This window comes from Fibrobacter sp. UWB16, assembly GCF_900215325.1.
In the GTDB taxonomy this organism is placed as follows: Bacteria; Fibrobacterota; Fibrobacteria; order Fibrobacterales; family Fibrobacteraceae; genus Fibrobacter.
Map to the genome: position 1 here is coordinate 1 of NZ_OCMS01000006.1, position 57671 is coordinate 57671.

Sequence of the window (57671 nt, forward strand, 5' to 3'; positions counted from 1 at the left end):
ACGAGGATAGCGCCGTCCATCTGAGCAGCACCAGTCACCATGTTCTTCACATAGTCAGCATGCCCCGGGCAGTCGACGTGTGCGTAGTGACGGTTTGCGGTGGTGTATTCGACGTGAGAAGTATTGATCGTGATACCACGAGCCTTTTCTTCCGGAGCGTTGTCGATTTCATCGAAACGCTTTGCAGCGGCGAGACCCTTAGCAGCGAGAGTCGTGCAGATTGCTGCAGTAAGAGTGGTTTTACCGTGGTCAACGTGACCGATGGTGCCGATGTTGCAATGCGGCTTACTTCTGTCAAAATGTTCTTTTGCCATTATTCTATCTCCATTTTAGTGAGAGCCCAGATCGGGAGTCGGACCCGAGACCTCTTCCTTACCAAGGAAGTGCTCTACCACTGAGCTACCTGGGCATAAGCCCTACGATGCCTTAGACACCGTAGGGCTGATTGTCGTGGGCCGTCGTGGTTTCGAACCACGGTAGGCGTAAGCCAACGGATTTACAGTCCGTCCCCTTTAACCACTCGGGCAACGACCCATTATGTAAAGCCAAAGATAGGAATCGAACCTACGACCGGCTGATTACAAATCAGCTGCTCTACCAGCTGAGCTACTTTGGCGCTTCTCGCCTCAGTTCACTTGAGGAACTAAAGCGTGGCAAATTTAATAAGATTTACCTGGTCTTGTCAACAAGAATCGCGTTTTTTCTTGAAAAAAAATGAAATTTTTCAAAATACACGTAAACAAACTAGAGTAAAGAGTGTTAGTTGAGTGTTGATAGATTTTTAAGTGAAAAAATGAGCACTAATTTTTGGAAATTTTTCTATATTTGTCTCGTAAATTACACTAACACAAGGAAATGCCTTCCCGGAACGGAGTCCGGGATGACAAAGGCGGCAGGCATGACAGAGTACAATAAGCAAACCCTTTTAGCTTTTCTAATTTGTTGTTCGAACTTAATCCACCCCCTATATAATTACACATGGAAAACAATTTTTCTTTCAAGACCCGCATTCAAGTCCGCTATGCCGAAACCGACGCCATGGGCGTCGTACACCACGCCACCTACCCCATCTGGTTTGAACAGGCCCGCGTGGACTTTTTCCGCGCTGTAGGCGCCCCCTACGACGAAGTGGAACGCGAAGGGTTCGCAAGCCCCGTGCTCGAACTCAACGTACAGTACAAGCGCCCGTGCCGCTTTGGCGACTTTGTCGATGTCGAAACAAAGCTCGTACACGATGGACGCTGCAAGTACAAATTCCTCTACCAGGTGACTTTGAACGGCGAACTCTGCACAACCGGTTATTCCGTACACGTATTCACGAAAGGCGGAGTCCCGACACGCGACAAGCCCGAATGTATCAAGAAAGTCGAAGACAAGATTTTTAGCGATTAATTTTTATATAGTATAATCATGGACGCCCCTTTAGCAGAACGCCTACGCCCGCAAAACCTGGACGAGTTTCTCGGACAGAACAAGATTCTTGGACAGCAGAGCCTGTTGCGCAAGAGTCTTGAAAACGACTCTATCCCCAGCATGATTTTCTGGGGACCTCCGGGTTGCGGAAAGACGAGCCTTGCCCACGTCATCAAGCAGCATACCAAGAAGCGTTTTGTCGCGCTCTCAGCAGTTGCAAGCGGCGTGAAGGAAGTCAAGGAAGTTCTCGCGGACGCTCGCCAAATGAAGCACGCGTTCATGGATACAATCCTATTCATCGACGAAATCCACCGCTTTAACAAGGGGCAGCAAGACGCACTCCTCGGCGCCGTGGAAGACGGCACAGTGACGCTCATTGGCGCCACAACGGAAAACCCGGGTTTCGAGGTGAACGGGGCTTTGCTCAGCCGTTGCCAGCTGATCCTTTTTGCGCCATTAAGCAAAGAAGATTTACGCACTTTGATTTTCAGCGCATTGCGCGACCACCCACGCGGTTTACAGCTCAAGGATGTTGAAGTCGAAGACGCCGTTGTAGATAAGCTCATTGCACAGTCCGAAGGCGATGCAAGATTCTTGCTAAACCAGCTTGAATGGATTGGCAAGAACCTCGGCGACAATAAGAAAATTGACGAGAAGCTTCTCGAAGAATTCCAGTACAAGAAGCCCCTGCGCTACGACAAAAGCGGAGAAGAGCATTACAACCTGATTTCGGCATTGCACAAGTCCGTGCGCGGTTCCGACCCGGATGCTGCTCTTTACTGGCTCCACAGAATGTTACAGGGCGGCGAAGACCCGCGATTCATTTTGCGCCGTCTGATGCGCATGAGCATGGAAGATGTAGGCCTTGCAGACCCGAACGCACTTTTGCTTGCGACAAGCGCTCGCGAAGCATACGATTTTATGGGCATCCCGGAAGGCTTGATCGCACTCGACGAGCTCGCCATTTACTTGGCGCTTGCACCCAAGAGCAACAGCGTTGAACTTGCGGGAATGAAGGCCGATTCCATCGTGAAGCAGACCGGTACGCTCCCCGTGCCACGCGCCTACCGCAATTCCGTGACCCGCGTCGGGAAACAGCTCGGCTACGGGAACGGCTACGAGTACGACCACGACAGCCCGGGCGGATATTCTGCACAGGAGCACTTGCCCACGCAACTTGTCGGCACGACGATTTACGAACCCAAGCCGTATGGACGCGAAAAGGCGCTCGGTGAAAAACTCGCGCAGTTGAAGCAACTTAAAAAGGAACGCAACGAGCGAGAAGGAAAGTAAGGGAGATGCCCGCTCAGTGGCGGGCATGACAAGAGGAGGGAAAATGGACTTAGCGACAATCAAGAAATACCCGAGTCAAATCTCGACAGCATTCAAGCGATTTCCGCTTGCATCGGCGATGGCGTTATTCACGTTTATCGCGCTGGTCACCGATACTGAATTTGCACGATTCGGCAATGACCATTTCACGCGGCTATTTGTATGGCTCGCCATCTACCCCATCGCGGCCATGCTCACGGCCCTTGCGACATCGCTCGTCCAGGAATCCCGAAAAAGCGCAAACGCGCGCCCACAAGCTATCGCGAGCGGCACATGGTTCTTGCTTTCCATTGCACTTGTTGCAGGCTTGTCATTTGACGACGATCCATTTTACTTTGGATGTACCGTCACCCTCGTTTACCTAATCGCCACCTTTGCAGTTTTTCTCGGACCGTTCTGGAAGCAGCCTAACGAAAACGGCTTCTGGAACTTTTTGCAAAAGAACATCAAATCAGCCATTATTGCCATTCTCGTCTCGGCAATTTTGCTCGGCGCCATTGAAGGGTTCGTCTTTGGCTTTGCTGAACTGCTCGATTCCGACCCCGGCGAAACCATCTACCTTTACATTTTCTATTTCTGTGCCAGCGTTGTCGCCCCCATTCTTTATTTTTCGGGCATTCCGTCCATTGACGAATGCATCGAAGAACCGCCCGCCCTCAATAAGTTCGCATCAAGCACCATTCGGTTCCTGTTCATTCCGGTGCTCGCCATCGGCATCCTCCTCTTTTACGCCTATATTATCAAGTTCATCGTCTTGTGGGACATGCCCGACGAAGGAACCGTATCTGCATTCGTCTCGGGATTTATCATTTACTTGATAGCGCTCATTATTGCCATGCACCCGATGCGGCTCTCGACCGAGCAAACCACCGAAAAGAAGCTCCTGAAAATATTCCCCGCCGCATGCATCCCGCTCGTCGTCCTGATGTCCATCGACGTCATGCACATATTCATCCAAGAGAGCCTCTCGCCAGAAATCATCTGGGTCATCACGATCAACATCTACTTCTATATCATCATTGCCATCCTGCTGAAAGAAAAAATCCAGCACAAATCAAGGTACATCGCCATCGTTTTCTGCGCACTGTTCTTCATCACCACCATCAGCCCGCTAAACGCACACAACATCGCTGATCTCGTAGAACCGAGCAAAATCGAAAGCGAACTGGCCCAACAAAGCAACACCAAGACAACTCCAGTCAAAGAAGACACAACCGAAGCATTTGACTCCTTCGAAGCGGACATATCAAATTCCGACATCACTTCGTTCATCATTCCCGAAGGCACCAAGGAAGTCGCCATCTTGGACCATTATTTTGACAAAAGCGAATTTGAATACCGGGGCGACACGATTACCTTCCGGATTACGCTCTCGGAAGATGACGAAAGCGACGAAAATGCTGCGGACTCAAGCGCTACGAATCCAAGCGCCGCGGACTCCAATGCCTCGGATTCCGCAAAAACAAAAAGCAAGGTTTACAGTTTCTACACGACAAAGCAAGAACTGAACGATTCGCTCGAGTCCATCGCCTCGGACCACGCCGCCATCGGAATCAAAGAACTGCATACGAGCCAATGGTCCAAAACAGGGCGCTCGCTCCGCATCAAGGGACTGTTGTTTACTGAGTAAATTGGCCGTTAGGGTCATTGCGCGACCGATTTAACTTGACTAAATCTATGCATATAACTATATTTACGCATAAATAAGAAATGCGCGGTTTGCGGCAATTACGAGATGGTCGCCAAAACCGTGCCGCAAAAAAAAGGATTCTTTATGGAATACAAAATTAAGGATATCAACCTTGCGATCGAAGGCCGCAAGGAACTCGACCTCGCCGAAACCGAAATGCCGGGCCTCATGGCTCTCCGCAAGGAATATGCAGGCAAGAAGCCGCTCGCGGGTGCGCGCATCATGGGTAGCCTCCACATGACGGTGCAGACCGCTATTTTGATTGAAACGCTCGTGGACCTCGGTGCAGACGTGCGCTGGGTCTCCTGCAACATCTTCAGCACGCAGGACAACGCCGCAGCCGCCGTCGTGGTAGGCAAGAACGGCAGCGTGAGCAATCCGCAGGGCGTGCCTGTTTTCGCATGGAAGGGTGAATCCTTGGAAGAATACTGGGAAAACACCGCCCGCGCACTCGTATGGCCGGACGGCAAGACCGCAGACCTCATCGTCGATGACGGTGGCGACGCGACCATGCTCGTGACCTGCGGCGCAGAATTCGAAGACGCCGGCAAGGTGCCCGATTTCAACCCGGAAACCGATAGCGAAGAATGGGGCGTGTTCCTCGCCACCTGCCGCAAGATTTTCGAAAAAGATCCGAAGCAGTGGACTCGCGCCCGCGAAGCATTGAAGGGCGTTTCCGAAGAAACCACTACCGGCGTGCATCGTTTGTACCAGATGGCTCAAGCCAAGCGCCTCAAGTTCCCGGCCATCAACGTGAACGATTCCGTGACCAAGTCCAAGTTCGACAACCTCTACGGCTGCCGCCACTCCCTCATCGACGGCATCAACCGCGCCACCGACGTGATGATGGCAGGCAAGATCGCAGTCGTGTGCGGCTACGGCGACGTGGGTAAGGGCTGTGCACAGTCACTGCGCGGTCAAGGCGCCCGCGTGATCATCACCGAAATCGACCCGATTTGCGCTCTGCAGGCCGCCATGGAAGGCTACGAAGTCAAGACTCTCGACGAAGTCGTTAGCTACGCCGACATCTTCGTGACCACCACCGGCAACACCGGCATCATCAGCGCTGCCCAGATGGAAAAGATGAAGAACCGCGCTATCGTCGGTAACATCGGTCACTTCGACAACGAAATTGACATGGCCGGCCTCAAGAAGATCCCGGGCATCAAGCGCAACGAAATCAAGCCGCAGTACGACGAATGGATTTTCCCCGACGGTCACAGCATCCTCGTGCTCGCCGAAGGCCGCCTCCTCAACCTCGGCTGCGCTACTGGTCACCCGAGCTTCGTGATGAGTGCCTCCTTCACGAACCAGACCATCGCTCAGATCGACCTCTGGCTCAACGCTCAGGGCAAGGACACCGTCGCTGGCATCAAGTACGAAAGCGGCGTCGTCTATACGCTCCCGAAGATCCTCGACGAAAAGGTCGCACGCCTCCACCTCGAAAAGCTCGGCGTTCACCTCACCCGCCTCACGCAGGCCCAGGCCGACTACATCGGCGTGCCGGTCGAAGGCCCGTACAAGGCTGATCACTACCGTTACTAGTCGAGAGGACGCCAGCTTCGCTGGCTACAGACGAAAGAAGTGTCATGCGAGAATCGCGGCCGGCAAGTGCCGCGAGACGCAAAAGCGAGAAGCGCCGCGCGTTAACGAGATGCACGTCAAACGTGACTCGAGATGTGCGGCACTTTATACAAAACGGGGCTCCATACGGAGCCCTATTTTTTTACCGGTTCCAGCCGGAATGTCCATCGCCGTAGACAACACCACCGCCACCATCATCATAGCCACCAAACGACGAAGTACTTTTCACGCCCAACCAACCGCGCATCCGCTTGATGCGCGCAGAAGAAGGAGTCTGGGACGAAGCGGCAGAGGCTTGCTCCGAGGAAACGACCTTATCGGCCGGGGATTGGTTATTGATTTCAAAATCGGGCATATTACTTTTCCGCATTAACAATAGAAAATTTTCCAAGCTCTGCTACGAGCTCCAAGGAATCTTTCCTATAAATGTTCAGCCGAATTTCAGACGGACCATTCAACATCAAAGCAATACTCATCGGAATCTGCAAATTTGACGCTCCGTCCTTCTTTATTTCAAGAGTCAATTCAGGAGTGTGAACCACGCCATTATCGACTTCAACCTTGACAGTATAAAAACCCGCATCAATAGCGCGATCCACCTTTAGCGCAAAATAGACTCCGAAAAACAACGGGTTATTCCATCGATTTTCCTGCGGAATGTTATTTTCAATAACATCCGTACCAAACACGCCAATAAGCATGAACTTGCCCGTGTTTTCCTGGCGAATCTGCTCGCACAACACAAAAGACTTTACTTGCATTCTAAACCTCCATCAAAGCAGGCTGAGCAAAGGAAGACAACTCAGCTTTTTCGTTGCTTGCGGCATTATTGAATGCCACAATTCCGGCCGCTTTAAAAACGTCAGTATTCAAATAGAACGATCTTACCGATGAATCCACCGCCTTTATTTTGTCCACGGTCTTTTTAAGAATTGCAGCTCGTGCGTATGATTCGTCAAAACCAGCCTCAGCCACAAGAGTTAACTCGGGCAATATCGAAACAAACCTAGACAAAGCAATTGCCGCAGCAGATACTTGAGTCCCCTGTTTCCAGCGATTAATCGTATGCGGAGCCAATCCCAAAGCACGCTCCAAACGACTGTCGGAATAGCCGCACTCGTTCACTTTTTTCAACAAGGTTGGGACACTCTCCTTTGCCCGTTCTAGGATTCTACTCTGCACAACCTTTTTCGATTCGGAATCCAGCAAAATATCTGACATGCAATCCTTGCAATGACATACGGAAATTTCTTGTTGCACAGGTTCCGCCAGTGGAACAATCAGGGTCCGAAAATCCTTCTTGATTTCAATATTTTCTGAATCGCATACAGGACATTTTGTAATCATAAAAACCTCTATAACATCGGGAAACGGTTATCTAATTTCAAGGACTTGATAAACATTATCGTGATAATCTTTTCCGCCTTTTGATTCACCTTTTCGCATAAAGCCAAATAGTAATGTTGATCATCGTAAGGAATACTATAAGCATACACCGGAGTGCCGATTACGCCGACCTCAGGCCTGCGCAAAGGTTTTACTCCCAGACATTCAGGAACATCCTTGATTTGCAACAGCCATCGGCAAATATCCTCGCGGGGATTGATGATATTTAACCGGTAACTTACTTCTTCCGTAGGGGCCTTGGCATACAATTGTATTAAGGCACGCTTCTTTTTGCAGTAACTCAGTAACTGTAGCCATATTTCAACAGGGTCCTTCGGAGGCGAAGAAAAGGCAACGATTTCATCGTTTTGCGCTTCCATACGCCCCCTATTTACACATTATGTGTAAAAATATAAAACTTTGACAACAAAAAGACAACCTCAAAGGGGATAAAAGCCTCCAAAACCGCATTGTCCAGAGAAATTGATGAAGCGCCCACCTCAAGGCAAATAATTCAACAAGCATATACATCCTTTCCGCCTACAAGCAAAAAAAAAGCGGAGTAAATCGTTCACTGACAAATATAATTTCACTCAAATGTCAAAAGATGACAAATTGAAATTTTAAGTCATTTTTGGGACCAACTTTGCAGTTGCCGAGTTTTCCTCGGTAGCAGAACTGTTTCCAAAATGGAAATAGTTGAAAAATCTACTATAAGCTAAATTGTGCAGTTGTTAACTGCAAATTTTTTTCAATTCTTCCGCAGCTGTTCGGAATTTCCGAACAGCTCAAATCAAATTTAAACATTCTGTCCCAAAATACTTGTATTTTGTCCCGTAATTATTTATATTACGAAATAAGGTAGGTCAAGTCCATGAAAAAGAAGAATGTCATCAATCTGATTCGCTATTACGCCGAGAAAAACGATCCCGCTTTCCGCGAGGAGGCATACGAAATTGCTCGGGATTTTGACGCTAGCGGCGATTTTCAGCTTTCGGAATACATCATGGCCCTTATGTCCAGCGCGAACGCCTTTGTGCCGCAAATGCACGAAGACCAGATGACTTTTTTCCGCAAGATCGCACCTTCGCACGATTCTTTGCCGCTCCCCACGCCTATTGAAAAGGATGTCATCGGGATTATCAACGCCATCCAGCGGAATATGGGAATCAACAAGTTCCTTTTCCAGGGCGCACCCGGGACGGGCAAGACCGAATCCGTACGGCAAATCGCCCGCATTCTAGAGCGCGACCTGTTCTGCGTCAATTTCGACACCATCATCGACAGCAAGCTCGGCCAAACACAAAAGAATATCGTCACACTGTTCGATAAAATCAATCACTTCACCTGCCCCGAGAACACAATTGTCTTGTTTGAAAAAATGGATATTATGGGTCAAGTGCAGCCCGCAATGTTAAAAGGTCTTGACAACCTCAAAGAACAAATTACCATTATCGCCACAACGAACCATTTCAAACATTTTGACAAGGCTCTTTCCCATCGTTTTGATTTAATCGTTGATTTCAACAGATACACGCAAGAAGACCTGCAAGAAATCGCAGAATCCATCCTAAACAACTTCCTCGATGATCTCAAAATTGCAGGCCGAAACCCACGCCTATTCCGAAAGATTCTCGGCTTGAACAAGAAGTTGCCCAGCCCCGCTGACCTGAGAAAAATCATCAAAGCAGACGTAACATTCAGCGAAGCAACCATTGAATGCGATTATCTCAAGAATATTTACAAGTCATTTGTCGGCAGCGCCCCCGATGACTTGCATAAACTGCAAACGCAGGGCTTCACCGTCCGCGAAATCGAAATACTCTCCGGCATTTCCAAAAGCCAAGTTTCACGAATCTTGAACGGCGACGGACAAACAAAAAACGCCTTCAAGGAACACCAGAAATGCCATTCCTTGAACGCAACCAATTTACTCTTTCACAAGCCCAAAAAGAAAATCAACCTCGCAGAAGTGTACCGCAAGGCTGAAGAAGAAATCGTGTGGAGGTAGAGATTTACGACCCCATGGGCAGGGGTTCTTAAGATGTAGGCTTCCCCCAATTATTGTCCTACACCATTTCACAAGATATAGCATTATTTTTCCGAAGACCACTTTCTTATCTTTTTCGAGACATCTCTTTTTAATTTACCTAAGGATGTTTTACTTATATCACAATCAATATCAGGGAATAATAACCTTTGTATTACAAGAGCTTTTTCGAAGTCATTTTTTAAGGAATCATCCTTATCATCTAGAGACTTCATTTTTAGCATAGAACCAATCTCACTAAGTCGGTAACGGTTATTTATATATCCATTTTTTATTATTCGTTGCACAACATCTTTATGAAAACTATAGCGTTGTCGTATTTTTAAATCCCGAATAGAGTTTTTAGCTCTTGTATTACATGTATTACATTTAATTGAAAAATTATTTTTATCCATAATATTCCCAACACTCTTTATATCAACAATAAATTCAACAAGGGAATCAAAATCATCATATATCGGATGTAAATGAGTTTTTCTAGAAAAGGGAATTCGAAGTTTAATACGAGAATTACACTGCTGACAACAAGGAATAAGATTATCCCAAATAAGTTGTCGCCCTGTCGCAACCGATTTCATTTCAAAATGATCAAAATCTGGCCTGCATGTCAAATCTTCTTCTACTGTATACGCATAATTAATATTACAATAAGGACAAATCCTAACATTATATAGAGAAGCAACTTCAAACGCATCTTTCCTATTTTGAGTTTGAGTAAAGACATCATAGCTACTATATTTACTTAAAATACGTTCTATTTTTTTTACGCATTCTTCTGAAATTTCTATTTTTTTCATTAGGATTCTCGCTCTAATTTTTCAATTAACAGATGCTTCAGTATTGAATCAGATACACCATCAATTATTTTTTTCACTTCAAGATATCTGACCGGCTTTTTTTTAAGCCCCTTAAATTCAGAAATCAACTTGTTCAATTTTCGCTCCGCATATTGGCCAACCGTATTCTTCATAAACATCGATTCATAAAACATTTCACCAATATTCCCTGCAAAAGTACTTTTCTTTGACAAATTGTAATTTGGCACACCATTTTCTTCCAAAAATAAAGTTCGGCCAGGTTGAATATCCGATAGAATAAAAGGCGAATGCGTAAGAATCATTACATTAAAAAAGCATTTCCAATCTTCTCCTTTAGCCTTGCCTCTTTTTTTATAATCATTTATAAAGGTTTCAAGCATAACCACCAATCTATTGATGAATTGACGTTGAAATTCTGGGTGAAAGCACAATTCAACTTCATCAAAGATCAAATTTATATTATCGTACTTAATTCTATTATGAGGAACCGACAACAAATTGGATATATGATATGCATGAACAGACAATGTTTGCAGCATCTGCGTTTCACCTGAGCTAATCTGACGATAATTTACATCTTTTTCAATAACAGAAGAATACTCGTCTTTTTTATCCATGTACAATTCATATTCAAAAAAAGGAGGTGCTAGACAATCATTTAAGTCATCAACAGTTAAGCAATCTCTATTTTTCCCTGTTAAGAAAATGGAATTGTCCATAAAGTCAAATCGAGCGAAAAAGGCATCCTCATCCCATGTATAAGACGTATCAAACACATTATTCGCTAATGCTAAAAAATTCACCGTGCGACGGATTTTTCTTGTTATATGGGAATTGTCTATTTTAATAAAATTAAGTAAATCTTTTAAACGGGATTCATCAATTTTAAAAGCATTTCGTGAGTAATCATATTCAATTATATCATTGTAGCTTTTAAATGACGAATAATTTCCAGTAATTTTTAAAATTTTCTGTTGCAAATAAATATAAGCTGTTTTTACAATTTCGTTATTCTCTACATAGTTCAATCCAAATTCGCACAGTATCATTTGTAAAAAAGCATTATTTTTGCTAACAAAATACTTTTCAAATTCATTAAATACGTCTGTTGCGGAAGGGATTGTCGCAGCACTAAAAGCATCCTTCGCTGATTCGATTCTTTTACTCGTTTCTTCAGTGATTATTTTTTTTATCCAATTATCACATAAATCGTTAAATTTTAAATTAATCCTAACGGGATTATACGTTACTTTCACTTTTTTAAATACATAAGGAAATAACACATTCTCTTTGTTTTTAGTATAAAAAATAAGCAAAGCGGTCAATCGATCCATTGATAAATTTAGTTCATTGTTCCATATTACCATACCATCGTTATCACGGAATGGATTTAAAACAACAGGTTTACAATACCCATCATTTTTATGAAAAATTGATTTAATCCAAGATTCCGTGGGGGACACAGCCTCCACTCTATTAACTATTGTATTACTACCATCACATTCATTTATTAAATCATAGTATGTAGAAAGATAGTTTTGATAAACAAATGATTGAATTGAATAGTTCGAAGCGATCGTATAAAAAAAATTTCCTAGACACCGTTTTCGTTTTTCATTGGTTGAAAGCCCACATTTGTACTCGTTAGTTAAAACCTTCTCATCTTTTGGATCAAAATAAAAAGAAATGTCATTAATACGATTACGAATTATAGCACTTTCATCTAGAATAGCTTCACCACTCAAAATAGACAAATACACTTCTTTATCCTTAATAGTCAACACATAATCCGAAGTCTGACGTGTATAGAATATTCTCACATACAAATCAGCAAGATATAGAGCACTAGAATCTGTGTCCGCATTTTCTTTTCTTTCTATCATATAAGCAAAATTATTTGCAGCAGCGAACAACAAATCCATTAAAGTACTTTTGCCACACCCATTTTTACCAACAATAGCTTGAATATTAATCCCTTTCTCATAAAAGGATGATGACGATAAAAATTTCTTATTTTTCGTCAAATTACTATTGTCGTTGTCCAGTTTGTAATAATCATTTAAAAGATACTTTCCTGCTTTCAAATTTTTATATAGAGAATGGTTCGCAATCCTATCTGCTTCTGGTAAAATCTCTATACAATTTATCATAAATTGTTCCATAAGAATATCCTTATTTTATATATTTCAAAATAAAAGAATTAAACAATCTTAATGAAATGACTCTAATTATAATTATCATTTCAATAACGAATTTTTCAAAATATAATTACACATCAATTTAAATTTCATAGAACCATATTCTTTTATCATTTCAGGATTAGATTGCATCACATCAATCATTTCATGGGGGTAAAACTTTACTTGCCCATCACCATCTATAAAATACTGTCTAAAATTATTTTCAATCAGATTATCATTTTCATCAAAATAGAATGAAAAATTATGATATAAATTAATTTTTCCAGTATCAGATGAATTTTTCAACAAATCAACAAACTCTACCATGCCACCGATATTTACTAAATCGCTCAAACTAGAAACAACACTCTCTTTGCGTATTTTTTCATTGATGATACGACGGATTAATGAAAAATCGTCCTCGCCTTCTTTTCGCTGAGCCTTACACTCTTCATAAGTTACTCCGAAAATAGTCAATAAAGCAGATATATGCTTTGGTTTAACATAGTGAAGATCTTCCACATAATGCTTTTCAGACAATGGAATTTTCTGGCATTTTTGTGCGTAAATCCTTAAAACCTTTTCAGATGATTCAAATTTTTCGGACAACAATACATAAAACTGGAATACATTAAATAAATCAACATAACACCATAATTCCTTTCCATTGCTAAACAAAATCAAATTATGATACAGCTGGATTTCATCGCGAAATTCAATTTCAGAATCAACAATATTTAAAGGACAAAAAGGAACAACTAAATTTTTAAATTTGATTGAAGTTACATTAAAACCATTTTTTTCAACATTAACAAAATCTTTCAAAAAAACAGGATTTATGCCTGAGTGAACAGCAAAATTAAACGCGATTTTAGAAATTCCACTTTTAAAAACTTCATTCTGTAGATTAAAGTAGAATTGTTTTGGAACAATACCTTTAATCTTAGCAAGCCCACACTTCCGTTCCTGTTGCAATTTCGGAACAGAAATTATTTTACGACCTTTAAATTTCGCATCATAGAATCGTCCAGCATACATCACTTGACCATCATAAGAAGATTCTGTTGACGATCTTTTAGGCAAATAGTCAATATTATTCGTTATAGGACTGAATATTTTTACAAAATCCTTATCGACAAATTTTTCTACCGCAAGATTACATTCTGGACAACAAATATTCTCAGATTCCAAAATGCCCCCTATGGCATTCTGAATAACATGTTCACTGCTTTTAACAAAGATTTCTTTTTTGCAATAAACGCATCTCATATAGAGAATATTTGCACTCACTTTAAGTCAACATTTCCAACCTCTACAATTTCTTTAGAAACTGTCAGGTCATTTGTAGATTCAATCCATTTCGCTTTTTTTGAATCATACACAACAGAATATAAATCTAACACAGCTTTACCAAAATCCTCTGCTTCTGATTGCGATAATGACAAGCTCCATTCATTAAAATGACATCCAACAAGATTGCGCAAATACAACAAATCTTCCACTTTTTTAAAAGTATCTGCACAAGCCGTTTTCTTACATTCCTTATAAATGCCTGGCCACAAATCACCAATTGTGTAACGATCACCTTTTTTTCGATGGATTGATGTAGACAAAATTGCACTCAAATTTTCACATATATATTCCAAAAGAAAACCTGCAGAAGAGCATATATCAACAACATTTCCTGACGTTAAATCTCTTTTTAACTTATCATCAAACATATTTGTAGAGTTGACGAGAACAGGCCCTTCCGTAAAAGACCATTGTTTCATTTCTGACAATAACAATACATGCCCTTTTCTCTGAAATAACTGCTGTAGCTGTTCTTTCCACAAGCGATCATGGGTGGTCATAATAATTTGCCACCCCATAAATTTTTCTAAAATAAAAACCATAATACGATATCTAAATGCAGAATCGACACTTTGAAAAATATCATCAAGAACAAGAACCTTTGATTGGCCAAATTGGGCAGAATCATATGTAAATTCCAAATAAATCAATAAAGCCAATAAATCTTGATTAGCTTCCGAAAAAACATATTGCGGATTTAAAAACAACCCGTTCTTCAGTTTTACATTAATTGAAAGAGAAATTTCACTTTGGACGCCAATATCTAAAAAAATTTGTTCAATATGCTCCGTTCTTGTAGACAGTTTAAAAAAATCATTTGTCACATTTGTAGATATCTCTCTTAATCTTTTTCTTAACGGCGACAACCGTCGTCCATCGATAGAATTATTTCTACAGGCACCAATTTCTTTCTTCACTTTTTTTATTTCTAACTCCATACATTGAGCATCTTTTACTAAAGGAAGAATATTCCTTGGGTACTTTTTAAAATTTGAAAAATAAGTATCATTATATTTCTTTTTATATTCTGATAGAAAATCATCCACTTTCAAGACGGAGTCTTTGTCAAGCTTAAAATAAGAACACAATGTTTTTAAATTCTTTGAGCGTTTGAAAGTTAACGTTTCATATTTTTTTCCCAAAGATAACAACTTCTGACTTTTTTCAGATTTTAAGGATGTATTATCAAATCCTAAAAAAATTTTTAATCGTTGAACAGCTTCAGTTGCCCAAAATGTTAAAATATCAGACCTTCTTAAAATAAACGGAGCTTTACCAAACTGAATTAATCTTGTCGATTCATTTACAAGTTTTCTATTTCCATAATCATTTGTTTCATATTTCAATCGAGCCACATTTTTTGATTCATCTGTTAATTCAACTGTAATTTCAGAATTAACATCAAGATTTTCATATGATACAGAAGATGAAAGAATTCCCTTTAAATTAATCGAACCCAGCAAACACAACTCTATTGCGTCTACAACTGAAGACTTTCCACTCCCATTTTCACCATAGATTAGATGGCTACAGGCTACATTTTTTTTGTGGAAATCTACACGAAGTTCCTTCGTAATCCCACGGAAATGTTGTATCGTTATATTCTTTATTTTTAAATCTGACATATTCACTCCAAACTACACATATCCATCAACGAATTCAATGGCATCTCTAACTTTTGCATTTGCGCCCTCAATAAACAAAGTACATTTTCTTCTTCTAGCTTCGACAATCAACCGTTTTAATAGAGAATGAGCGAAACTTTGCGTAGCAATAGAAACGCCTGTAAAATTTAGACAAAGATTCTGTTTATTTCTTAATATTGGGAGCAACAATTCATCTACACTCTGTTTCGCCTTAGTGACATTTTCAGCACAAGCTTTAACTAAAAATTTCTTACATTCACCCATAGAATTTGTATCAAAATTAATAACTGGTATTCGATGTTTTTTCTTTTGAGAACGTTCTTCCGCCTTCGCATAAATACGTTTCAGCATTTCATTATAATCAGCCAACGTACAATTTACTGGAATCTCAAAAACAACAAATGTTCCATCAAACGGAGCATCTTTGATTGCAGTGGTATTATTCTCATCCCCATTACCTTTTATTGATAAAAGTTTTCCGCTAGAACAAATAGCCATATAACCGCCCAACTCTTTTGCTATCTCAGAAATCATAAAAAGACCAAGACCAGCATTGACATCCGTTCCACCAATTCGTTCTTCTGGAAACGCTCCCGAAAAATGAGGCTTTACAGATGCTAACAAAGCTCTTTCAGGGTCATCGATTTTATGAAATGTCTGTAATGATTTCAATATTCCAATACCATTATCAACAACCGTTATTTGAACACAGGGTTTAGAATCTCCAAAATAGCCTGAACGCATTTTCTGTGCAATCAAAAGTCCGCCATCAGGGTCCTCACTATGTTGAATAACATTTCTCATCAATTCATTAAGTACATAGTAAATTGTATCTTTTAAATCAGTTGCATCGGTATATTGTAATTCATCGGCATCAACACTTTCAATTAGTAATTTTGATATTTCAGAAGCTTTTCGTTCGTAATTTGAACCTTTTTCTATAGACGATAATTTTACAGTACGTTTGTACTCTGTATAAACACAATTTTGTTCAATTCCACAATAGGGTCCTAAACCCATTGCATTTGCAAATCTAGAAGGATTTTTGTCGCCTGAAATAATTTTAGGCCCTTTCTTTTTTCTCAAAAGTGCCGCTATCACCGTAATCAACCAAGGTTGTAAAACTATAAAATCGTCTAGGCGAATAACAGATTCAGAATTTATCCATGCCATAATCTCAGGGATAGATTCCAAATCAGAAGTCATAATTTTAGCATCCTCTTTTTTGGATTTTAGTAGAGAATTTTTGATAGGATCTTTTTTTATTTCCTCTATTTTGGCTTTTAATGCGTGATCAAAACTTGTTCCTCCTAGAACAGCATTATCACGACGTTTTTTTGCAAAATCTCTAAATTCTTTAGATAATTTCATTTTGACAACCCTCTATTCCACCTCAACTTGTCCGTTCATCAATAGTGGCAAAAGTTTGTCTCTTAGTTTTGTGAGGCGATAGATTTTTTGTTTATTCTTCGTGATAAGATTTAGAATGCTATCAAATTTTTCTGATAGTCGCGGATTATTCGGCACAAGGATATTAATCTGCTTCATATCCTTATCACTCAAATGTCCAACAGTTGACCCTTTCGCCTGATCTTCCTTGAACTTGATAAACGGGGCAATTTGATGATAAATTATCATAACAGACAACTCTTTTTGTCGAATACGAGTGATTCGCTGATTTACGTAATCATCATTTCTAGGCCAAAAGCTCATATGGAAGTAGCCGTCCATACCAATTAAAAGGTCATTCACTTTCGTCCTATACTTATCATCAACGGTTTCTGTTGTTTTGGCAGAAATTGTATTGTCCTTTATGTCACGAATGCGAATTACAGGATATGGTTTCGTTGATGTATCCAGATTCTCTTCATCAAACGGCTCTGTCGCATACGGAAATCCGTATAAGACATCAGAGCAATCAAAAAGGCTTTTCACTCCCCACCCCTCTGGTATTTCCCTTTTGAGGGTGGGGTTGTAGGTCATGGGGCCGCCGGTGGTTTTGTAGGGGCGGCCGTTTTTGTCGGGGAAGTCGTATTGGACGAACCAGTAGTCGTATAGGCGTTTTGCCATTGCTTCGAGTTTCTGGTTCATCTTTTTGTTCAGGGCGATTTTGTCGTCTAATGCGGAAAGAACGGACACTATTTTTTTCTGATTATTTTCATCAACATCTGGCAGAAGTACATTACGAATCGCTTCCATTGTAATATTCTTTTGTATTCCACCTTGTTCATCTTTCAACAAAACAGTTTGTCCACGTGGTGACTTTAAATAGTAATAAATAAATTCTTCAGAATATCCACAATTAGGATTCAATTCGATTTTTGCAATGTTACTTCCTAGCAAGGCATCATACGAAGCATCAAAAACAGCAAGGTCGCCAATGGTTCCAACATAAGGCAATACAAGACATTTTCTTTTCAAAAAACTTCTTGGCAATTGATCAGCAATACTCTTGGGAATATACCAATCGAAGTTTTTATCAATTCTGCCATCTCTTACAGTTTTACCAATAAACAATGGAATAAAAGAATCATCTTTTCTTTCGTGGGTACAATTACCCTGAATATATTTAGTATGTTCAAAGCCAGCAAGCTTTGTAACAAAAGCAATATCACCTATAGTTTTATTCGTCCATTCCATTTTTCTCAAACCTGCATTTAGATTGCTTCGTCTCTATCAATCCTCGCAATGACTAGTCAAACCACCTTCTTCTTATTAAATCAACCTCTTCCACGTAGTATTCTTTCCGAGCGAATAATCCTATACTCTTCTTCTATACGATCTTTCATAGTTCCTTCAGTAATAGGAAATGGAGAGGCATGGGCTCTTCTTTCTGCTTCTTGCCAATCAAGCTGTTCTTGACGTTTTTCGCGTTTACGCTTTTCTTCTGCTAATTTCTCTTTTTCTTCTCTTCTTTTTTCTGCTTTTTCCTCATATTCCAATTGCATTTTAGCAATATCTTTAGAAACTCTAATAGCCCTTATTGACACAATAAGAGACGCTAAACTAATGACAATTGCGATTATTTCCATAATAGTCCTTTACTAGATCCTTCGACTCCACTTTGTTGCGCTCAGAATGACACTTGCTCTTTAGATCCTATCGCTACGCTCCAGGATGACACAGCCTTAATTGAATTTCAAGTTGCTCAACTGTTTCTGGATTTCCTTTTCGAGTTTGTGGCTTTCGGCGAACATGGCGGCGAGTTCTTCAGTGTCGGCTTTCATTTGGGCGTTGAATTCGTCGACGGTTATGTCCACGTAGTCTATCTTGATGTCGAAATACTGGCCGGCGCTCAGGCTGTAGCCTTTTTCCTTGACTTCGCTGTAGGTCACGACTACGCTGAAGTCTTCGACGGCTTTGGCCTTGCGGAAGGTGGTCACGATTTTCTCGATTTCGTCGTCTTCGAGGCGGACTTTCTTGAGGCCGTTCGCGTCCTTGTATTCCTTGCCGAGTTTGCTTGCGTCAACGAGGGTGACCTTGTCGTTGTCGGTCTTTTTGCGGGTCTTGTCGAAAAAGAGCACGCTCACGTTGGTGCCGGTGTTCGCGAATACGTTGCTCGGCATGCTGACCACGCCATAGACGATGTGTTCGTCAACGACGCGTTCGAGGATTTTGTGTTCGATGCCGGATTTCGCGGTGATGAACCCGGTGGGGATGACGATGGCGCCCTTGCCGCCTGCCTTGATGCTGTTCACCACGTGCTGGATAAAGCAGGTGTAAATGGCCATGCTCTCCTTTTTCTTGTTCGGGACTTTCGGCACGCCTGCCCAGAAGCGGGCATTCCATTTCTTCTCGATGTCGTCGCGGGTGTCGCTGAAGTCCATCTTGAAGGGCGGATTGCTCACAACGTAATCGAACTGCTTGAGGTTCTTGCCGTCGTCGCTCTTGTGGTAGGGTTCCAGGAGGGTGTCGCCCTGCACGGCGTGATCGAGGCTCGAAACGAGTCCGTTCAAGAGCAGGTTCAGCTTGAGCATTTTGTTACTGCGCTGCGAGATGTCCTGCGCAAAGATGGTGCAGCGGTCTTCGCCAATCTGGTGGCTGAGCGCCATAAGCAATGTGCCGGTACCTGCACTGGGGTCGTAACATTCTACGTTGTGCAAGTCGGCGTTGTCGCCCACCAAGAGGCGCGCCATGATCTTCGCGATGGCCTTGGGCGTGTAATATTCGGCGTACTTGCCGCCGCCTGCGGTGTTGTAGTCCTTGAGCAGGTATTCAAAGATGTCCGAGAAAAAGTCGTAGTGTTCGGCGAAGGCGTCTTCGAAGCTGAAGTTCACGAGTTTATCGACAAGGGCGCGGGCGAAGTTTGCACGCTGGGCATCGTCGGTCACGAAGATGGTGAGTTTTTCGAAGATGGGAATTTTCGTTTCTTGCGCGGTCTTGGTGTAGAATACATCCAAGTTGTCCTTCGCGATGGCGACCATGGTCTCGTCAAAAATCACATCGAAATCGCCCTTGGCCTGCTTGTTCCAGAGGTTTGCAATCAGGTAGTCGGGCTTGAACACCGGGACTTCGGGCGGCAAGAAGAGGCTCACCTTTTCGCGGTCGGCCTTGGAGAGTTTTGCGTATTCCTCTTCCCACTTGTCGGATTTTTTGAGGGCCTTCAGGCAAGGGTCGTTAATTTTCTTGAGTTCGTAGCCGAACTTGTCGGCCATAAACTTGTACAGAAACACCTGTGTGATAATCTTGTATTCGTTGCCGTCATTGCCCATGCCGTACGTCTGGCAAGTGGCCTTGAGAGAGTCAATAAGGGCAATGGTCTTGTCTTTGATGTTCATTTAGTTTCCGTAGTAGGCGTTATACTGGTTAATATACTGCTTGGCGATGCGCTGTTGGATAAACAGGTAATCGGGCATTTCGGGCTTGATTTGCGGGAAGTGCGCAAGTCCGTCTGCGATTTCTTTCATCACGGTCTTGCCGAAGTAAGCGTCCTGCTTCAGGATGTCGTTGCGGTCGAAAACCTTCGCGTCAATCGTTCCCTTGATAGTCAAAAGAGCCTGCACAATTTCTTCGTCGAACTTTGAGATAATCGGGGCCTGATGCTTAGGTTCGCGAGCCTTGTTCTCTTCGCGAATGCGCTTGTGGACGTAGGCGAATTTCGTGTCGCCGTTGTACTTGCGCAAGAGGGCGTCGTTTGATTTGCGGAGTTCTTCAAGGCGTTTCAGAATGTCGTTCATCGCCTGGTTCTGCTCGTTATAAACGGCAAGGTTTTCCGGAGTAAAGCCGTGCTTGTCAAAAATGCGTTTGAACTCCTGTTCCAATTCAACAAACACAGGGTCTTCGTGGTCGAAGTTATCCAGAAATCCGCGGAGTGCGCGCTTGTATTTTTCACGCAGTTCCGTGCCATTGTCGATGATTTTCAGTTCTTCAGTGCCGATGCAGCTAAAGTTGAACTCGATGTTCATCATGGCTTCGTTCACGGCAAACTGAGTCGCTTCGCTATTGGTCCATGCCTCTTTCTGGTTAATCATCGCAATGCGGTGATTCACTTCCGAAAGCATGAGCGGCAACTTTTCGATGTTCAGCTTTTCAAAGTCCTTTTTAAGGGCATCGTCACCGAAGGTGCGCACAAGGTTCATCGCATCTTTCGCGAGTTCCAAAGCCTTGCGCAGTTCAATCAAAACCTTCTTGTCTTCAAGGCTAGAAATTTCGGTAGAGAAAACTTCCGCATTGTCGGTGGTGTAACTGAACAAAGCCTGGCGAGCCACCTTCATGTGGTTGATAAGGGCGTCCTTATCTTCCATGACTTGGTTGTACATGTCGGGCAAGTTATCGTCTGGGTCAGCATCTGCATCGTTGTAGCGGTTCAGTTCCTGCAAATACGCGGCATTGGTCTCGTCGAAATTCTTCTTGATGTCGGCAAAGTCGATCAAGAATCCGCGTTTCATGTTCTTGTACGGGCGATTCACGCGCGTAATTGCCTGCAACAAATTATGATCTTCGATTTTGCGACCGAAATACAATCGCTTGAGGCGCGGTGCATCAAAGCCCGTCAGCAACATGTTGTAAACAATCAGAATATCAATCGTGTAGTTCTTCTTGAAATCGTTGATAATCTGCTTGCGGGTTTCCTTGTCGTCGCTATCGAAGAGAATCAGGCCCGCTTTCAAGTTGATTTTCTGGATGCGGTTTTCATTGAGTTCGTCCTGAATCTCATTGAAGAACTTGTACAAGTTTCGTGCCTGCTCCGAAGATTCAGCAATAATCATGCCGCCAAGGTCGTTGTCGCCCTGCATGGCACGGAACTTCGCCAAATCGTTGATGATGTAGCGGAGCAACGCCTTAACGTATGTGGGGTGCCGAATAATCATGTCCTTCGAGACAGAACCCTTCTCCACCAGTTTCTGCACGCTTTCGTAAGCATCGTTCAGTTTTTTGCGGTAACTGGTTTCGATATCTTCGCGGATAATCTTTAGCGTATAGCCGTCTTGAATGGAACGGTCATAATAATACGTGTGGAAGTAATCGCCAAAGACCTTGCAGCTCGCCTTTTCGCTCCCGATGAGCGGCGTGCCGGTAAGTGCAATCTTGATGGCGTTCTTGTCGGCATTGAAGAGGTTCGAAAGGAAACATCCGCCCGATTTGTAGCCGCGATGCGCTTCGTCCATAATGAACACGCGTTGCAAATTCGTGGCGTAATTCGGGATTTCCACTTTCTCGGTGTCATTTTCAAACTTCTGGATGTTCACCACGGTAATTTCATCGACACCGGCGTTGCCCTGCAAGGCCTGCTGCGTGCGGAACTGTTCCATGAGTTCCGTGCGGGAATTTGCCGTTGTCACCTTGAGGCCGCGGTTGCTCAATTCTTCGGTTGCCTGCTCCAGCAAATCCAGGCGGTCCACAATAAAGTAGAATTTGGCAACCTTGTTCTGCTTGGCGTAATAGTCCTTGAGGACTTTGCTCAAGTGGAAAGAAAGCGCCGTCTTGCCCGAACCCTGCGTATGCCACACAATGCCGGATGTCGCACCCGCTGCCAGTTTTTCACGGATAATCATGGCCGCAAAAAATTGCTGGTAACGCATGATGTGCTTTTCGTGGCGGCTCTCGATTTGGCCATCCTTCTCTTTTTCGACATGCAAGTAAGCGATGCCGTACTTGAGCAAAAAGAGCAAACGCTCCGGGCTCACCATAGAAGTAAGCACGCGGTTCGTGGGCGTGTTGATATCGAGATTCGTCTTGTATTCCGGATTCTCTTTCAAGACCGGAACATTGAAATCCATCAGCACTCTCTTTTCGAGATCCGCAGGAATCGGCAAATAAGGATAATTGGCGTGGAACGGCGCAATGGCCGCACGCTTAGGGTTCTCTTCCCTGAAGCAGTTGAAACGCGCTTCGTTTTTCGCAGCTGTGCAATAGAATACGCCTTCAATCGGGACAACACCGCCCTTGGCATCGTACTCCATGTTGTTGGAGAAAATCATCAACTGCGTGATGTTGATAAAATGGCGGAACTTTTTCTTCGGGAAGCGTTCGTCATTCATCCGCTTGCTTTCGGCCACCATGCCGCCTACGTTGTTCGGCTTCTTGACCTCGATAAACACGAGCGGAAGCCCATTGATGAACAACGTAATATCGGGGCGAAAACTTTCATCGCCATTCTTGCAAGTGAATTCCGCCGTACAATGATAAGTGTTATTTTCCGGATGTTCAAAATCAATCAAGCGAAGCGGAGAATAGCTAGTAAGTCGCTTGTAGAACTGCTGACCCAAATCATCGTCATCCAGTTCCTTTTGAATATCCGAAAGAACGCTCTGCGCAGAAACAGTTGCAGCCGGATTCAGCTTCTTGAACTGTTCCGCAAAAATGTCCACAAGGATGTTCGTCTCTGGGTCGTAGGGAATCGCCGGCGTTGCGCCAGACTCTGAAATTTTTCCCAAATACGTATAGCCAATGCGAGCCAAATGCTGAATCGCAGTCAGTTGAACGCGCGTCGCTTCCGTAAAAAGATTAGGCATATATCATCCCATCAACAAAACTTGTATGTATATACTTACCAAACAAGAATATAAGTTTTTACAGTGTCAATAAAACGACATTCAACGAAAAAACGCCCACTTTTAAGCAATTTTAAAAAACACAGACGCACCCCTTGACAAATACTGCACAAAAGTATAGTTTTAAATAGTCTTTGATAAAACATCTGCGTTTGAAAAAGCATGTACGCAGAAAGGAGAAAATAATGTACAATACCGCCAATGGCACCGTCACCGATGCTGAAGCCGCCGAAATCGATTCCCTCAACAACGAAATTTGGAAAAACTTTTGGAACATCCCCCGAGAAAAGCGAGCCAAAGCCGATTGGGAAAAGTTGCTTGATATCCAGATATTGGTGAAAAAGCAGTAAAAAAATTCTCCGGCTCCCTCCAAAGCCAGAGAATGAAATGTTGTACCCAGTGCCGGCGCATCCCGCGCGCAATCCCGTCACGAATCTCGCGAGCATTCTCGCCGCCGCATTGTCCTTTGCGTTGCAGCACTCGCTGCATCTCGCGGCATTTTCCGCGACGCATCTCGATGCATTATCCTTAGCATTGCAGCACTCGCCGCATCTTGCGAGCATTTTACTCTACATATTTCTTAATCAGTTTCACCATCAGTTTAGCGAGTCGTTCCACTTTGTGGTCACCCACCGTTGCCTTGATATGCGATTCGCCAATGCCGCTGTCATCCGTGAGGAACACGTACGTGCCGCCTGTTGCAAGGTCAAAGAATCTCAGCATAAATTCAGTATCCTTGTCAACACCGCTTGCCGCCACAGGAATCAATTTGATGCCGTTTAAAGCAAAAAGCGTGATGGACTTCTGGAGACTTTCGATAACGTCATCCTCATGGTGCGCGGGAGCATCGAGAATCAGGAACGCAACGCGCGCACGGGCTGACTCATCCCAAGAAAGCTTTTTCAGCGCGGTTTCAAGCGCAGAGTGCACTGCTTCAGGATAATCGCCGCCATCATCAGCATCCTGCTCAGCAACGAAATCTCGAGTCACGGAAACATTCTTGGAGAAGTCATGATGTCGAGTGAGGTAATCATCGCCCTTGTCGCGGTAGAACACGGCAGCCGTACGCAGCGGGATATTGCTTTCCGAGCTCGCGTGGTCAATGATATAGCTAAGATCCGATTTGAGGAACTTAATCTCGTCTTTCATTGAACCTGTCGCATCTACGATAAATGCAACATCGGCACTGGCTTTGGGGCGTTTCACGTTCTTGTGCATAACAACGTTCATGTTGAGTCTTTCATCGCCTCTAGAAGTAATTTGGATTTGCTCCTTGATTAGCGCCCCATCGACAACCAACATGAGATCCCTTGCTCTGACTTCATCGAACTCGCCGTCCATCAGGCCAATCCAACAATAGGCACGCCCGGCATTATCTGTCTTTGTGACAAATTCAACTTTTCTGCCATTGAGGAGAATCACGGAAACATTTGCAGCGCCTCTGCCATTTTGGTCAACCACTTTAACGGCTACAAGTTTCTTCGGGAAGAACTGCCAATAATCGGTTTTGTCGCTGAAGTTTTCGTCATTGATGACATCGTCCCAGAAATACCAATGTTCCAAATCGTTCCACTCGCCAGCGGTGAGGAGTCCCGACCTGCGTTCATTGGATTCGCCGTAGTGTCTTCCGGTTCTTCTAGGAGCAGGTTCGTCACTACTCCATTCACTACTTCCGTCGCTATCCGACATCAGATAAACTTCACTTGTCGAGGCTTCGGCAAATTTACGGCTTGCTCTCGGTGCAGACTTTGCTTTTACCGTTGATTTTTTGGCGGCACTTCTTGATTCTGAAATTCGCGAAGCACTCCCGGCCATCAGCCCGGCCAATGCATCACCGATTCCGCCAGAGCCTGCAACACCTTCGTTAAACCCAGCGGCGACTTTTCCGCGTCGGCCACCGAGAGTTGTTTTTTCCGTCGAGCGTATACCTTCTACTTTTTTAAGAACTTTATCTATATCCTTTGCGTATTTAGCATCCGTCGGAAACGTCGCGGGCTTTGATGATGAAGCCATCAACTTCAGCGCACCGCCCGCAGGAGCCGCCCGCTTGGCCTTTACCATCGCCTTTTCTTTGCGACTAGATTCAGACAATCTGGAACCGTCAATAGTCATCATAGTCGTTAAGGCAACTTCTGATTCACTTGCGAGAGAGACTTTGTCTTCTTTGGACTTTTCGACTTTTGTCTTTTCCGTTTCTTCTGTTTTGTTAGCTTCGCCACAGTTCATGCAGAACAATGCACATGCGACTACTGCGATTAAATAGAATTTGTTTTTCATGATGTCCTCCTTGTTTTCTCTCAAACTAGCACATTCATTTTTGCGAAACCAACAAATCAGCTTCGAATCTGGATAAATGTTTTTTACGTTCTGCAACGAAAAAATTTTTTTCATAAAACTATGATGCACCGCTATTTACTATAATTTGGAATATGCCAAAAAAATTTTCAAAATGGGTCGCATGCTGGGGCAACGCCACCTCCATTACAGACCGCAAAGAAGCGACTTACGCTAAAGACTTGACACTCCGCTATCCGATTCGCGCCTGCTTTTCAGGGAGCAAGTTGCGTTTTCATTTTTCTAACCTCACGGGTACAGACTCCGTACAAATTAGCGAAGCGTACATTGCAAAGTCCGCGCAGTCCACTGCCAGCGAAACAAGTGCCGCGCAGTTCGAGTACGCACCTACAGCAATTACGTTCGGCGGTCGTACTTCTGCCACCATCCCCGCGGGCGAAGAAATCTTGAGTGACGAAATTGCATTCAACGTGACCGCAGGTGAGACATTTGATGTGAGCCTCTACTTTGCTAATTTCACACAAATGAACGCAGGCACAGCTATCACGGGCCCGCTTTCTGGCGGCAAGTACAGCTACGGCAATTTTGCCAAAAGCGCGACTCTCCCCGATGATCTCACGCGCAAAACGAACTGGATTTATTTCCTCAACACGATTGACATTTTCACCGAAGAAAAGAACTTTGCGCTCGTCTGCTTTGGCGATTCCATCACGGCACAGGATTGGCCCGATTACCTGACGCTCCGTTGCGCACGCGAAGGTTTCAACAACGTCGCCATCATCCGTCGCGCTGTGAGCGGCACACGCATTCTCCGTGAATACAGTTGCATCACCTACGCGGCTTACGGTCTCAAAGGCGCTACGCGTTTCCCGATTGAAATGAATGTCGCAGGCGCCCGCACGGTCATTGTACAACACGGCATCAACGACATCATCCACCCTGTCGGCGTGGAAGTCAACAAGTTCCGTCCGTGGAGCGACATGCCCACCGCAGACGACCTCATCAACGGCGTGCGCTCGCTCTACATCACGCATGCACGCAAGCTCGGCCTCAAGATTTACAGCGGCACGCTCCTCCCGATTTACGGCTGGCGCACCTACAACGAAAACCGCGATATCATCCGCACGGCATTCAACGAATGGCTCCGTACCGCACCAGATTTCGACGGTTGCGTAGACTTTGACAAGGCTGTGCGTGGTCACGATGATCCGAAAGCATTTGCCGCCGGATTCGACTCGGGCGATCACTTGCACCCGAGCGCCAAAGCGTACGAAGCCATGGCCGAATGCGTCCCCGAAGAATTATTGAAATAAATTTGACACCTAGCGCGTTAATTATTTATTTTAAAAACATGAGCTTGAAAGATTCCATTAAGCAACTTCAAAAAAGGGAGCACATGACGCAAGACGAACTCTTGCGTCGTCTCGGCTGTTCCCGTAGTAGCCTTATGGATCACGCGACAACCGAAGCGCAAGCCGCATTCCAGCTCGCTTTCGGGAACAATTCCGGACGCATCTCCGAAGCCCCGTCATTCAAGAACGAAGAAGAGCTCGAAAAAATTTTAACGTGGGTTCGCAAGTTCCCAATCCGCGCATTGCAAAAGATGGGGCATATTCCCGAGAACGCCAAAGACGCAGACCTCGTTCGCGCCGTGTTCAAGTTCATGCAAATCGGGAGCGTCGCCGGATTCGAAAACTATTACTGCGCCACATTGCAATCTGCAAATCCACAGACTTACGCCGCCTGGATCCGCCTTGGCGAACTTCAAGTCAAGCGCTTAGCAACGGACTTCGTGCCTGATCGCAAAGCGATTCTTGCGAACTTGAGATTTTTGCGAACAAACGTATTTTTGCGCAACCAAGGCACCCGCAGCATCGCTCGCGAAGCACTCCGCGCTTGCGGTATCGAGCTCATCGAAGTAGAACCGTTCCTCACGGCACCCACGCCCATTTGCGCATTCTTCTGGAGAGGCTCACGCCCCGTCATCCAGTTCCCGACAACCAAGATGGAAGATTCCAAATTCCTGGAAGCTTTGTTCCACGCGGTCGGGCACTTGCTTTTGCACGCGAAGCACACTTCGTGTCTGCAACTCGGCGCACTCTCGCAACAAGCAAAAGTTTCTGAAATGCACGCGGCACGCCCTGAAGAAATTATCGAAATTGAAGCCGACCGTTTCGCGCAAGACATTCTCCTTTCCGAAGCCGAAGAATGCGAGCTCATCTGTTGCGGTCGCTTTTACGAACGCCGTTGCATCCAGCATTTTTCCGGCGTATTCCATGTGCGCCCGGGCATCCTTGTCGAGCGTTTACAGCAACAGGGCAAGCTCAACCGCCGCACGCTTTTAAACGATTTCAAAATCGCGGTATAAAAACGCGCGCATCTCGTATAAAAAGGAGAAGCCCGCTCGGAGGCGGGCTTGACAACAAAAAGTCGCGCGCGTCTCGTAAAACGCTCGCGGGTTCTTTTACAAATTAATAGTTCACACCGAAGAACAGATTCCAGCTCTTGAAGCTCTTCTTAAAGTCTACCTTCGTAGCAAGGATGTTGAAACCAAAACCAGCTTCAAGCTGAACGGCAGAATTGTGGAAGAAGTTCAAACCGACTTCACCACCCAAGCACATACCGAAAGCACCAATCCAGTCATCAAAGAATGCGTCAACTTGGAAACCAAGACCAATACCGGCGCCGATAAACGGAGACATGACTTCATCAAGTGGAGAATAACGTCCACCGAGAAGCATATTGCCTTCAAGTTCCCAATCCGTGCCAAATTCGGCATGCCAGTTCGAAATCGCCGTAATAGCGCCATGAGTCGTCATTTCCCAAATGTGACCATAGCGGATAAGCGGGAAAGCCGTGACCTTGTCCTTTTCAGGATTCTTCACGTCGTCTTTATAGTTACTCCAGAAAGAAAGGCCAAACGCAGCCGTCTGGAAACTATAGACCGGACGTTGGAGTTTCTTCTCCGGTTCAACAGTATCATAGTTCTGGGCAAATGCCGCAAGGGCGAGGAAAGTAATGAGTACTAATATCTTTTTCATGGTAAGAAATATATAAATTTTCAATCAACATGAATAAAGCCGCTATTATTGTTGCCGTTTCGATGCTCCTGAGCCGCGTACTCGGGATTTTCCGTGAAATGCTCCTCGCCCACGCCGCCGGCGTGTCGCTCGAAAAAAACGCTCTCGACCTCGCTTTCATGATTCCGGACATCCTGAATCACGTGGTCAGCACCGGATTTTTGTCGATTATCTTCATTCCGATTTTCACAGGCTACAAAGTCGCAGGTGACGAGAAGGCGGGCTGGAAGTTCTTCAGCAACGTGCTCAACACGTTCGGACTTGCACTTTTGATTCTCGTGATTCCGGCGTTCATCTGGATGAAGGAACTCATCTCGCTCTTGACCGTCGATGGCGTGACGCCTGAGCTCTTGGAACGCGCAACTTACTACGGACGCATTATTCTGCCGGGGCAGATTTTCATCTTTGTCGGTAGCATCCTCGTTGCCGTCCAGCACACTCGCAAGCAGTTCCTGATCCCCTCCCTCACGGGCCTTATCTACAACATCGCCATTGTGGGCGGCGGTGCCGCAGGCCTTTGGCTCAGCAACCACACAGGCAACGATTACGGTCTCGCCGGATTTGCCTGGGGCGTTCCGGTCGGCGCATTCATCGGATTTTTCGCACTCCAGATTTTTGGCGCCAAGCGCGGCGGTGTCCATTATGAATTTATCATTGAACCGAAGCATCCGGATATCGCACGTTACTTCAAGATGATGCTCCCGATGTCTCTTGGCGTGGGCTCCATGTTCGGCCTTGAATTTATCATCCGTAGCTTTGGTGCAAACTTTGGTACAAGTGGCATTTCGAGCCTCAACTACGCCTACCGCGTCATGTACACGCTCGTTGCCGTATTCGGATTCTCGGTCAGCGTCACGAGCTACCCCGACATGGCGCGTCTTGTGAAGGAAGGCGACTTCCCGCAGCTCAACCGCAAAATATGGAAAAGCCTCTCGCGCATGTTCTGCATCTTGATTCCGGCAGTTGTCGCCGTGTGGGCTTTGAGCTTCCCGGCCGTGCGCATTCTCTTTGAACGTGGCGCATTCCACCGCGAAACGACCGAAGCGATTTCTGAAATTCTCCGCTGGTACTTGCCCGTAAGCCTTGGACTTTGCCTGCAGGCAGTTCTCGTCCGCAGCTTCTACGCTTGCGAACGCATGTGGGTCCCGACACTTTTGAACACCGGCATTTTTGCGGCAACCATCCCGGCCTACATTTTGCTTGGCGCCCCCGAAGTGGGTCTTGGCATCAAGAGCGTCCCGATTATCGGCGCTACAGGCGCTATTTTGCAAGTGATTTCAATGATTTTCATGTGGGCTAAAAAGAACGGCACCGACGGCATGAAAGAGGCCATTTTCAACATGGCACGCGCACTCGTCGCATTCGGTATCATGATTGCAGCCGCCGTCGGCCTTGATCACATTTCAGGAGATTTCGTCCGCAACGCAAGCTTTGTAACACTCGTCGTTTACGCCTGCGCCGCAGGGATTGCGCTCTTTACACTCACGCTCATCATCCAGCGTTACCTCGGCAGTAAAGACGCGAAGGACATCCTGAACGAGCTCTTAGGAAAGGTCCTCCGCAAGCTGCACCTCGCACGTTAAGCACCTTTGTGTCATGCCCGCTACCAATCTTGTCATGCCCGCCACTGAGCGGGCATCTCCTTCTTGTAAGGCTTAAAAAGGAGATTCCCGATCAAGTCGGGAATGACATCGTACTACAAATTATCCCCGTTTTCGTCACTTTTCACGGGTGGATAAATTTCTTCGGGCAACGATCCGTAGCTAGAGACTTTATCACCTTCAAATCCATTGATCATCCATTTGACGAACCCCACAGTTCCGCCAAGCACGGCACCAGTTGCAAAGCCTACCCCAGCAGCACTCAGTGCAACAAGTTTGAGAGGAAACAGGCGAATATCCATTACATCCACTGCACGGAGATGACCACTACCATTCGTAGCCATGAACCAACCGGGTATTGCCAATGTTGTTCCCGTATTCGCACCATAACGAATCATGGGGTTCGGGTTCTTACTCGCCGCACAACCAACAAGACTCAACACAAGCAACATGCAAACAACAAACTTCAAAAAACTCATACTCGCAATATAGATTTCTAATCCCAGGATTCTGAATTTACCTTATTTTTGCTCCGTATTCAGAATCAGAATTTGCGGGTGGTAAAATTTCTTCTGGCAAAGGACCGATTTCCTCAATGTCATCATTTTTAAATCCGTTGAACATCCACTTGAAAAAGCCAACGGTCCCACCTAATATGGCTCCAATTACATAACCGGCACCCGCAATACCTAGCGATATTCCAAGAACCGTTATGTAATCATCCTCAGCTTTCTTTTGGCTTTCGGTCTTACAGCTATAGCTATGACAATCGTCGTCATCATCGTCATCCAACGCGGCAGCAAGCGCTGTAACGCCCACAGCACCCACCAAACCAGGAACCGCCAAAGATGCACCCGTATTTGCCCCGTAACGAATCATGGGGTTTGGATTCTTGCTCACGGCACAGCCTACAAGGCTAAGCGCAAGCAACATACATATGACGGCTCTCATTAAACTCATACTCGTAATATAAAGCCACGACTTTATTTCGCCAATAGCACAATAAAATTTTTTGATAATCTAGCAAAAATTAAGGATAAAGCGCAATAAAAAAATCCGGCAGATTTCCGCCGGACTCACCTAATTTACAGAACCTTCTATTTTATCAAAATTTTCGTCGAGTAATTGCTATTTGCACCGCGAATATTCACGAAGTAATTTCCCGCGCGCACTTTCGGCAAAACTTGCGACGTTCCAAATGAAACGTTCGCCGAACCGTTCCATACAACGTGTCCCATCGCATCCATAACCGTCACGCGGTCATTCTCGCGCAATCCAGAAATCGAAATTTCACGACCGTTCACACTCACTTTCGGCAATGCAAAATTCACGTTGTGCATTTTCGGAAGCGAAGTAGCTCCACAGCCAACAACATCTGGCAAACCAGCGCAAGGATCGTACTTGTACAAAGGCGCCACCGCCTCTGCCCACAAGCGGTGCATCGACTGTCCGCCCTTAGGTTCTGCCGGGTGCACTCCATCGCTTGTAGAAAGTTCTTCAGGATGTTCTAAGAAGTAGCTGTAGAAATCAGGACCGGCAGGCAATTCGTTATCTTTCGTGAGCTTGTCGATGGCATCGAGGTAATCCTGATGTACCTGCCACTTTGCAATTTCAGGGTTCGTTGCAATCATGCGGGCAATAATCGGAGTAATACCATGAGCTTTTGCCGTATCGATAATCGTCTGCAAGTTCTTCGTGAATGTTTCGACATTCGCATTGCTGCCGCCCCAGGCATCGTTTGTTCCCATTTCAATTGCCCAATACCTCACGTTCCCTACGTATTCTGCATAATACTTGAGCGCATCGACAACTCCCTGACTCGTGACGCAACCAATGCCACCGCGAAGCATCGCCGGGTAGTAATCTGCAAAACGCGCGTGTATCAACTGCGCAAAATTCGAATCGACTGCAAATTGCTTCATGCCCATCTGGCTGATGCTCGTGCCCATGAAGAACCACGTATCATTTGCGCCATCGCTAATGTCGTAAGCGCCGACTTCCTCGAGATTTTTCACCGGGGATTCCGCCACGATGCGGAACCAGGACTTCCCAGCAAAATCAATTGCAAGCCCACGGGACATGGCACCGCTCTCGCCCACCTCGGCAACAGTCTCCCAGTCGCCATCTACGCCGTTTGTCGAATTCGCAGACGTCATCACCTTGAAATTCTGGAGGCTCGCCGATGCATCCACGGAATGCTGGCAGCTTGCCGCGTGGACATATTTTTCGCCAGCCCAAGATTCGTCACCGCGCGTCTCCCACGTGATGAACAGCTTTGTCGGACCCTCGCCCACGTTCAACGCAAAATCCGACACCGACGAGACCTGGTTAAAGTCGAGCTTTCCATCGGTATAGACTTCCGGTTTCCAGTTGGAATTGACAGCGCCCGCCACGTAGAGATTCTTGCCCAGACTCACGTTCGGACTCGATGTAGCTGCAAATGCCCCAAAGGAGGCTCCACTCAAAGCAGAAACAAGCGCGGCATTCAAAAATACGCGCGCAAACTTTTGTTTTTCCATATTTTCACCCCAAAAACTTAAATACCTTTTCGGAAAAATAAATTATTATGGGGCAAATATCTCAAAAAATTGATTCAGGTGTGGACATTTTTGTCGAGAGATGTTCCTTACCTTCCGTTATCTCGCAGACGATAGAGCACGCACGCAATGTCGATAGGGCGCGGCAAGCTCATTTCACGACTCAAGCCTTGCGGCAAGTTGCGGAACCCGACGTTCTTGATTTTTTCGCAGAGCGCATTGATTCGCTCCATGATTGTCGCCTTCGCAGACTCGCCATTAGCATCGTTGTTGCTTGCGGCATTTTGGCAAAGGTTCAACAACATGAAGCCTGCACCGAATCGCTGTTGCTTATCCACAAGCGCACCCGCCTTGGACGTATCCGAGACGAGGAAACCGATTTGCAGTAATGTATCGCCCGAGATTTTCACTTTCACCTGACGCTCTACAGCAGACGCAGGGCGGAGTGACGGGAGCAATGGCTTCACGTATTCCGCAAAGTCGCGGCACTGCGGTTCTACAAACGCAGGCAATCCCGGCACGATTTTTGCGCCATCCCCGCCAACCAATCCAGCAGCCACATTCTTTCCATTGATTCTTGCGCATTCCGCCTTGTACGATGCCATCACGATGATGTTGTCCGCCAAGTCCAAAAAGTCTCCGCAGGCACCCGCCACCAGAATAAAGCTACGTCCCTTGATTTCACGGATGCGGTCCGTCAACGGGATAAGCGGTTCGCGGTCATCGCCCAAAAGCTTACGCACGCGCACATCGCGAATGAGGAAGTTCACGGCAGAAGAGTCTTCGTCAATCAAGAAGACATCGCTCCCCGCTTCCATTGCTTCCATCAAGTTCGCGGCCTCGCTCGTCGAGCCCGACGCACAGGCAGTCGTAAAGTTCTTTGTCGAAATTCCACCCGGCAGGTCACGCACAAACTGCGAAAGGTCCGTGCCACGCACGCTGCGGCCATCTTCGACGCCTACGCGCACAGCCGATTCGCTCACGACAATGCCTTCGCGACCGTCTCCCGGGATATGCGGGTAAACAGATTTCGTCAAAGCCTGCAACAAAGTCGATTTTCCATGGAACGCCCCGCCCGAAATCACGGTAATGCCTTTCGGGATTCCCATGCCACGAATCTCGCGGCCATTCGCAACAAACGTCACCGCCATTTCTTCAGGCGATACAAACGGGACAGCCCCATCCATCGGGAGTTCACTCAAACCCGATGCACGCGGAAGCACGGCGCCATCCGGCACAAACGCACAAAGTCCACGTTCCTCGAGCTGCGACAAAATTTCCTTGCGCTCGGCAAGCACGCGGTAATGCTCGACAAGTTCCGGCTCCACGCCATCCTTCTTCGATTCGCCCGAATTGTACAGCGCAGCCGACACCAAGTCCGGCAAGACCATCGTCAAAATTTCGGCAGCAGCTTCCGCCTGAATCTTACGGCCATCGCCCGGCAAGCGCACCTGCAAACAAGCACGCAGCTCGCCATTATCCACCCAGAGCGCATTTCGCACTAGCATTTCAGGTCCAGCAGTGTCAAAGACGACCGCAGCATCCCTGTCGGGGTACTTCTCGCGCACAAGCGCCGAAAGCCTACGGTAAAGGTAATCGCTCAATGCCAGGCGGCGTTCAAAAGTGCCACCCCATTCGCTCGGGAACCCAAGCATCAGCAAACTCGCCTTGATCATCACGCGAGATGCCGGCGCATACGGGTCCCCCTGCACATGCAGGAATTCCAGCACAAAGTCTCCAAAATCCCATGAGCGGTCCGCCAAGGATTTGTAAAGACCGTAATTTTTCCCTTGTAAACTGCGAATTTTTTGGTAAAGAGCTTTCATATACATAAAAGTAATTAATCTAGACCAATAATACACCTAATATTTACGCACATTTTACGGCACTTTAACATTTGTCCTGTAAAAAAAGAATTAAATTCTAGAAGTGAACTAACTCTTTTACATGCAAATCAGGAGTACAACCCATGAAAAAGCTTTTCTTTTTTGCCTTGATGATGGCATTCCTCTTCACGACCGCCGTCGCTGACGAAGAAGATCCACCTCCGCGTGGCAAGTCCGCAATTGTCAACATCGTTACCGAACCGCCTAACAGCGACGTGTTCCTCGGTGGCGAACCTCTCGGCAAAAGCCCGATTAAGGATAGAGAAGTCAAGTCTGGCCGCCAGACGCTCGTCGTCATTGACCAGGGCTTCGAACTCGTCAACAAGCGCGTGAACATTTGGCCGGGCAAGGACAGCCGCAACAATCTCGACTTCAGCACCAAGATTCCGAAGGGCAACATCAAGATCACGACGAATCCGCCGCGCTGCCTCATCTTCGTTGACGGTGAACAGGCCGACAAGACTGACGGTGCCGAACTCGTTGTCCGCAGCCTCGATGCTGGTGACCACGTTGTGCGTGCCCAGTGCAGCAACCGCAAGAGCGCCGAAGCCCTCGTGAAGGTCGTTGGCGAAGAAACGGTCGACGTCCATCTCGACGCTACCAGCGGCAAGAAGAAAAAACGCTAATAGCAATTCGAAATTCCTGGATCCTTCACTGCGTTCAGGATGACGAAAAAAGCGACTTTTTTCAAAGAACTCCCCTTTTGGGGAGTTTTTTTTATGTTTTTTTTGTATGTTTATAACATAATGTTTTAATTCTAGGAGAAAAAAATGTCAAAAATTTGGCTTTTCGCCCTTTGTGTAAGCTTTGCTCTCTTTACCGGTTGCGCCAGTGATGGTGGCAAAAAAGTCTCCCGCCTCGATGCAAATTCCGTTACCGATCTCTCTGGCAGCTGGAACGATACTGATTCCCGCCTTGTTGCCGACGAAATGATCAATGACTGCCTTGGCCGTCCGTGGTACAGCCAGTTTGCCGCACAGAAAGGTTCTGTGCCGACCATCGTGATTGGCAAGGTCCGCAACAAGAGCCACGAGCACATCCGCGTCGAAACCTTCATCAAGGATATCGAACGCGCCCTCATCAACTCCGGCAAGGCTGAATTCGTCGCCAACTCCAACGAACGCGAAGATCTCCGCAACGAACTCGCCGACCAGCAAGGCAACACCACCGAAGAAACCACCAAGGATGCCGGCATGGAAATCGGTGCTGACCTCATGCTCACCGGTACCATCAACTCCGTCATCGACCAGGAAGGTGGCGAACAGGTGGTCTTCTACCAGATCGACATGGAACTCACTGACATCCAGAGCCACCGCAAGGTTTGGCTTGGCGACAAGAAGATCAAGAAATACGTAGCCAAGAGCAGCGTGAAGTTTTAGACTTAATCAGACACCGTCATTCTGAACTAGATCCTTCACTTCGTTCAGGATGACGTATTCTAAGCTCAAAGTTCTAATAACTGAGAAAGCTCGCACCAGCGAGCATTTTTTATATAAATTTGCCTATATGAGACGACTTATATTATTCCTTGCAGCGACTTTGTTTTTTACGGCTTGTGCAAACAAGTCCATGACCCGCTACGAAGCCCTTGCACCAGTCTTTGAGCACAACGGCTACGATGCCACGATTTCCGAAATCAAGAAACAGCAAGACGATCTTTACGGCGAAAAGACCGAGTTCCTCTATTACTTTGACCTGGGCGTGCTCTACCACTACAACGGGAATTACGCAGAAAGCGCAAAGAACTTCGATAAGGCAGACAAGATTTACGACGACCTCTACACTCGATCCATAACAAACGAAGCGGCCGCCATCGTCACAAACGACAACATCCGCCCCTACAGAGCCCGCCCCTTTGAAATACTCGTACTTCACGAGATGCAAATCATGAACTATCTCGCGCAAAAGAATGTCGACGGGGCTTTGGTCGAAGTGAATCGCGCCCTAAAGGCAATGACGGAGCTTTATCAAAAGGATAACGACAAGACAAACGACAACGGATTCTTGCGCTACCTCACGGCAATCGTCTACGAAATGGCTGGCGAACCGGACGAAGCCGCAATCGCCTACTACAAGACGGTCAAGGCCTACGATGAAAACATCCTGAACCTCCCCAAAGAAGCCCGCGAATTTGTCATTGAAAATTTAAAGCGCTCCGACCGCGAAGACGATCTCAAGGCACTCAAGCTCGACAACTCCATCGAAACGCCAAAAGCCAAAGCCGCTTACGATCTCGGCCAAGAAATCATCGTCGTTGGTTATGCAGGCCACGGCCCCATCCTCACCGAACTCAAAATGTCAGGTACTTACGTGAGCGGAGGGCTTCTGAACCTCACCTACAAAGACAGCAAGACGGGCCAAATTACAAGCACCAATCTCGGCGCCCCGCCAGTCGCAGGAGCAAGCAACGGCGAGACATTCCATATAAGCTTTGCCCTCCCCGAAGCCCATTCATTCAGAAGTCAGGTCCAGCGCTTTAACGTCACTGTGGACAACCAGTCCGGCATACGCCCCGAAAAGGTGATGGCGCTCGACAAGGAACTCGAAATGAACCTCAAGGACGACTTTGCAAACACCATGACACGCACAGCCATCCGAGTCGTGCTCCGCACCATTGCCGCTCAGGCTGCCAAGAAGGCCATGGAAACGGACAACGCCCTCTTTAACCTTTTCACAAACATCGGTACAGACATCGCACAGGACCAGATGGAAAAAGCAGACCTCCGTATAGCCCTCTTCTTGCCGAATTCCTTCCAGATGACAAGAATTCCTGTAGAACCGGGTTCACACGAAGTCTCCGTCGCAGCCGAAGGCGACAGCGGCACAGTCAAGGTATTCAATTTTGGCAGTATCCCCGTAAAAAAAGGCGAAAAGAAGTTCATATTTGTACCGGCAATCAAGTAACTTGGACATAAATAGGCGAAAAAGCACCATTTTCTGAATTGTAAACACCTTTTTTCTAAATAATTATTTAGTTTCAAGGCAAAACATCCTAGGAGCAATAAATCCATGAATTTTAAAATCATTTTCGCAGCGGCAGCTTTGCTTGCCACCCAGTCCTTTGCCATTGCAGGTATCGGCGCCCACTACACCCCGGCTGTAGGAACTTCCCTCAATGAAGCTAAAAAATCCGAAATTTTCAAGGGCCAGGACAAACTCCAGTTCAGCCATGGCAACTTTGACTATATCCAGGGTTTCGGCTTTAAGGCTTGGGTAGACCTCCTCCCGTTCATCGATATCGAAGGTACTTTCAATATCCAGTTCGCTTCTTACAACGCCTCTCTCTGGGCAATGCGTGACGACGGCACGTTCAAGGAAATCCCGATGGAAATCGAACTTGGTGGCACTCCGTTTGCAAAGGCTACCCCGAAGTACATCGCCATGAACGCAGACATTTCCGTCACCTACCCGTTCTCCATCCCGCTGTTCCCGATCCGTCCGTATGTTGGCGGCGGTCTCACGATGCACTGGAACACCTTCGTCTTGAACAAGGCCTTTGTGGCAAATGTCATCAAGGACGCTTATGGTGAAGCAGCAGCATCCAACGCAAATGAAATTGACGTAAGCAAGCTTGCCGACAAGGTTGTCGACTACGCCAAGGACGAAGGCCTCACCAAGAGCATTGGCATCCACCTGCTCGCCGGTGTCCGCTTCAAGCTCCCGATCATCCCGATTGCAGCATACGCTAACGTCAAGTGCTACCTCGGTGGCGACTACGACGACGATATCGATGCAGGTCACTTTGCATTCGAACTCGGTGGCGGTTTCGCACTTTAATCCATCAAATTTTGTATATAATATAATTGGTTAGAAGAGAGTAGGTATCCAAGAATGACTCAGAATACAAGCAGCACCAACATCCTCATCATCGAAGATGAAATTGCCATTGCCGAAGGCCTCGTAGACCTCTGCGAGCTCAACGGTTACCGCGTCAAACACGTCATTGACGGCGAAAGCGGCCTTGCCGAAGCACTTTCCGGACAGTACGGACTTGTACTCCTGGACCTCATGCTCCCGGGCATGGACGGCTTTACCGTTTGCGACAAAATTCGCGAAAAAGACAAGAGCCTCCCGATCATCATTCTTTCTGCAAAGAATTCCGATGACGATATCATCAACGGGCTCAAGTTCGGCGCCGACGACTACATCCCGAAGCCGTTCTCCGTGCCGATGCTCCTTGCGCGTATCGAAGCTGTGCTTCGCCGTAGCCGCCAGACGATGGAAAATGAAGGCAAGCTTGTTGCCGGCAACCTCCGCGTGAACTTCCGTGAATACACGGGCGTCCGCGGTACAGAAGAACTGGCATTCACCCGCAAGGAAATTGAAATTCTTGAATACCTCTGGAACAACCGCGACCATGCCATTCCGCGTTCCGAACTCCTCCGCAAGGTCTGGGGTTACGAAAATGCAGAATCTGTGGATACCCGTACGGTTGACATCCACATCACCAAGCTCCGCAAGAAGATCGAAGACGATCCGGCTCATCCGAAGCTGCTCGTCACGTTCCGCGGTGAAGGTTACCAGATGCGCTCGGCTCCAGAATGCGAGAAGTCAGTATAAATAAATTCTCTACATACCTCTCTAGCAAGTACAAGGCTCTTCGGAGCCTTATTCTTGCCTCTAAAGATCGTCTCATTTTTGTGGCGATTTTTATCGTTATTGCGATTCCCGTAATAATGCTTTTAAGCCATTCCTATGCACAGTTGCAAGCGTCGTCGCTCTTTGGCTACAAGGAACACGCGTTCTCTGTGCTCCAGAATTTAAACAAGAACATCACGGCTGACCTCGCCATCGAAGACAGGCGTTCTTATGCGGACTACCGCTTTATACGCTCGGTTCCTGTGTTTGGCGGCGAAGAAATCACGATGTCCGAGCTTGCGGAATTTCCGCAGAGGAGCCATTATGTTGGGCTCGTCGGGCATTTCCAGCTGGATCCCTCCGGAAAGTTGAGCACGCCCGTTCTCCCAGATGGCGTGCTTGAAAAGATCCCCATGGTCGACAGGGTCAAACGTGTCGCCATCCGTAACAAGATAAGCCTTATTCTCAACACCTCGGGATTTTCCGCCATCTCCTCGCCTGCAGTCGCATCGACATCGAGCAGCATGGAAAAAGCGGACTCGACGCAAAAGAACGACAGCAGACTTATCGACCAGATTTACAAGCAGGACCTCGACATTGCGAGCACACGCAAAAAGAAAAAGAACAGCAAGCACCGTGTCGAACAAATTACCGAAACTGGCGACTTTGCGTTTGGAGTCGAATCCACAAAGCTCGATACGACCGGCCTTCTGGTCCGCTTGATCAATACCGAAACGACGCATTCCATGGAAGCTGAAATCGACTTCTTCCAGGCTATTGTCGATTCGAACTACATCATCTTCCACCGCACAGTTAGACGCGGTACAGACGTGTTTATCCAGGGCTTTATCGTCGATGCACGAGCTTACCTCACGAACCTCGTGAAAAACGAAATCGAGAAGTACAAGGGCGTTACAAAAGGCAATCAGCAAGACCCGCTCGTGCTCGCCTTCTTCCACAAGAACAAGTCCTTTGTCGCTTTTGGTGAACGCAACAACATCACGACGGAACTCCTCTCCGAATCGTTGCAGGCGCCTCTCTCGGATATCACTTTCAAGATGTACACCACACAGCGCGCCCCGGGCGGAGAATTCGTATTCTTCATCGGGTTCCTGATGCTTGCGGTACTTGGAATCGGCCTTATCTCGATTTACCATGTGACACAGAGCCGCGTGAAGCTCGCCGCGAAGCGCCAGGACTTTGTCTCCGCCATTACGCACGAACTTAAGACGCCTCTCACGGCCATCAAGATGTACGCCGAACTGTTGCAGAACTCCTGGGTGGCTAGCGAAGAAAAGAAGCAAAAGTATTACGGCCAAATCGCCAGCGAAGCCGACCGTCTCTCGAGACTTATCCAGAACGTGCTGAACCTCTCGAAGCTCGATGGCAATCGCTGGAACGTGCAGCTCCGCATGGACAAGCCAAAGCAGGTCCTCGACGACTTCGTCTCGACTTACAGCAAGAACGTCGAAAAGCAGGGTTTCGAGCTTACAGTTTCTTCGGACACGGATGCCGATAACATCAGCCTCATGATCGACCGCGACGCCATCATGCAGATTCTGATGAACCTCGTTGACAACTCGCTCAAGTTCTCCAAGAACGCAGACTACAAGATGATCAACGTGGAACTGCGCATCAAGGGCACCGACATGTACCTCGCCGTACGCGACTACGGTCCGGGCATTCCGCCTTCCGAAATGAAGAAAGTCTTCCAGGAATTCTATAGAGTCGAAAACGAAATGACAAGACAGACGAGTGGCACAGGCATCGGACTTTCGATGGTAAAGAAATTGTGCACTTTATGTAATATGAACATAGAATTGGAAAACGCTAACCCCGGTTTGCGCACAAAAATACACTTCCCAAGTCTGTCCATTTAAGTTTTCATTATGTATTTTTAGGGCGTTCCGTCAGTATGGCGGAAACCCAAAAATTCAAAGAGGCGCGGTATGACTCAGGACGATATCATCAAGAATCCGTTGGATTATGATCTTTCCATTGAAACCGTTGGCAAGGGTACGCTTAAGTCCCCGATGAACGGCGTTCCTTTCGTTTCGGAAAACGACAAGGTCAGCCTTACCACTGACGTCAATCTCATCTCTGAATACTTAGCGAAAGGCATTCCGGTACCTTCACTCGAAGTCGCCGGCCCTAGACAGACAATTTTCCACGACCCCGCCTGGACGCGCGCAGGTATCGTCACTTGCGGCGGTCTCTGCCCAGGCCTTAACAACGTGATCAAGGGCCTTGTACAAGTGCTCTGGTTCGACTACGGCGTGAGGAACATCTTCGGTATCCCGTACGGCTACCGCGGCCTGAACCCGAATTACGGTTACTCCCCCATCGTGCTTGACCCGGATGTGGTCGACGCCATTCAGGAAGACGGCGGTACGATTCTCGGTAGCTCTCGCGGCATGCAGGATCCGGCCATCATGGTCGATACGCTCATGCGCCTCAACATCAACGTGCTGTTCTGCATCGGCGGTGACGGTACGCTCCGCGGCGCACATGCCATTGCCGAAGAAGTCAAGAAGCGTAAGCAGCCCATCTCGATTATCGGCATCCCGAAGACGATCGATAACGACTTGAACTTGATCGACAGGACGTTCGGTTTTGAAACCGCCGTGCTCAGCGCCACAGACGTGATTACAAGCGCGCACATCGAAGCAAATGGTGCGTTCAACGGCCTTGGCCTCGTGAAGCTCATGGGTCGCGACTCCGGCTTTATCGCAGCGTATGCATCGCTTGCAACAACCGTTGTGAACATCTGCCTTGTCCCTGAAGTACCTTTCACACTGGATGGGCTTTTCAAGGCTCTCGAAAGCCGTTACGCCAGCGGCAAGACTCACGCCGTCATCGCCGTCGCCGAAGGCGCCGGACAGGAACTTTTCAAGAACCAGGAAGAACGCAGAGACGCAAGCGGCAACATCTTGAAGAACGATATCGGTGAATTCCTGACCCACAAGATTAAGGAACATTTCGATAGCGTCGGCAAGGAAATCAACATCAAGTACTTTGACCCGAGCTACACGGTGCGTAGCATCCCCGCCAAGGGCACAGACGCCATTTTCTGCTTCCAGCTCGCAGAAAACGCAGTACATGCAGGCATGGCAGGCAAGACGGACATGGTCGTTGGCAGCATGAACAACGTATTCTCGCACGTGCCTATAGAATACGCCGTCAGCGAACGCAAGAAAATCAACCCCAATGGCCCCCTGTGGCATGCCGTTCTCGGTATCACACGCCAGCAGGACTATTTCTCCGGCAAGGGCAAACGCAGCAAGTAATCCTTTTATTAATTTATCACCATGCTCAAAAAAGAAGAAAAAGTCATCATCCGTACCGCACTCATGGAATACCGCAATCTCTTGTTCAAGACATTCCACGGCACTGACGAAGAAAAGACTCGCATTGCCACGGTGAACAAGTTGCTCCAAAACTGGAAAGTCTAAGCGTATTCATGAGAATTACGCGGAACATTATTTTTGCATTGCTGCTTGCGATTAGTTTCGCAAGTGCAAACGACTATTTGCACATAGCAGATTCCTGCTATGCGGCAAGAGCCGTGCGCGCCAACGGCGACAAGGCCGATGCAAAGAATGCAAAAATCATGAAGGAATCCTATCGCAAGGCGATGGAGGATTCTACCGTTCTGGAACAAGCGACTGAAGGCTATGTGAAGACGCTGTACTTCTGCTTCAGATTCGTGCAGTTCGACGAGAAGAAGCGCCAGCTCCATTTGGACACGCTGATGGAAGCAAGCAAGAGCGCCTACGAAAAGTTCCCCAAGAACAAAGAAATCGCACACGTTTACGCTTCGACGCTTTCGATGTGGGGCTCGGAACGCAACGTATTTTCGTCGATTAAGGAAGGCATTGCAGGTAAAGTCCGCGATGTCGCCACAGCCGCAGAAGACTGGCAGATTCTCGGGCGTGCGCATTTTGTGCTGCCGTATGTACCGCTAATTCTTTCGTGGCCTGATGAAAAGCTTGCAGACAAATACCTCACGATGGCACTCGAAAAGAACCGCAAGGACATTTACAACTACTACTTCCTTGCAGACTTGCGCTATGACCAAGACCGTTTTGATGATGCCGTAGAGCTGATTGTACAAGGTCTCGATGCAGGCGTGCGCCCTGGCTACATTCTTGAAGACAAGCGCGCCCGCTGGCATTTAAAAGAGCTCTGGAAGAAAATCGATTACAAGCACAGGGACAAGCTCTCGCCAAAACACCTTGAAGACGGCGAGAACATCCGAAAAGCGATCGAAGCGCTGAGAGCGAAGAATAAGAAAAAATAATTTGTTATAAAGGAGATTCCCGCTTTCGCGGGAATGACACACAAACAAAAAAACGGACTTTGAAAGTCCGTTTTTTTAATGGTGATCCCGGAACGGAGTCCGGGATGACAATGTAGAGAGTTATTTCTGGGCCTGCACAGCAGTCAAAGCGATCGTGTAAACGATGTCTTCGACGAGGGCGCCGCGGGAAAGGTCGTTCACCGGCTTGGCCAAGCCCTGGAGCATCGGGCCGATAGCGATCGTGCCGTGGGCAGAGCGCTGCACAGCCTTGTAACCGATGTTACCGGCAGAGAGGTCCGGGAACACGAACACGGTAGCCTTGCCAGCGACCGGGCTGTTCGGGGCCTTGAGGGCGCCAACGCTCGGGACTGTTGCAGCATCGTACTGGAGCGGGCCATCGATGAGCATTTCCGGGCGGGCAGCCTTTGCAGCGGCAGTAGCGGCCACAACGAGGTCTGCATCCGGGCCCTTGCCCGAATTGATGGTGCTGTAAGAAAGCATGGCAACGCGGCTCGGGAGGCCGAAAGCCTTTGCCGTGTCATCGCACTGGAGAGCGATATCGGCGAGTTCTTCGGCGAGCGGGTTCAGGTTGATGGCACAGTCGCCGTAGATGTAGGTCTTGTCCTTCATGCACATGAAGAACACGGAGCTCACGGACTTCACACCCGGAGCGGTACGAATAATCTGGAGAGCCGGGCGGAGCGTGTCGGCGGTAGAGTGGATAGCGCCAGAAACGAGGCCATCGACTTCACCGAACTTGAGCATCATCGTAGCGAGCATAACGTTGTCAGAAAGAGCAACGCGTGCAGATTCCGGAGTCATGCCCTTTGCCTTGCGGAGTTCCACGAGAGTCGGCACATACTTTTCAGCAAGTTCTGCGCTCGGTTCGATAATTTCGATGTTAGCCGGGAGCTTTACGCCCACAGACTTTGCGGTAGCTTCGATATCGGCCTTCTTGCCGATGAGGACCGGCACGGCGATGTTGCGTTCGACAGCGAGGCAAGCAGCCTGCACGGTACGCGGTTCAGAGCCTTCCGGGAGCACAATGCGCTTCACGCACTTGGAAGCCTTGGAAAGGAGGCTTGCGCGGAACATGGCCTGGCTTACGCGGCGTTCAGCAGCCGGTTCTGCGAGGTCGCCAGCAACGCACTTTTCGCAACGGAGCAAGCGCTTCGGGCAGAAGAGTTCTGCATCTTCGCCATCGGCAAAAATCTTTGCATCGAGGGCAGAGGCGAGGTCGTCGTTAAACTTGTGAGCAATGACATCGTTCATGCCGGTTGCACCTTCGACGACAACAGCGTCGACATCGTCAAAATCCTGCTTGAGGAAATCGGCACAGATCTTTTCCATGAGCACGGCAGACTTGCCGGCCTTGATTTCTGCAACGCTATCGGCAGCATTGAAAACTTCGAGCGGCTTGTAGACTGTAGCGATGAGACCAGCCTTGGTAACAGCGTCGACAAGTTCCTGGACTTTGGCTTCCATGTTGGAGGCAGCCGTGGCAACTAGGTAAACACGATTCATTTTAATCTCCAATTTTGAATTTACGAGTGTAAAGGTAGGATTTTTTTGCTTGGCGGACAAGAATATTCATAGAATAACGAGACATGACTGGATGGTGCGACGCCCCTACTCCTTGGCTCGGTTATAAAAATGAGCCTCATTTTTGCAACACTCGCCTTCTGAGTAGTCTTCCGCCTTCGGCGTCAGAATGACGCAAGAAAAAATCATGTTAATTTCTGTTTACAATGCCAAAAATTTTCACAAACGAGCGGTTTTTCGATGTAATAACTATTTAAGCTCTATTGACAACATAATTTTATTGTTATCTTTGGCGTCGAAAGTGTATGGGAAAACACTGTGGGATAGGGGATTTAATAATTAGGAGTCACGGATGAGGATCAGTGGACTTTTTTACAGGGTCTTGGTGTGTTTGGCTATATTCAGTGCCTACGCCTTTGCGCAGACGGTTGCTGTTGCACACATCATTTACGAAGAAGGCAACGTCTTGTACTATGCCGACAACGAAAGCAATTTCGTGTACAAGGCCGTTGAAAAAAACGAAGATGGTACATTTACCATCGAATTCACCAACGAGCGTCTTGCTAACGGCAAGAAAGATACTCGCAGACTTCAGTTCGGACAAGGCTGCAGCGGCAACACATGCCGCATCGACTTAAGTCCTGACAACAAGCCTCTATTGGGCGAACTTTTCCCGGAGTACACAGACGGAAGCTATACAGACGGTGTGACCCCGACAAAAAAACTGGAAGTCTGGATTGTCATCAACGAAGACAAGACGCTGACGATTTCCGACACGAAACCAGTGGTCGCGGTCAAGCCCAAGAAACATATCCGTTTCTTAACGCCATGGACAAACACGAACGCCATCATCTACATGAATGGCGCCGAAAGCTACATGAGCTCGCTCCCCTCGTACTGCGGATGGTTCGAGACAAAGCTTACAAAGCCTTCCACGGCCAACGTTTACTTTAAGCAGACTATCGGTACAACATTTGTTGGCGCCGAAGGCACCACCGAAGACGAATCGACAATCACGCCGATCAATCTGGATTCTGCCCTTGCCATTAGCGACACGGTTTGGGTCGTTGCATACCAGTACGGCGCTCCTGAAGTTCATGCAACATACCCAGGCGTTCTTGGCGAATGCCTCCCGAAAATTCTCCCCGTGATGATGTTCGACTGGTATGACGGTTCCATGAATTCCGACGGCTCCAAGAACGGCCTCAACTACGGTTCTGGCGGCGCCGGACGTACAGGATTCGACATGCGCGGAGTTCCCATGTTTGGAACAGGGGTAAGCCAGGACTTTGGTCAGGGCGGTTGCGAAGGTTCTCCGGTCACAGGGATGGTCGAAAAGCAGCTTGGCCCGAACGGCGTTCCTGTGATGGCAAAGAACTTCCCGCAGAACTGCAAGAATTCCACCCACCTGAACAGCTGGTTCCTCCCCGAAGAGCTCTATAACGACGGTACGAATTCTTACACAAACGTTACATGCCGCGATTTGGAACTCACGCTTACAGACGACGGATTCTGGCTTGGCCAAAAGGATGACGAAAGCCCGGAACACGGACTCTTCTTGCTCGACGATTTCCGCTGGCTAGACGAAGCCCAAAAGATTGAAAACCCCCACTACGATTCCATCAGCGGCGCAAGCGATATTCCGGGTTACCACAACTACGGATTCGCCATGAAGATCCAGGCTGAATTTGTCTACATCAAAGGCCAGTACTTCGAATTCAACGGCGACGATGACGTTTGGGTATTCATCGACAACAAGCTCGTTGTCGATATCGGCGGTCAGCACAAAAAGATCAAGAAGTCCGTTAACCTCGACGATCTGGGACTTACGCCGGGTGAAACTTATCCGTTCCACATTTTCTATGCCGAACGCAAGCGCACTCAGTCGAACTTCATGATGAGAACGTCTATCGACCTGAAGGTAGAATCCAGCATGCTTCTCACCGACCACTCGACAGATTCCACGCTTATCAAGAAGGAAGTTTGGCAGAACATTCGCGAAAAGACTCTCGCCTGCGACTTCTCCGCAAACTCCGAGACTAAGCGCACGGAACGCGGACCTTCGAACTTTACCTTGTTCGGAAAGAGCCTTTCGCCAAGCGGCTTTGCCATAAGCAAGCTCGATTCCGTCTACTTCAGCGGCATTACAGTCACAAACGACTATACGATGCTCACGATCAATACAAAAACAATTTCCCGTGCACAGGCACTCCCGCCGGGAACATACTTTGTACGCGTTTCGCTTAAGAACAATCCGAAGGAATACAAGGATGTCTACTTCACCATCCCGCCGACGGAACTTCCGAACATCGCCTATGCAAACATCATTGACTCCAGCTACTGCATTATGGCAGACGTCATCAACCAGGATACCGTCTGCTTTGAAAAGTACTGGAAGCCGCTCGGAAACGAAGCCAGCCGTGACGTCAGCAGCGACACGCTCCCCATTACTTTGGACAAGAACGAAAAGCAGCTCTGGGCAGGCCGCATCTACCCCGTCAACGTCACCTACGTTGAAGACTGGGCCTCAAGCTACACCGGAATTACAGTCCAGGTCGCGTCATCGGATCCGAACCTAGTCGCCTGCGACTCTCTCGGCACTCCGCTTGCGAATAGCGAATTTACGCTCATCGACGGCAAGAACACGTTCTACATCAAGGCAAACGCCGCCATAACGAACGGCACCTTAACCGTATCGACAGCATCTGCCAAGAACAAAAGCATCAACTGGACGAACATCAACATTATTGAACCTCCGGTCCCGCGCGTAGACACGGCATACATTTTCGACAAGAACGGCGACGGCCGTGGCGATAGCATCTGGGTGAGTTTCAACAAGCCGCTTGGTGGCAACAGTGTCCTGAATTCCATTTCATTTATATTCGGCAATACCCGCTATGAACATTTAAAGCCAGATTACAAGGATGGCGACAGGTCACTTTCGTTTGTTGCAAGCGGCGACGGCTTTGGCATCGACATTTCTACAGGTGGCGCTTACGAGCCCTACTCCGGCAAAATCACAGCCCACTACACTTACACCAACCCTGAAGACCACAAGGTATCGTACCCCTCCATGGACGGTATCCTTGGCGACAAGATCGGCCCCATCATCATGGCTGCAGAAATTGCATACACCGATGACGGAAAGACCGTACTCTCGCTCACCTTCAGCGAAGGCCTCACCTCCGAAAATGCAAGTGCCGGCCTGTTCGGCTACCGCAGCTACGGCAGCGGCGCATTCTCCTCCATCGTCCAGGAAGCGGAATATATCACCACAACACCGGCAAACCGCTGGAAGCTGATCTTCTCCAAGAAATCCGCTTCGGATATCCTCCCCATCGTCGGCGACTCCATCCGCATCAAGCCTCCTTCAGAAGGCGGGCTTGCACTTGACCTCATCGGTAACCCGGCACACGAAATGAACCCGTGGGTACGCATCACCGGCGAGCAGCGCATTACAGTCACGACCCCTGCAGTCGTCACCATGCACAAGGATTCCCCGAACTTCGACAAGACCAAGGAAATTGTCAGCAGTCCAAACGCAACCGTCCCGATAATCGTCAACAGCGAAAGACCTCTCACCGCAAACCAGGTCGGCGAGATTTACGGTACGCAGGGCCACTACCTTGGCGACATGAACATGTCCGAACTCGTCGAAAACGAAATCAGTGAAATCGTGAAGGTCGTCAAGAGCTCCACCAAGTTCGAAGACAAGGAAGCCGTCAAGAACGGAAGCCCATCGACATCTGTTTCGCTGGAGACGATCATTTCCATGCTGGACAGGAAGGAAATCACGACGAAAGAAGCCAAAAAGAGGTTCGGGCTCAACGAAACGATCATCAAGGCCTACAACAATGGGCTCTTGAACAAGAACAACCTGAACAACTACTTGCACGGCACCACCGAAGACGTCAAGACGATTGCAGAATCCCTGGCCGACAGGACAGAACTTAGCTACAAGACCACTTACTATTCAAGCCTCGGCCACTACATCAACAAGGACGAAGGACGAATCGCCTGCAATGACGAGATTTTCAAGACAGAAGGCGCCACCAACTGCCTCGGAAACGAAGGTCACCTCTTCCTCGCCTGGAACATGCGTTCCAAGAAGGGTCGACTCGTCGGAACCGGCGTCTACATCGCCCGTCTCGAAATCCGCCTCATCGTAAACGGCAAGAAGATCACCAAGCGCACGCAGGACTTCATCCTGGGATTCCGCCATCCGAACCTTACGATTGACGATTTCAAATAGACAAGGTTCAATACATTTAATCTTAGAAGCACCCCCTAAAGGGTGCTTTTTTAGTGGCTACAGACATTTATCCTGCAAAAAACGGAACTTTTCACCCTAGCAACAAAAGCCCCATTCCCGTGTTGCAATCTTCGCAATTTATTTTACAATTTGGTTAAAAAAATTTGATAAAAATCACAATAATGAGTGTATTTTCTATTAGGGTAACATCTTCAGGGAGTTGTGGATGCGGTGTAAAAATATTGTCTTCAGTTTCATTTTATTACTCTTATGTGCAGTCATTCCTTCAATGGCCGCTGATTACAATATTCTTGTTAAAAACGAAACGACACAGAACAGTGGAGCAAAGCTCTACGTCGTCATGCAATACAAAGATGGCGCGCGCAACAGGACTTCGGACTGTACCCAGCTCAGAAGCTACAGCGAAGACATGTTCTACGTCGGCGTCAACGGCGTCGGTGCCACCAACACCCCAAAACTCACCTTTTACACCAGCCGCTTTTGCAGAGCCACAGAAGCAATTGGCAGCATTTCGATTTTTGAAGGCCAGCAAGCTGTCGGCAGTGACTTAATCATTACCATTAACGACCTGACCGTCACGCAGGCGAACAGCCCCGATCCCATTACCCCGCCAGAAACAGGCACTCCTACAGCCGCAAAGAAAAAGGTCATCCGCTTCTTCGCTCCCTGGACAAACACCTCCGCCATTCTCCATATCGCTGGAGGCGACTCCGTCAAGATGACGACCGTCAAGAATTACTGCGGATGGTTCGAAGCTAAAATTACACCGCCTAGCGGTTCACTGCAGGTCTACTTCAAGCAGACCATCGGGCATGAATACGTCACCGACAAACATTACTCCTCCAAGACAGCCCCTATAGCACAGGCCGTTCTCCTGACGCTCGACGAAGCCGCCCAGAAAGACACCATCTGGGTCAAGGCAGGCAAGGAAATCGGCACAGCAACTACCATTTACGACAAGTACCCGGGCATCCTCGGCGATTGCCCCACCAAGACGCTCCCGGTGATGATGTTTGACTGGCTCCACGGCACCAAGGGTGACGGCGCCGAAGCCGGCAAAAACGGCGACCCCGCCAACGGCGTAAGCGCCGACTTCGGTTCCGGCGGATGCGGCGGAAGCAATGCCAGAGACGATAAGAACAGAGGCTACATGAAAGGCATGGTCGAGGAACAGCTCGGCGCCAACGGAGTCCCTGTACCGGCAGCCAACTTCCCCGAAAACTGCAAAATCACGACTCATCTCGACAAGTGGTTCTTGCCCGAAGTGGTCGCCCAGCAAGACGGCAAGCAGTACACCAACGCCACCTGCCGCTCAATCGAATTGCAACTCCAGGATGACGGCCTCTGGCTTGGCCAGAAAGACGGTAACAGCCCCGAAGGTGGCCTCTTCTTGCTCGATGACTTCCAGTACCTCGATGCCGAAGGTAAAGTCCCGAACCCCTACTTCGACAATATCACTGGCCACAACAAGAAACACAATTACGGTTTCGCCATGAAGATCCAGGCAACGTTTGAATACGTTCCTGGGCAATACTTCGAATTCCTCGGTGACGATGACGTCTGGGTATTTATCAACAACCGCCTCGTTGTTGATATCGGTGGCCAGCATTCGCAGGTTTCAGGCGCAGTCGATCTCGATACGCTAAAGCTCGTCGAAGGTCAAAACTACCCGTTCCACATTTTCTACGCCGAACGCCACACGTCTTCTTCGAACTTCATGATGAGAACCTCCATCGACTTGAAGACCGAAGCTAGCCTTTTCTACAAGAACCTCTCTACAGCAACCATTCTCGACTACCAAATTTACCAGATCATCCGTGAACAGGCACTTTCCTGCGACTTCTCCGGCACGACCATCAAGGACACTGTAGAAGCCCCCTCGAACTTCACGTTGATCGGTAGCGGCGCTTATTCCGAAGGCGTTGCCCTGGATAGCGTAGGCGTCTGGTACGGCGGCATAACCATCAAGCCGGGCTTTACAGGTTTCACCATCGATACGGCCCTCATCAAGAGGGAACGCGCTCTCCCGCCGGGAACATACCAGTTGCGTTTCTCCTTGCAGAAGGACGAAACTCAGTACGAAGAAATCACCTTCGTCATCGACAAGTATGCATCGCCTCCCATCAATTACGCTAGAAGCGACTGGACTCTCCTCGGCGACAAGGTGGACGGCACTACGGAACCTATCGGCCAATGGGTGAACACCCGCTACCCCGTAAACATCGTGTTCGCCGACGGATCGGCATTTGACGATATCGTGTATATCAAGACGAACAACGAGACAGTATTTATCCCTTGCGATGAAAACGGCAACAAGATTACCGCTATCACGTTGAAGAACGGCAAGGCGACATTCTACGTCAAGGCAATCGCCCCCAAGGACGGCTTAATACTCCTTGTCAGCAGCGCCGACGAAACGAAGCAAGCCATCTGGGAAAACATTTCGTTCCAGGAACCGCCGGTCCCGCAAATCACGTTTGCCTGCATCTTCGACAGAAATGGAGACGGCCGCGGCGACAGCGTTTACGCCAAGCTCTCCAAGCCGTATGGCACGCTGAACGCAAGCATGGTCCGCATGGATTCCGTGCAGCTGGAATTTGGCGAAAAGTTCCAGACGATTGTAGGCAACATTACGCCTAACGACATCGACAGCTCCATTGCGATTGTCTCTTCTGAAGGCGGGTTTGGCACGGTTCCGTTTACCGGTGGCACAGACAAGGTCTATAGCGGAAAGATTACGCCGTACTGGCTGTACACAGAAGGACTTGGCAAGTCAACGCCCATCAGCCTCACAAGCGATGTGCTCGATTCCATCGGCCCTGTGATTACATCTGCCGACATCTCTTACAGTGACGACGGTTCGACAGTTCTCCTGCTCACATTCAGTGAAGGTCTGGACTGCGAAAACGATGCCGACGCCAGCGTATTCAGGTACTTCTTCAGACAATCTGGCACAGAAAGATTCGATATCGTTCCGGATATTTATGCCAAGCTTTCGAAGGCCAAATGGAGACTCATCTTTAGAAGCACGAACAATGACAAGGCCAACATCCCTGTCATGGGCGACTCCATCAAGATGATTCCGGGCATCCACATGGACCTGCTCCACAGAAGCACTCCTGAAGAAAACCCGTATGTCCGCATCGCTGGCGAACAGAACGTGGTCATCACGAGCGCACCGGTCGTAACGATTGGCGAATCTGATTCTTCGAGAACGATTATCAGAAGCTCGAGCCCGACCGTTCCAAAGATTGTCCAGGACGAAAGACCGCTTACCGCAAAGGAAGTCGCGACATCTTACGGCACGCAGGGCCACTACCTCGGAGAATTGAGCCTTTCGAGCCTTGTTAAGGATGAAGTCACGAACCTCACCTCGGCCATCAAGAGCGTCAACAACAAGAACATTGAAAAGAACGGCAAAACGCTCGAAATGATTTTGACCGAAGTCCAGACAGGCGCCATCAGCATCGACAACGCCAACAAGAAATACAAGCTTGGTGACGAAATCGTAAGCGCCTACAAGAGCGGAGTCATCAAGGCGACCGATGTTACCGGCATCGCAAATGGCAACGCGTCCATCATCGAAAAGGTTTCGAGGGAATATGCCAAGAGGACAACGCTCGAATACAAGACTCAATACTTCACAAGCCTTGGCGTGTTCGTGAACAGCACTTCGAACAAGATCAGTTGTGTTGACAGCCTGTTCAATGGCAACTGCCTTGACGACGACAATGATGGCAAGATATTCCTCGCCTGGAACATGAAGTCGAAAAACGGACGACTGGTCGGTACTGGAGTTTACATCGCTAGACTTACGTACAAGATTCAAATCGGCCGAAAGACCGTCGCTGACCGCACGCAAGACTTCATCTGGGGTGTGCGTCACGGAAAGACCAAGGGCTTTACCATCGACTTGAATGAATAAAGTTTCGTTCTCTCTAAAAGGCGCCTGCAACGCAGGCGTCTTTTTTTTGTGTGGAATTTTAAGGATAAGTGCTAAAAGGGAGATTCCCGCTTTCGCGGGAATGACAAAGAGTAAAGCCGGGATGACAATGCAAAAAGTCCCAGCGGAGCTGGGACTTTTTGCGTTTAACGCGGGAATGTCTGCGCGAGAATCGCGGATGACAACTTATGCGAAGTTGTACAGGTCCGTGATGTCTTCGTTATTCTTGTCGTACATCCAGAACTGGTTGATGTGGGCATATTCATCTTCCACAAGGGAAATCTTGATGTTATGCTTGTATTCCAGATAGTTGAACATACGGTTCAAGTCCTTGCAAAGCACATCGATGACCGGAGCGCTCACGACGAGGGTGACTTCGCGGAGACGGCCCTTGGTATGGGCGCGGGCGAGCCAGCGGTCGATCATGCCGAGCGTCGATTCGAGCGTTGCAATGCGGCCACTGCCGTTGCAAACCGGGCAGCATTCGGTCTTTTCGGTCATCAGGTTCACGCGGACGCGCTTACGGGTGACTTCCATGAGGCCGAACTGGCTGATCGGGGCCGGGCTAATCGGGGCCTTGTCGCGGCGGATTGCCTTGCGGAATTCCTGATAGACGGCTTCGCGGTCTTCATCGGTTTCCATATCGATGAAGTCGATGATGATGAGGCCGCCCACATCGCGGAGACGCAGCTGCTTTGCGATTTCGTGGCAAGCATCGAGGTTTGTCTCGAGAATGATCTTGCCCTGGTCCTTGCCATGAACCTTCGGACCGGTGTTCACGTCGATAGAGACGAGAGCTTCGGTCTGTTCGATAACGAGGTTGCCACCGCGCGGAAGCGGGACCTGACGCTGCAAGGAGCGAGCGTAGTCGTTTTCAATCTTGAAGTATTCGAACAAGCTTTCGCTAGAGCTCCAGAGCTTGACCTTGTCGAGCTTATCCGGAGAGAGAACCTTCAGGTAATCGCGGAGAGCAAAGTACTCGTCGCGGTTGTCGATATACACGTAGTCCGTGTTGTCGCCGAAGTATTCGCGAACCGTCTGTTCGATGGAATCGGATTCTTCGTAGATGCAGGTCTCGGGCGGCATGGTTTCGAAGTTGTACTTCGTCTGTTCCCACTTGCTTTCGAGTTCGCGCATCTGCTTGTTGATTTCGAATTCGGATTCGTTGAGGCCGTTGGTGCGGACGATGTAGCCCACGTCGCGACCCTTGAGGCGGCGCACGACCTTCTTGAACTCGCGGCGCTTGACCGGATCGCGTTCACGCTTGGAGACGCCGACGAAATTTGTACCCGGCATGCAGACCAGGAAGCGGCCAGCAAAGCTCAAGTGTGTCGTCAAACGAGCACCCTTGGTGCTAATCGGTTCCTTGACCACCTGCACCATGATTTCTTGGCCTTCCTGAAGAATTTCGTCGATCGAAATTTCCTTAGAGGCATCGCCTTCATCATCATCGTCACCATATTCGCGGCGCAACAGTTCGTTGCGGTCCATGGCGTCTTCCTGATGCAAAAAGCCAGCCTTCTCAAGACCAATGTCAATGAATGCCGCCTTGAGTGCGGGGAGCACCTTCTGAACGACACCCTTATAAATATTGCCCAGAACTCGATTAGAGGAAACACCTTCAACAACCAATTCCGCAAGTTCGCCATCTTCCATGATCGCGATGCGCTTTTCGTACGGTGTTTTGCTAATCAAGATTCCGCGCTTACACTTATTTGCCATTAAAACTCCTAAAGGGTAAAGCAAAACTTGATAGAAATCCCCAAGACCAGTCCAAAAGTATGGACCGCATCCGAGCTCCCGATGTTTCTTGACGGAAAGTACCGCCCGCCTGCAAAGCAGAGCCTGGGGACCTAAAATATAATAAGTAGGAAGACTTGAGACGAGAGACGAGAGACGAGAGAAGGGAAAATGTAGGGAGAATTAGGAAGTAGGACAAATGCGTAGGTCGAGTATGCTCCAAGGCGAATGTTGCAGGGCCGCTTGCGGACCTATAACTGAGCCGTTTTGCATGACGCAAAGCGTCAAAGTCGCGACAAAACTTGTTTTGGCATGACCGAGACCAGCATTTAACGCCGTTGGCGTTCGTGGCTGCGGTTATGCCATATCTGAATACAAGTATTCAGTTGCGTCATAACCTTGCACACTATTGGTACTTGAGCGAAGCGAAAGTACAAAAGTGGATGAAAGTCACTGGATTCTTCGTTTCACTCAGAATGACGAACAACGCGAGAGAAAAGTGGTGATGCCGGAACAGAGTCCAGCATGACAATCAACCAATAACTAATGACTAACGACCAACAACCAATTACTAACGGCTATTTTGTAATAAAGTAATCTTCCGGGTTGACAGGCGTTCCGTTCACGCGGATTTCGTAATGCAGGCCGAGACTCGACTGAAGCCCGCTCTTGCCAATGAGAGCAATCGGGTCGCCACGGCGAACTTTAGCGCCTTGCTTCACAAGCGTTTCACCGAGATGCGCATAGAATGTCTTCACATGTTCCATGTGCTCAATCTTCATCGAAAGCCCAAAGCCACGATGCTTGCGAACCTCGACAACAGTACCGGCACCCGGCGCGTAGACCGTATCGCCTTCAGCAGCCAAAAAGTCCACACCTCTGTGCGGGAGTTCCTGATCCGTGAACGCATCGAAAACCATTTCAAAACGAGCCTTGATATCGTGATGATTCTTGAGCGGATGCAACACCGGGACATGCGCGGCAAGCGCAGAATCAGCCTCAAGCTTGTTCAGCGTCTTGCGGAATGTAGACCTCATTGCATGCAAATTCTTTTTCGGAGACTCGTCTTCAGGAACATTTTCAAGCGTGAAACCAAGGCCACCCAATTTGAGTGTACTATCGCGGACAACACGTGTTTCTTCAACCTTCAAAATCGTCGTATCGACCACGGTACGGATTTTCTTGATTTCGTCCTTGATGACCGAATTCTGGTGATAGACATCCATCAGGTTGCCGTTAGACAAATTCTCCACAATTTGCACTGGCGAGAACATAATGAATCCAAGGATCGCACAGATAGTTAAGACAAAGTAAATAATTGCTTTTCTAACCGAGAAAGTAACAGTTTTCCCGCGCGAATCCTTGTTCGGATAAATGTGGACCTCAAGCTTTTTCACTAGAACCTTCGGATTTGTTCAATTTTTGCTCGAGTTCTGCAACCTGCTTTTGGATTTCGAAAATGGCACCTACCGTTTCGACAGCGGACGGGTCGTCCTTGATTTCGTCCAGACGGCCTTCACGGATAGCCTCGTAAACCTTTTGCCCGAGCAATTGGAACTTGGTTTTGAGCTTGGACTGCACCATGGACAGCTCCACGCGCGAAAGCACGTTGGATGCACAGCCTTTAGCCGTAATTTTCAGCTTATTTAGAGTATTTTCGTTCATAATTTCATCCGACTAGCCTTTAAAATAGTAGATTTTTCGATATAAAACAACGGAGATTTTTCTATGAGTCGCAGCGATCGCAGAAGAGCAAAGCAAAACGTCAAAAAATTCGTTCCAAAGAAGTCAAACGCGCTGGATAAACGAGTCATCGTACTCCTCGCCATCATTGTCGTTGTGTTTTTCGTAGGAACAATGATCATCCAGAGAGGCTAATTAATGAAGTTCACTATCCAGAAGAATGTTTTGCAGGATGCACTGCAAGCGGCAATTAGCGCCGTTCCGAACAAGTCCACCATCCAGATCCTCAACAACTTTTCGCTCCGCCTCGAAGGCAACTTCCTCGAAGTGAGCGCTACAGACCTCGACCTCGGTATCAGGGTCAAGGTGGAAGTGCAGGGCGAACGTGATGGCGCAGTCGTCATCAACGCACGCAAGCTGTTCGATCAAGTGAAGAGCCTCGTGGACCCGAGCATCACGAACATCACTTTTGACGCACAGGATTACCTGGTGAAGATCCAGTGGAGCGAACGCGGTAAGGCAAGCATCATCGGCTTTGACGCGAACGACTTCCCGCCGTTCCCGGAAATTGAAAATGGCGAAACATTGAACATCGCCGCAAGCGAACTTGCATTCCTCGCCGAAAAGACATTGTTTGCAACATCTACCGACTCCACACGCTTGAGCTTGAACGGCGTGTTCCTCGAAGCAAAGGACGGCAAGATTTCCATGGTCGCAACAGACGGTCACCGTTTGGGCCGCGCCGCCATCGACCAGGAAGGCGCAGA

46 protein-coding genes and 3 tRNA genes (1 of these 49 running past the window's edge) are annotated in these 57671 nt (G+C 47.7%); 22 read left to right on the forward strand and 27 right to left on the reverse strand.

The window, feature by feature from the left end; all coding sequences use genetic code 11:
* From CRN95_RS13725 to CRN95_RS13740, 4 genes are all read right to left on the reverse strand, one after another.
* A partial coding sequence (locus CRN95_RS13725; RefSeq protein ID WP_235003060.1) for a GTP-binding protein occupies nucleotides 1-314 on the reverse strand: 314 nt, incomplete at its 3' end.
* Between the two features lie 23 nt (nucleotides 315-337).
* Nucleotides 338-409, reverse strand: a tRNA-Thr gene (locus CRN95_RS13730).
* 42 nt (nucleotides 410-451) lie between these two features.
* A tRNA-Tyr gene (locus tag CRN95_RS13735) sits at nucleotides 452-534 on the reverse strand.
* 9 nt (nucleotides 535-543) lie between these two features.
* Nucleotides 544-616 (reverse strand) — tRNA-Thr (locus CRN95_RS13740).
* A 362-nt stretch (nucleotides 617-978) separates the two neighbouring features.
* Between CRN95_RS13740 and CRN95_RS13745 the strand changes: the two genes are divergently transcribed.
* From CRN95_RS13745 to ahcY, 4 genes are all read left to right on the forward strand, one after another.
* On the forward strand, nucleotides 979-1392 hold the full coding sequence (locus CRN95_RS13745; protein ID WP_074209360.1) for a thioesterase family protein: 414 nt from the start codon (nucleotides 979-981) through the stop codon (nucleotides 1390-1392).
* Nucleotides 1393-1410: 18 nt separating this feature from the next.
* The gene (locus CRN95_RS13750; protein ID WP_088630084.1) at nucleotides 1411-2706 is read left to right on the forward strand and encodes a replication-associated recombination protein A; all 1296 of its coding nucleotides are present in this window, start codon (nucleotides 1411-1413) and stop codon (nucleotides 2704-2706) included.
* Nucleotides 2707-2749: 43 nt separating this feature from the next.
* Nucleotides 2750-4375 (forward strand): DUF4153 domain-containing protein, encoded by a 1626-nt coding sequence (locus tag CRN95_RS13755; RefSeq protein ID WP_159462325.1) that lies wholly within the window; start codon nucleotides 2750-2752, stop codon nucleotides 4373-4375.
* Nucleotides 4376-4519: 144 nt separating this feature from the next.
* Nucleotides 4520-5980 carry an adenosylhomocysteinase gene (ahcY, locus tag CRN95_RS13760; protein ID WP_097021256.1) on the forward strand — a complete coding sequence of 487 codons (1461 nt, stop codon included), beginning with the start codon at nucleotides 4520-4522 and terminating at the stop codon, nucleotides 5978-5980.
* A 181-nt stretch (nucleotides 5981-6161) separates the two neighbouring features.
* Here the strand turns inward: ahcY and CRN95_RS13765 are convergent, their stop codons facing one another.
* Genes CRN95_RS13765 through CRN95_RS13780 form a run of 4 tightly spaced genes read right to left on the reverse strand, consistent with a single transcriptional unit; the run spans nucleotide 6162 to nucleotide 7785 of the window.
* On the reverse strand, nucleotides 6162-6389 hold the full coding sequence (locus CRN95_RS13765) for a hypothetical protein (RefSeq protein ID WP_145994000.1): 228 nt from the start codon (nucleotides 6387-6389) through the stop codon (nucleotides 6162-6164).
* A complete protein-coding gene (locus tag CRN95_RS13770; protein WP_097021229.1) occupies nucleotides 6376-6780 on the reverse strand; it encodes a hypothetical protein in 405 nt (134 codons plus the stop codon). The genes CRN95_RS13765 and CRN95_RS13770 overlap by 14 nt, the downstream gene beginning before the upstream one ends.
* Nucleotide 6781: 1 nt before the next feature.
* Nucleotides 6782-7366, reverse strand: coding sequence for a hypothetical protein (locus CRN95_RS13775; RefSeq protein ID WP_097021230.1), 585 nt, complete (start codon nucleotides 7364-7366; stop codon nucleotides 6782-6784).
* A gap of 8 nt (nucleotides 7367-7374) precedes the next feature.
* Nucleotides 7375-7785 (reverse strand): hypothetical protein, encoded by a 411-nt coding sequence (locus tag CRN95_RS13780; RefSeq protein WP_088630079.1) that lies wholly within the window; start codon nucleotides 7783-7785, stop codon nucleotides 7375-7377.
* Nucleotides 7786-8279: 494 nt separating this feature from the next.
* On the opposite strand from CRN95_RS13780, the gene CRN95_RS13785 reads away from it, so the two are divergent.
* The gene (locus tag CRN95_RS13785; protein WP_097021231.1) at nucleotides 8280-9416 is read left to right on the forward strand and encodes an AAA family ATPase; all 1137 of its coding nucleotides are present in this window, start codon (nucleotides 8280-8282) and stop codon (nucleotides 9414-9416) included.
* Between the two features lie 83 nt (nucleotides 9417-9499).
* On the opposite strand, the gene CRN95_RS13790 is transcribed toward CRN95_RS13785, so the two are convergent.
* The 9 genes from CRN95_RS13790 to CRN95_RS13830 form a co-directional block, all read right to left on the reverse strand.
* Nucleotides 9500-10252, reverse strand: a complete 753-nt coding sequence (locus CRN95_RS13790) for a hypothetical protein (RefSeq protein WP_097021232.1) — start codon at nucleotides 10250-10252, stop codon at nucleotides 9500-9502.
* Nucleotides 10252-12435, reverse strand: a complete 2184-nt coding sequence (locus CRN95_RS13795; RefSeq protein WP_145994001.1) for an ABC transporter ATP-binding protein — start codon at nucleotides 12433-12435, stop codon at nucleotides 10252-10254. The genes CRN95_RS13790 and CRN95_RS13795 overlap by 1 nt, the downstream gene beginning before the upstream one ends.
* Nucleotides 12436-12510: 75 nt before the next feature.
* Nucleotides 12511-13722: an HNH endonuclease gene (locus CRN95_RS13800; RefSeq protein WP_097021234.1), complete on the reverse strand. Its 1212-nt coding sequence runs from the start codon at nucleotides 13720-13722 to the stop codon at nucleotides 12511-12513.
* Between the two features lie 17 nt (nucleotides 13723-13739).
* A complete protein-coding gene (locus CRN95_RS13805) occupies nucleotides 13740-15431 on the reverse strand; it encodes an AAA family ATPase (RefSeq protein ID WP_097021235.1) in 1692 nt (563 codons plus the stop codon).
* A gap of 12 nt (nucleotides 15432-15443) precedes the next feature.
* Complete coding sequence (locus tag CRN95_RS13810) at nucleotides 15444-16823, reverse strand: ATP-binding protein (protein ID WP_097021236.1); 1380 nt, start codon at nucleotides 16821-16823, stop codon at nucleotides 15444-15446.
* Between the two features lie 12 nt (nucleotides 16824-16835).
* Nucleotides 16836-18092 (reverse strand): restriction endonuclease subunit S, encoded by a 1257-nt coding sequence (locus CRN95_RS13815; protein WP_097021237.1) that lies wholly within the window; start codon nucleotides 18090-18092, stop codon nucleotides 16836-16838.
* 80 nt (nucleotides 18093-18172) lie between these two features.
* Nucleotides 18173-18484 (reverse strand): hypothetical protein, encoded by a 312-nt coding sequence (locus tag CRN95_RS13820; protein ID WP_097021238.1) that lies wholly within the window; start codon nucleotides 18482-18484, stop codon nucleotides 18173-18175.
* Between the two features lie 96 nt (nucleotides 18485-18580).
* Entirely contained in the window at nucleotides 18581-20230 is a 1650-nt protein-coding gene (locus CRN95_RS13825; RefSeq protein WP_097021239.1) for an N-6 DNA methylase, read from the reverse strand.
* Nucleotides 20231-23407 carry a type I restriction endonuclease subunit R gene (locus CRN95_RS13830; protein ID WP_097021240.1) on the reverse strand — a complete coding sequence of 1059 codons (3177 nt, stop codon included), beginning with the start codon at nucleotides 23405-23407 and terminating at the stop codon, nucleotides 20231-20233. It lies immediately after the preceding gene.
* A gap of 224 nt (nucleotides 23408-23631) precedes the next feature.
* Here CRN95_RS13830 and CRN95_RS14865 point away from each other — a divergent pair, with 224 nt between their 5' ends.
* A complete protein-coding gene (locus CRN95_RS14865; RefSeq protein WP_159462326.1) occupies nucleotides 23632-23796 on the forward strand; it encodes a hypothetical protein in 165 nt (54 codons plus the stop codon).
* A gap of 214 nt (nucleotides 23797-24010) precedes the next feature.
* On the opposite strand, the gene CRN95_RS13835 is transcribed toward CRN95_RS14865, so the two are convergent.
* Nucleotides 24011-25723, reverse strand: a complete 1713-nt coding sequence (locus CRN95_RS13835) for a hypothetical protein (protein WP_097021257.1) — start codon at nucleotides 25721-25723, stop codon at nucleotides 24011-24013.
* 152 nt (nucleotides 25724-25875) lie between these two features.
* On the opposite strand from CRN95_RS13835, the gene CRN95_RS13840 reads away from it, so the two are divergent.
* Nucleotides 25876-27054 (forward strand): SGNH/GDSL hydrolase family protein, encoded by a 1179-nt coding sequence (locus CRN95_RS13840; protein WP_097021241.1) that lies wholly within the window; start codon nucleotides 25876-25878, stop codon nucleotides 27052-27054.
* Between the two features lie 38 nt (nucleotides 27055-27092).
* The gene (locus CRN95_RS13845) at nucleotides 27093-28109 is read left to right on the forward strand and encodes an ImmA/IrrE family metallo-endopeptidase (protein WP_145994002.1); all 1017 of its coding nucleotides are present in this window, start codon (nucleotides 27093-27095) and stop codon (nucleotides 28107-28109) included.
* Between the two features lie 103 nt (nucleotides 28110-28212).
* Here CRN95_RS13845 and CRN95_RS13850 read toward each other — a convergent pair whose 3' ends face one another.
* Nucleotides 28213-28782, reverse strand: coding sequence for a hypothetical protein (locus CRN95_RS13850; RefSeq protein WP_088630067.1), 570 nt, complete (start codon nucleotides 28780-28782; stop codon nucleotides 28213-28215).
* 29 nt (nucleotides 28783-28811) lie between these two features.
* On the opposite strand from CRN95_RS13850, the gene murJ reads away from it, so the two are divergent.
* Nucleotides 28812-30404: a murein biosynthesis integral membrane protein MurJ gene (gene murJ / locus CRN95_RS13855; protein ID WP_097021243.1), complete on the forward strand. Its 1593-nt coding sequence runs from the start codon at nucleotides 28812-28814 to the stop codon at nucleotides 30402-30404.
* 113 nt (nucleotides 30405-30517) lie between these two features.
* Here the strand turns inward: murJ and CRN95_RS13860 are convergent, their stop codons facing one another.
* The 4 genes from CRN95_RS13860 to CRN95_RS13875 form a co-directional block, all read right to left on the reverse strand.
* Nucleotides 30518-30901 carry a hypothetical protein gene (locus CRN95_RS13860; protein ID WP_097021244.1) on the reverse strand — a complete coding sequence of 128 codons (384 nt, stop codon included), beginning with the start codon at nucleotides 30899-30901 and terminating at the stop codon, nucleotides 30518-30520.
* Between the two features lie 37 nt (nucleotides 30902-30938).
* On the reverse strand, nucleotides 30939-31382 hold the full coding sequence (locus CRN95_RS13865; protein ID WP_235003061.1) for a hypothetical protein: 444 nt from the start codon (nucleotides 31380-31382) through the stop codon (nucleotides 30939-30941).
* Between the two features lie 137 nt (nucleotides 31383-31519).
* Nucleotides 31520-32941 carry a T9SS type A sorting domain-containing protein gene (locus CRN95_RS13870; RefSeq protein ID WP_200816216.1) on the reverse strand — a complete coding sequence of 474 codons (1422 nt, stop codon included), beginning with the start codon at nucleotides 32939-32941 and terminating at the stop codon, nucleotides 31520-31522.
* 107 nt (nucleotides 32942-33048) lie between these two features.
* Complete coding sequence (locus CRN95_RS13875) at nucleotides 33049-34785, reverse strand: ABC-ATPase domain-containing protein (protein ID WP_235003062.1); 1737 nt, start codon at nucleotides 34783-34785, stop codon at nucleotides 33049-33051.
* A gap of 143 nt (nucleotides 34786-34928) precedes the next feature.
* Here CRN95_RS13875 and CRN95_RS13880 point away from each other — a divergent pair, with 143 nt between their 5' ends.
* The 9 genes from CRN95_RS13880 to CRN95_RS13915 all read left to right on the forward strand — a co-directional run bounded on the left by CRN95_RS13880 (nucleotide 34929) and on the right by CRN95_RS13915 (nucleotide 43723).
* Complete coding sequence (locus CRN95_RS13880; protein WP_088630062.1) at nucleotides 34929-35471, forward strand: PEGA domain-containing protein; 543 nt, start codon at nucleotides 34929-34931, stop codon at nucleotides 35469-35471.
* Between the two features lie 144 nt (nucleotides 35472-35615).
* Nucleotides 35616-36224 (forward strand): penicillin-binding protein activator LpoB, encoded by a 609-nt coding sequence (locus CRN95_RS13885; protein WP_088630061.1) that lies wholly within the window; start codon nucleotides 35616-35618, stop codon nucleotides 36222-36224.
* Nucleotides 36225-36351: 127 nt separating this feature from the next.
* Nucleotides 36352-37749: a hypothetical protein gene (locus CRN95_RS13890; RefSeq protein ID WP_145994003.1), complete on the forward strand. Its 1398-nt coding sequence runs from the start codon at nucleotides 36352-36354 to the stop codon at nucleotides 37747-37749.
* Between the two features lie 105 nt (nucleotides 37750-37854).
* Nucleotides 37855-38622 (forward strand): hypothetical protein, encoded by a 768-nt coding sequence (locus CRN95_RS13895; protein WP_088630059.1) that lies wholly within the window; start codon nucleotides 37855-37857, stop codon nucleotides 38620-38622.
* A 54-nt stretch (nucleotides 38623-38676) separates the two neighbouring features.
* Nucleotides 38677-39405 carry a response regulator transcription factor gene (locus CRN95_RS13900; protein WP_088630058.1) on the forward strand — a complete coding sequence of 243 codons (729 nt, stop codon included), beginning with the start codon at nucleotides 38677-38679 and terminating at the stop codon, nucleotides 39403-39405.
* Nucleotides 39387-41303 (forward strand): cell wall metabolism sensor histidine kinase WalK, encoded by a 1917-nt coding sequence (locus CRN95_RS13905; RefSeq protein ID WP_088630057.1) that lies wholly within the window; start codon nucleotides 39387-39389, stop codon nucleotides 41301-41303. Before CRN95_RS13900 ends, CRN95_RS13905 begins: the two co-directional genes overlap by 19 nt.
* A gap of 69 nt (nucleotides 41304-41372) precedes the next feature.
* Nucleotides 41373-42710, forward strand: coding sequence for an ATP-dependent 6-phosphofructokinase (locus CRN95_RS13910; RefSeq protein ID WP_014546029.1), 1338 nt, complete (start codon nucleotides 41373-41375; stop codon nucleotides 42708-42710).
* 21 nt (nucleotides 42711-42731) lie between these two features.
* Nucleotides 42732-42875 carry a hypothetical protein gene (locus tag CRN95_RS14870; protein ID WP_015731986.1) on the forward strand — a complete coding sequence of 48 codons (144 nt, stop codon included), beginning with the start codon at nucleotides 42732-42734 and terminating at the stop codon, nucleotides 42873-42875.
* An 8-nt stretch (nucleotides 42876-42883) separates the two neighbouring features.
* Nucleotides 42884-43723 (forward strand): hypothetical protein, encoded by an 840-nt coding sequence (locus CRN95_RS13915; RefSeq protein ID WP_088630056.1) that lies wholly within the window; start codon nucleotides 42884-42886, stop codon nucleotides 43721-43723.
* A gap of 120 nt (nucleotides 43724-43843) precedes the next feature.
* Here the strand turns inward: CRN95_RS13915 and pta are convergent, their stop codons facing one another.
* Complete coding sequence (gene pta / locus CRN95_RS13920) at nucleotides 43844-45247, reverse strand: phosphate acetyltransferase (RefSeq protein ID WP_088630055.1); 1404 nt, start codon at nucleotides 45245-45247, stop codon at nucleotides 43844-43846.
* Between the two features lie 403 nt (nucleotides 45248-45650).
* Here pta and CRN95_RS13925 point away from each other — a divergent pair, with 403 nt between their 5' ends.
* Together CRN95_RS13925 and CRN95_RS13930 are read left to right on the forward strand one after the other, a co-directional pair.
* Entirely contained in the window at nucleotides 45651-49517 is a 3867-nt protein-coding gene (locus tag CRN95_RS13925; RefSeq protein WP_235003066.1) for a fibro-slime domain-containing protein, read from the forward strand.
* 289 nt (nucleotides 49518-49806) lie between these two features.
* A complete protein-coding gene (locus CRN95_RS13930) occupies nucleotides 49807-53463 on the forward strand; it encodes a fibro-slime domain-containing protein (RefSeq protein ID WP_235003063.1) in 3657 nt (1218 codons plus the stop codon).
* 204 nt (nucleotides 53464-53667) lie between these two features.
* Here CRN95_RS13930 and CRN95_RS13935 read toward each other — a convergent pair whose 3' ends face one another.
* The 3 genes from CRN95_RS13935 to CRN95_RS13945 all read right to left on the reverse strand — a co-directional run bounded on the left by CRN95_RS13935 (nucleotide 53668) and on the right by CRN95_RS13945 (nucleotide 56886).
* The gene (locus tag CRN95_RS13935) at nucleotides 53668-55203 is read right to left on the reverse strand and encodes an Rne/Rng family ribonuclease (protein WP_085491757.1); all 1536 of its coding nucleotides are present in this window, start codon (nucleotides 55201-55203) and stop codon (nucleotides 53668-53670) included.
* Nucleotides 55204-55799: 596 nt separating this feature from the next.
* Complete coding sequence (locus CRN95_RS13940) at nucleotides 55800-56495, reverse strand: M23 family metallopeptidase (RefSeq protein WP_235003064.1); 696 nt, start codon at nucleotides 56493-56495, stop codon at nucleotides 55800-55802.
* Nucleotides 56496-56604: 109 nt separating this feature from the next.
* Entirely contained in the window at nucleotides 56605-56886 is a 282-nt protein-coding gene (locus CRN95_RS13945) for a hypothetical protein (RefSeq protein WP_088630051.1), read from the reverse strand.
* 63 nt (nucleotides 56887-56949) lie between these two features.
* Between CRN95_RS13945 and CRN95_RS14875 the strand changes: the two genes are divergently transcribed.
* Nucleotides 56950-57099: a hypothetical protein gene (locus CRN95_RS14875; RefSeq protein ID WP_159462327.1), complete on the forward strand. Its 150-nt coding sequence runs from the start codon at nucleotides 56950-56952 to the stop codon at nucleotides 57097-57099.
* 3 nt (nucleotides 57100-57102) lie between these two features.
* Nucleotides 57103-57671 carry the 5' portion of a DNA polymerase III subunit beta gene (dnaN, locus tag CRN95_RS13950; protein WP_014546038.1) on the forward strand. Its footprint extends 553 nt past the window's final position, so 569 of the gene's 1122 nt are visible here — the first part of the coding sequence; the start codon lies at nucleotides 57103-57105; its stop codon lies beyond the right edge, outside the window.

Coding starts and splice junctions, on each gene's coding strand:
- CRN95_RS14870 (WP_015731986.1), top strand. CDS start 42,732: ATGCTCAAAAAAGAAGAAAAAGTCATCATCCGTACCGCACTCATGGAA.
- CRN95_RS13755 (WP_159462325.1), top strand. CDS start 2,750: ATGGACTTAGCGACAATCAAGAAATACCCGAGTCAAATCTCGACAGCA.
- CRN95_RS13780 (WP_088630079.1), bottom strand. CDS start 7,785: ATGGAAGCGCAAAACGATGAAATCGTTGCCTTTTCTTCGCCTCCGAAG.
- CRN95_RS13890 (WP_145994003.1), top strand. CDS start 36,352: ATGAGACGACTTATATTATTCCTTGCAGCGACTTTGTTTTTTACGGCT.
- CRN95_RS13800 (WP_097021234.1), bottom strand. CDS start 13,722: ATGAGATGCGTTTATTGCAAAAAAGAAATCTTTGTTAAAAGCAGTGAA.
- CRN95_RS13905 (WP_088630057.1), top strand. CDS start 39,387: ATGCGAGAAGTCAGTATAAATAAATTCTCTACATACCTCTCTAGCAAG.
- CRN95_RS13830 (WP_097021240.1), bottom strand. CDS start 23,407: ATGCCTAATCTTTTTACGGAAGCGACGCGCGTTCAACTGACTGCGATT.
- murJ (WP_097021243.1), top strand. CDS start 28,812: ATGAATAAAGCCGCTATTATTGTTGCCGTTTCGATGCTCCTGAGCCGC.
- CRN95_RS13810 (WP_097021236.1), bottom strand. CDS start 16,823: ATGAAATTATCTAAAGAATTTAGAGATTTTGCAAAAAAACGTCGTGAT.
- CRN95_RS13910 (WP_014546029.1), top strand. CDS start 41,373: ATGACTCAGGACGATATCATCAAGAATCCGTTGGATTATGATCTTTCC.
- CRN95_RS13775 (WP_097021230.1), bottom strand. CDS start 7,366: ATGATTACAAAATGTCCTGTATGCGATTCAGAAAATATTGAAATCAAG.
- CRN95_RS13885 (WP_088630061.1), top strand. CDS start 35,616: ATGTCAAAAATTTGGCTTTTCGCCCTTTGTGTAAGCTTTGCTCTCTTT.
- CRN95_RS13765 (WP_145994000.1), bottom strand. CDS start 6,389: ATGCGGAAAAGTAATATGCCCGATTTTGAAATCAATAACCAATCCCCG.
- CRN95_RS13935 (WP_085491757.1), bottom strand. CDS start 55,203: ATGGCAAATAAGTGTAAGCGCGGAATCTTGATTAGCAAAACACCGTAC.
- CRN95_RS13845 (WP_145994002.1), top strand. CDS start 27,093: ATGAGCTTGAAAGATTCCATTAAGCAACTTCAAAAAAGGGAGCACATG.
- ahcY (WP_097021256.1), top strand. CDS start 4,520: ATGGAATACAAAATTAAGGATATCAACCTTGCGATCGAAGGCCGCAAG.
- CRN95_RS13840 (WP_097021241.1), top strand. CDS start 25,876: ATGCCAAAAAAATTTTCAAAATGGGTCGCATGCTGGGGCAACGCCACC.
- CRN95_RS13815 (WP_097021237.1), bottom strand. CDS start 18,092: ATGGAATGGACGAATAAAACTATAGGTGATATTGCTTTTGTTACAAAG.
- CRN95_RS13785 (WP_097021231.1), top strand. CDS start 8,280: ATGAAAAAGAAGAATGTCATCAATCTGATTCGCTATTACGCCGAGAAA.
- CRN95_RS14875 (WP_159462327.1), top strand. CDS start 56,950: ATGAGTCGCAGCGATCGCAGAAGAGCAAAGCAAAACGTCAAAAAATTC.
- CRN95_RS13860 (WP_097021244.1), bottom strand. CDS start 30,901: ATGAGTTTTTTGAAGTTTGTTGTTTGCATGTTGCTTGTGTTGAGTCTT.
- CRN95_RS13870 (WP_200816216.1), bottom strand. CDS start 32,941: ATGGAAAAACAAAAGTTTGCGCGCGTATTTTTGAATGCCGCGCTTGTT.
- CRN95_RS13875 (WP_235003062.1), bottom strand. CDS start 34,785: ATGAAAGCTCTTTACCAAAAAATTCGCAGTTTACAAGGGAAAAATTAC.
- CRN95_RS13835 (WP_097021257.1), bottom strand. CDS start 25,723: ATGAAAAACAAATTCTATTTAATCGCAGTAGTCGCATGTGCATTGTTC.
- pta (WP_088630055.1), bottom strand. CDS start 45,247: ATGAATCGTGTTTACCTAGTTGCCACGGCTGCCTCCAACATGGAAGCC.
- CRN95_RS13750 (WP_088630084.1), top strand. CDS start 1,411: ATGGACGCCCCTTTAGCAGAACGCCTACGCCCGCAAAACCTGGACGAG.
- CRN95_RS13940 (WP_235003064.1), bottom strand. CDS start 56,495: ATGTTCTCGCCAGTGCAAATTGTGGAGAATTTGTCTAACGGCAACCTG.
- CRN95_RS13805 (WP_097021235.1), bottom strand. CDS start 15,431: ATGTCAGATTTAAAAATAAAGAATATAACGATACAACATTTCCGTGGG.
- CRN95_RS13915 (WP_088630056.1), top strand. CDS start 42,884: ATGAGAATTACGCGGAACATTATTTTTGCATTGCTGCTTGCGATTAGT.
- CRN95_RS13820 (WP_097021238.1), bottom strand. CDS start 18,484: ATGGAAATAATCGCAATTGTCATTAGTTTAGCGTCTCTTATTGTGTCA.
- CRN95_RS13900 (WP_088630058.1), top strand. CDS start 38,677: ATGACTCAGAATACAAGCAGCACCAACATCCTCATCATCGAAGATGAA.
- CRN95_RS13770 (WP_097021229.1), bottom strand. CDS start 6,780: ATGCAAGTAAAGTCTTTTGTGTTGTGCGAGCAGATTCGCCAGGAAAAC.
- CRN95_RS13880 (WP_088630062.1), top strand. CDS start 34,929: ATGAAAAAGCTTTTCTTTTTTGCCTTGATGATGGCATTCCTCTTCACG.
- CRN95_RS13825 (WP_097021239.1), bottom strand. CDS start 20,230: ATGAACATCAAAGACAAGACCATTGCCCTTATTGACTCTCTCAAGGCC.
- CRN95_RS13895 (WP_088630059.1), top strand. CDS start 37,855: ATGAATTTTAAAATCATTTTCGCAGCGGCAGCTTTGCTTGCCACCCAG.
- CRN95_RS13790 (WP_097021232.1), bottom strand. CDS start 10,252: ATGAAAAAAATAGAAATTTCAGAAGAATGCGTAAAAAAAATAGAACGT.
- CRN95_RS13930 (WP_235003063.1), top strand. CDS start 49,807: ATGGCCGCTGATTACAATATTCTTGTTAAAAACGAAACGACACAGAAC.
- CRN95_RS13865 (WP_235003061.1), bottom strand. CDS start 31,382: ATGAGTTTAATGAGAGCCGTCATATGTATGTTGCTTGCGCTTAGCCTT.
- CRN95_RS13745 (WP_074209360.1), top strand. CDS start 979: ATGGAAAACAATTTTTCTTTCAAGACCCGCATTCAAGTCCGCTATGCC.
- CRN95_RS14865 (WP_159462326.1), top strand. CDS start 23,632: ATGTACAATACCGCCAATGGCACCGTCACCGATGCTGAAGCCGCCGAA.
- CRN95_RS13795 (WP_145994001.1), bottom strand. CDS start 12,435: ATGGAACAATTTATGATAAATTGTATAGAGATTTTACCAGAAGCAGAT.
- CRN95_RS13850 (WP_088630067.1), bottom strand. CDS start 28,782: ATGAAAAAGATATTAGTACTCATTACTTTCCTCGCCCTTGCGGCATTT.
- CRN95_RS13945 (WP_088630051.1), bottom strand. CDS start 56,886: ATGAACGAAAATACTCTAAATAAGCTGAAAATTACGGCTAAAGGCTGT.